Source organism: uncultured Shewanella sp. (assembly GCF_947497935.1).
GTDB lineage: Bacteria > Pseudomonadota > Gammaproteobacteria > Enterobacterales > Shewanellaceae > Shewanella.
Window position 1 is genome coordinate 1 of sequence record NZ_CANMIO010000019.1, and the last position, 57,671, is coordinate 57,671.

Genomic DNA, 57,671 nt, shown 5'->3' on the forward strand with positions numbered 1-57,671 from the left:
TGGTTGCGGGAGCTGGATTTGAACCAACGACCTTCGGGTTATGAGCCCGACGAGCTACCAAACTGCTCCATCCCGCGACTGTGTTCTTGCTGTCCGTTTGGCTGTTGCCTTGGAACGAGCGCTATAGTATGGCGATAGCGTCATCGTTGCAAGTAAAAAAACACAATTATGTGTTAAGCGGTGATTTGCTGGCCAAGTTGGGCGGTGTTTAATCGTTTTAGGCATTTTTTAAGTAAAACAATTACAAACGAGAATGTTTTATGCCAAGTTTTAACCCATTTTATTAAGCGAAGAATCCCTTGAAGCAACTTTTATCAATATCGCTTTTAGCTCAACTGTTATCCCAACTGCACTAAAAATCAAAAAAGCCACTTTATTAGTGGCTCTTTTACCTAGATAGTATATCCAGATCAGTTCAATACAAGCTTCGGCTTTATTACCATAGGCCTATCATCTATAGGTAGATGCAGTAAAGCCGCAATAAAGGCTAATACAACAGTACTCCACCAAATCGGATCGTAACTGCCATAATAGTCGTAGATACGACCACCAACCCAGGCTCCCAGAAAACTGCCTAGCTGATGAGTAAAGAACACTAAACCATATAGCGTTGATAAGTAGCGCGCCCCAAAAATTTGCCTTACTAAGCCAGAAGTCAGCGGCACTGTGCCTAGCCAACAAAATCCAATCGCCGCGCCAAATACTGCAGCGGTATTATTAGTTACAGGTAAGGTCACAAAGGCAGCAATAACGACTGTTCTCACTAAATAGAGTGCACTCATTACATATCGCTTATTAAACCTATCCCCCATGACGCCCCAAAAGTAAGAGCCAAATATGTTAAATATCCCCACATAAGCCAAGGCTAAGGCAGCTGTTGAGCTATCCAAATGCTTATCTGCTAGATAACTGGGTAAATGAGTGGCAATAAACATCACATGAAAACCACAAACAAAAAAGCCCATATGAATAAGCCAGTAATTACGATTAGTACAGGCCTGTTTAAGTGCCTCAGTTAAGGTTTGGTCATCTAATTGCTCAGGACTCGTTTCACTTGGCTTCGCTGTTTTCATAAACGAAGCGAAAGCGAACATGAAACAACAAAGCAGTGCGAATACCTGTAGTGCAGTCTGCCAGTCAAACTCTGTAAGTAAACTTTGCGCTCCAGGGATCACCGCAAACATACCAAATGAGCCTGCAGCCGTGGTTAACCCAAATGCCTTTGCTGTATGCTCGGCAGGTACAACTTTGGCGACAGCGCCAAGCACCACCACATAACTGGTGGCGCTAAGTCCCAATCCAATCAACATGCTTATAGACACGTAAAACATCTCTGTTGTCGTTGATATAGATGTAAGCAGTAGCCCTAAACCATAGACTAACGAGCCGAGCATAATGATTCTTTTAGATCCAAACCTGTCTGCTGCCATCCCTACAAACGGCTGAAATACCCCAAACAATAAATTCTGCAACGCAATTGCTAGACTAAAAAACTCTCGCCCTTGATCAAAAGTTGTTGAAATCGGCATCATAAAGATCCCAAAAGACTGGCGGACCCCAAGACTGATAATAAGAATGCCAATACCTAACCAGACTAAAACGGGGAAGCGAAAGATACTCATTGGTGTACCTCATTTGCTACATGTGTATTGTCATTTATTGGTTTAGGGAGTTGATGGCAACCTACATCCGTTGCATTAAGGCTAAAAGCATCGAGTAGTGGTTTGCAGTAATGAACCAATATAAGAGTAAAAATTAACAAGGAGGTCATGCGCAGAAGCTGCGCGAATAGAGTTTGAGAACGCATGGATATTGAGGTTGAGAAAAGAAGAGGCGCATCCTACAGCGGCGTAAAACATGAGGCAAATGAATAATCAGAAACAACACTATGCATAGAATGCATGTGAGCTAACTGTCACTAATAAAAAACGGGCATTCAATACTGAATGCCCGTTTCATTTTTACCCGATGCTCGCCTAGTTATTTAAGGCATAACAGAGAGATTACTTACCCCAAGGGTTAGTTGGATCTTGTGACGCTGCAGGTCGTTTCGAGCCACTTTTGCGATTTTGCGCGTAAGAATCTTGTGCTCTTGGCTTATCTTTACTGAAGCGAGGGCGTGAACCATTCTTCTTCATTTCCTTATAGTTTGCCATGGCCTTAGTGCGCATTTCTGCAACTAATTCCACAGTCAACTTTTCAGGTTTACGCGGCACAATGCCATCGGCATAACCACGTTCGCGTGGTTTAAGTGCCATTTGTTCTTCATTGCCTTTTGGCATACGCTTAAAACGGTATAGGTAAAATGCTTCTACACGTTCCCTCGCCCACTCAGTCTTTTTCAAAAACTTAACGCATGAATCCATATTCGGATTTAAATTAAAGCACGCCAATCTAAGGGCGGCGTAAAGCACTTTATAGTCATAAAACTTCACAAGCTCAGTCAGCATGGTTTCAAGTTTTAAGCCGTGAAGCGGGTTGTTCTGTTGATGTTCAATCATGGGGCGTCCAAATATCGCAGATAATATGTAATGCGCTAGCAGCTATTAAATGAAAAACATTTAATAGCCACTAAAGACCAATCATAACGCTGGTCAAAACTATTTCCTAATAATAACAAGAAAAATCCTTTATCACCCTATCAAATCGTTCTGCGCCATCATTTATTGATGAAAGCCAACTCCAACATCATAAATATCAAACGATTCATCGCATGATTGCTCGACATCTAAGCACCTACCTCTGTATAATCCGCGGCTGTTTTGCCTCTCGAGCAGGATTAGTCTCCCTAACCTGTTAGCGTCTATGGCTTTCACTTTATATTATTCACTCAGGATACTCTTTTGATTTCTACCGCAAATATTACGATGCAGTTTGGCCCAGAGCCATTATTCGAAAACATTTCCGCTAAGTTTGGTAACGGCAATCGCTACGGCTTAATCGGCGCAAATGGTTGTGGTAAATCCACCTTTATGAAGATCCTCAGTGGCGAGCTTGCACCGACTTCAGGTAATGTTTCAATTACTCCAGGTCAAAAAGTCGGTACCTTGAGCCAGAATCAGTTTGCATTTGAAGAATACAGCGTTATTGACGCGGTAATTCAAGGCGATACAAAACTGTGGGAAATCAAGCAAGAACGTGAGCGTATCTATTCACTGCCAGAAATGAGCGAAGAAGATGGTATGAAAGTGGGCGAACTTGAAAGTGAGTTTGCTGAAATGGACGGTTACAGCGCTGAAAGTCGTGCAGGTGAAATCTTACTTGAAGCCGGTATCGAAGAAGAGTTCCACTTCGGCTTAATGAGCCAGGTCGCACCCGGTTTTAAATTACGCGTACTATTAGCACAGGCATTGTTCTCAAATCCAGATATCTTGCTACTGGACGAACCAACCAACAACTTGGACATTCATACCATTAACTGGTTGGCTGAAGAGCTTAATAAACGCAAGTGCACCATGATCATCATTTCGCACGACAGACACTTCTTAAACACTGTTTGTACCCATATGGCAGATATCGATTACGGTGAGCTACGTATTTACCCAGGTAACTACGAGTACTTCATGGAAGCCTCTGCACTTATTCAAGAACAGCTACTTGCGGGTAACGCTAAGAAAAGCGCTGAAATGACAGAGCTACAAGACTTCGTTAACCGCTTTGGTGCTAACGCGTCTAAAGCGAAGCAAGCGAGTTCTCGTGCTAAGAAGCTTGAGAAAATCAGCTTAGATGAAGTCAAAGCGTCAAGCCGTATGACACCATCGCTTCGTTTCGAAGATGGTAAAAAAATGCACCGCCAAGCACTTATTCTTGAGAATGTCGGCCATGGTTTTGATGGCGAAACCCTATTTGAAGGCGGCGAATTAATCCTTGAAGCGGGTGCTAAGCTTGCCGTTATTGGTGAAAACGGTGTCGGCAAGTCAACTTTCCTACGCTGTTTAGTGAATGAATTACAAAACAACCATGGCGTCATTAAGTGGTCTGAAAATGCGTCTATCGGCTATTGTCCACAGGACAGCAGCAAAGACTTTGATAATGATCTAAGCCTATTTGATTGGATGTCACAGTGGCGCCTTCCAAAGCATAACGACCTAATGGTACGTGGCATGCTAGGCCGTTTATTGTTTACTGAAGACGACATCAATAAGAAGGCCCGTAACTGTTCTGGTGGTGAGAAAAACCGTCTGTTATTCGGTAAGTTAATGATGATGGACATCAACGTACTGGTAATGGATGAGCCAACTAACCACATGGATATGGAAGCGATCGAAGCATTAAACAATGCGCTTAAAGTGTATCAAGGTACGCTAATTTTCGTTAGCCATGACCGTGAGTTTGTTTCATCTTTGGCAACGCGTATTATCGATGTTAAAAACAAGAAGCTAATTAACTTCCAAGGTACCTTTAACGAGTACATGGCAAGTCAGGCTGAAAATGAAGCGAGTAATAAAGCCTAATTGAAGCTTGCTAACTTCGTAAGTAACGTAAGTATCTGGCCTCGCTAATCCCATACAAAAATGGCGCTAATCTTTTTGATTAGCGCCATTTTTGTATTGTTGCCCGCTTTACTTAATGAGCTTTAAATTTGAATACATTTACTCATGATCAAGATGGTATTGATATAAACCGCCAATGTCTGCACTGCACATTAACGGCATCGCGCCTTTAAGTTTCTCCAGCGGCCAATCCCACCACTTTATCTGTAACAGCTTAGCAATTAACTCTGGCTCGAATCTCAGCTTAACCAGCTTGTTACTGCCGACCACCACGCTATACGGCGCAACATCTTTTGAAATAACCGCTCTTGCGCCAATCACTGCACCGTCACCTATGGTCACCCCTGGCATGATCATCGCCTCAGAGCCAATCCACACATCGTTGCCGATAACTGTGTTGCCCGCACGCTCAAAACCACTGTTAACCCCATCACCAAAGGTCTCTTGGGAGAACGGATAGGTGGAGATCCAGTCCAGTCGATGACCCTGATTTCCCGCCAGCATAAAACACGCACCAGAAGCGATGGAGCAGAACTTGCCGATAATCAGCTTATCGACCTCACCAAAGACCCCCGCCTCCCACACATCTATGGTCGATCCATCACCAAGCAAGTAACGCACCGCTTGATCTTCGAACGATTTACCATGATAAAAGCCAGAGTAATATGAGTACTCTCCCACTTCGATATTCGGGTTAACGACTTGTTCTTTAAGTTTTTTAGAATCAAGCCAACTGGTGAACTGGTTCATTTAGACCTTGAAATGTTAATTTAGTAAATATCATGCAATAATCACTCAATCTTACAGCGCAATGCCAATGCCGACTGCGTTATCAAAATGATTATAATCAGAAATGGTCATTCCATAACCACTTTGAAGCTTTAGGTAACCTCTTAAACCTTTATATATTGGAAAGCGCCAGCTCAATTCTTCATAGCCTTTAGAAAAGCCACTTTCAACAAGGTTTCTTAAGGTTAGGCTCAGTTGATGCTCACCAAAATACCAATCCCCTTTAAGCGTTCCATAGCCCATATAGTCTTCAATATCAGGATTATAATCCGTGCCTGAAAAGTCCGCCCTCAGCCAAGGTTTTACACTGATTTCAATATCCTGGTACGCCAATGAAAACTCAAGATAAACACGGTTCCAACTTCGCTCATAAATGCCACCTTTGCCATTTGATTGGTGCTCGAAACCTAGGCTAGTGCTTTTCCAAGTATCGGCTGCGTCTCCGTGCTGCCAAAACCAGAACACTTGCGGTTGATACTGCGAATCTCGAAAATAGGCTGAGTCGTCATATGCCTGCCAATTAGATATTTGGCTGTAAGCGATGTAAAAGCCATCATTATCAGTGAATAGATTATTCGCGATGCCATATTTAAGGCTGAACTGAAACTGCACATTGGTTTCGCTGATCTCGTCATTATTTGGGTTTTGAGGAGCGTAGTAAGCTTGATTTGCTGATTGCGTTTGGTAAACCGGTAAAATGAAATTATTATCAAACACCGTAAGTGTATAAAGATCATCTGCAGGAGTTAAGCCTGCGACCCCAGTGATATCATTACTCACAGTGACCAGCTCTTTTGCCTGAAGTGAACCTGCAGCCAGTATGCTTGCCAGCAAAATAACATTGGTTTTAGTATTGGTTTTGGTTTTGATATTGCTTTTACGCTTCAAGTTATTTATCTCCCTCTTAAATAACGACGAACGACATCAACAATATACTTGTTTTTTCCAGATGTTCGCCTCAATATCTTAATATATTGGAATTATATTGATTTTACACCTTTCAGCGCTAACCTTCGCCATATAAACCAAAGGCTAAGATATTCCAAGGCGCCCTCCTTTTTAATGTTGAAAATGGTTAGCTACTTAAACCCTTTGATACATTGAGCGCCAGCTTGAAAAACAGCGGTTTTGAATAAAGTCTATTCGAATAGAGCCCATTTCAAATAGTGCAAATCTCGAAAAATGGCAATCTCGAAAAGTGGCAGTCTCAAAAGCCCATGAAAAAGGAGCCCATACAGGCCCCAGCAAAATATCTTAGCTAACCAGGATAAAACACGCTGACATTACATAAAGATAAACTGACGATAGAGTGCAATAAGCTGCTCTCGAACAAGCTTAGCTTCATCCACCCCGCCCTCATCGACAAACTGCAGTAACTCCTTCTCTTTGGCGGTGATCTGTTGACACAAGGCTGACAGGCTCGCACAAAACTGCGCCCTATCCATGTGGCTAACTGCTGCCTGAGTCTGACTATCGGTGTCGAGTTTACGCTTCGATGAAGTCGGCACAATCCCATTAGCCATGTTATAGATGATTTGATGGCCTCTGCGCTGGGATGACTCATCGATGGCACTTTGCATCGCAGTCGTCACCTTATCTGCGTATAAAATCGCTTTGCCGTTCTCGTTACGCGCTGCTCGTCCGATAATTTGAATAAGCGCCTGTTCTGAGCGTAAGAAACCGGCTTTATCGGCATCGAGTACCGCCACCAATGATGCCTCTGGAATATCTAAACCTTCACGTAATAGGTTAATGCCTATTAGTACATCGATCTCCCCTGCACGCAAAGAATTAATGATCTCTACTCTATCGTTGGTTTTAATATCAGAGTGTAAATAGCTGACTTTAATCCCTTTAGCAGACAAAAAGTCATTTAACGATTCAGCGCTTTTTTTAGTTAACGTGGTCACCAGTGTCCGCTCGTTGCGGCTAAGCCTAACGGATATCTCCTTGACGAGATCGTCAAGCTGCTCCTCAGAGGGGCGAATTTCAATTTCAGGATCGAGCAAACCTGTTGGACGGATAATCTGCTTAAATACCTGCTCTTTTGATTTTGATAGCTCGTAGTGGCTCGGAGTGGCAGATACAAAAATAGTTTGTGGTTTGATGCTCTCAAACTCAGTGAAGCTCAAAGGACGGTTGTTACGGGCAGAAGGGAGACGAAATCCAAAATCGATTAGAGTGTTCTTACGGCTCTGATCACTCTTATACATCGCCGATATCTGCGGGATCATCACATGTGACTCGTCAATAAACAGCAAGCCATCAATGGGCAGATAGTCGAATAGCGTCGTTGGCGGTAACTGTGGATCACGTTGATTGAGATAGGAGGCGTAGTTCTCTATACCTGGGCAGTAGCCCTGTAGTCGTAACAACTCGAGGTCTGATATGGTGCGCTCATATAACCTCGCCGCCTCAGTCAGCCTATTTTCAGCGTTAAGTATGGCAACTTGCTGCTCCATGTCTGCCATGATCTGCTCGCAAGCGATTTCTACCTGCTCTAGAGATACCGAGTACAAGGTTTTTGGTGAAACGCAATATTCAGTAATCGCCTCGAGCTGTTCGCCACTGATGGCATCAATCCAATAAAGCTGACTGACTCGTCCAGCTTCAATTTCAACTGTCAGCGCCTGATGCTCAGAATCGGCAGGAAAGATATCAATCACTCCCTCACGTACTAAAAATGTCGCGCGCTTGATGGTGCGATTACAACGTATGTACTGTAACCGCTCTAGACGTGCAATTAAGTCATGAAGTTCTATCTCTTGCCCTAACCAGAGCTTCACTTGCAAGGAACGGTATGCCTCAGGATCGCCCAAGCCATATATCGATGAAACAGACGCCACAACGATAACGTCTCTACGCTCAATCAAGGCCTTAGTCGTCGATAGGCGTAAACGCTCTAAATGCTCGTTAATGGCAGAGTCTTTACGAATGAAACGGTCGCTACCGGGAAGATAGACTTCAGGCTGATAATAATCGTAATAAGAAACAAAGAATTCGACGGCATTTTCAGGAAAGAAGTGCCTCATCTCACTATAAAGCTGCGCGGCTAAAGTCTTGTTATGGGCCAGAATAATCGTTGGACGATTCAGCCTATGGATGATGTTGGCTACGGTGAATGTTTTACCCGATCCCGTTACCCCTTTTAAGGTCTGATGGCTCTCCCCACTATCAATCCCATCGACTAAGCGGGCAATGGCTTCAGGTTGATCGCCTGAAGGCGGATAGTTGGAATGTAAGATAAAGGTATTTTTTGACATAAGCACTCGCCTTTAATCAAGTCTTGCTGCGTAGTCTGTACACATTGCAGCAGCTTATATTAACTATAGAGTATCAAGCTTAGTCGATGACTAGGCGGGCGGTTTTTCTATTCGAAACAACCTTGATGTCGCTATGGGTTTTAGTTTCATATTGCTTACTCTCGGCTCTCGCCCTTAACTCTGTCTCTCGGCTTCAATAGGACTGAAATAGGCCTTAATATCGCTCAATCAGACAACATTCATTACAGGCAATTATATACCGCCCAAGACCGATTTAAGCCGAATAACGTCGAATAAAATAAGCACGCCGACACTGCTTGCATCAAAAATAATCACCCCAACATCTTCAACCGAAGCGACCAACAACTCGTATCATCCCTACAATAAAACATTAGCACTTAGACAAGAAACAATAGACCGACTAATTTAGCCCTTAACTAAAGCCAAGTATCATCAAAATTATTGATGACACGTTTCACCTTTATTTTCACCATATCTTTAACTTACATTCACCGTCACTCTAACCTTAACGGCATAAGCATAACTAAGCCGCCGAGCTCTGTATTTTATCTGGTACATTGCAGGTGTACTGGCAACTTTCGGCCCCCGCTTTCTTATGCAAACTGCAGGCAAGAAAGGCCTTGCCTGTATGACTATTTGTGCGCTGAACTAATTTACCCGAAATGCATTTTGGGCAGACTGGACTCTTGTGGCCACATTTTGCTGAGCTGCAAAAGTGATGTGTTTCATTACGCAGCATAGGGGCACTTTGACAGACGCCGCATGCCTCAAGCTTAGTATCACAATAGTCTTGTCCTAAGGAGCAAGTGTAAAATAGACCATAACGCCCCTCTCTTGGGATGAGTTTCCCTTCGTTACACTCAGGGCAAGATAGCTGCTCGTGATACATGGGCGCCAGATCGCTGAGGTAAACACGAATATCGCCTTTAAAACCTCTGAGCTCTTTGACAAAGACAGACTCTTTACCTAATTCAGCCTGAACAAATACCGTCTGTTTTGCTCGTGACAGTGCAACGTAAAACAAGCGTCGCTCTTCGGTATCGGCGTAACTATCGAGCTTTGGCAACAAGGCCTCTAAGATAGGATCGCTATCTATCTTGCAAGGGAAACCATACTTGTCGTTATTCACGTCGAGCACGATAACATAGTCGGCTTGCTTACCTTTCGAGGCATGGGCTGAAAAACCAGAGATGGCAAACTGCGGATAACGCCTTTGCCAATGACTCAGCTCTTTAAGCGATGCGTTAAAGCGACCGATTAACATCACTGTCGCTCGCTTAGCTGCTTTTATATGCCTTGTGACCTCATCGATACTGTCAAATGCCTGAGTTATTGCCGTCTCTCTGTTGTTTATCATTAAGCAGACTTGTGGATTATCACTGCAGCTATGGGTCGTAAGGCGCTTCTTTAACTGGGCAGGGTTTGCCTGAACAAACTGTGAAGCCACCTTCTCAATTTTGTCGTTAAATCTGAAGGTCTTATCCAGCATAACGGTTTTAGTCGCGCCGAAGGTCTCACTAAACTGAGTCGTTAAACCCAGATTGCTACCGGTAAACCGATAAATCGCCTGCCAGTCATCGCCTACACAAAACAGAGCACAGCCTGGACTAGAGTCTCGCAGTTCAGTCACCAACTTGGCGCGCTCTGCGGAGATATCCTGAAACTCATCGACCATAATGTATTTATATCGAAAACGATCAGCCGTTTTCTGATGAAAATCTTTGGCTCGCGTTATCTTGAGCGCCTCGGCGATCATGTCAGAGAAATCTAAGGTATTAAGCGATTTAAGCTGCTTGTCATAACGGCTATAAACCCACCTGAATAAGTGTAAGAACGCCTTCCATCTGAGTTGGTTATAGGTGGAAGTCTTAGTGCCTTTCCCCTTTGCCATCTTAACGGCTTCAAGCCCTGCCAAGGTATATCCTGAAGACTTAAACAGCCCCAAAAAGCTGGACATCAAACGGCTCACATTACGATACACGCCTAAGTGTTTAACCTGAGCAAAGACTTCTTGTGGTGAAATAGGCTTAAAAAGCTGACTCTCTTCAAGGCCAAGTTGAGCACAGCGCTCACACAATAGCGCTTCAAGACTCTTCTCCAAACCGTCCTTTTCTGCCTGCCAGCTAAAGGTTTGCAACAGGCAAGTATTATGGCGCTTATGCAGCGCTATCTTCCACTCCCGACTCTGCTGGTACGCTTCTTTATCAATATCAGGACGAGTATTGCCCTGTTTATCCTGGCCAAAATGCTCAAGATAAGCATCAAGCAGCGGAATATAGAAATCAGGTTGATAGACGCTCTTTCCAGGTTCGGTGATCTCATTGCTGTTTTTAGAGTCATCTTTAGAATCAAGCTTTGAGCGATATCTAGGCTCATAGTCGAACTCGATACCGTGGGTATAAAGGTAGTTACAGATGGTGAGCTCTTGAAAACTCTTAACTCGGTCACCCGATAATGCACGGATCTCGTTGTTTTTAAGGTAGGAGCGATACTGACCCTGGGTGTTAAAGTCCAGCTCGTTGACCTGAGGATACAGATAGCGGCCAAAATAGTCAGCAACGGGATCCGCCATCTGTGGATCGGCAACAATAGCGTCGATCTGTTGATCAACAAATTGCGTAAGACGCTTATCATCACTGGCCAGCACAGACACTTGGGTCGAACGATTTAAGTAGTATTGTATAATCTCTTTGCCTAACGCATGAAAAGTACTGACCTTAACTCCAGCTAATGCCTCTGCTCCTTGGCTAGCATTTCCTGCAATGGAAGTTAACCGTTGTTCAAGTTCAACTCTGGCATCTCTACCGTAGGCCAGCATCAAGATCTCTTCAGGCTTCGCTAAACCTTGATTCACCAGATATGCCGCTTTTGCCGCCATGGTGCTGGTTTTACCTGTTCCCGCCCCCGCAATCACTAAGGTATTATTTTCATCGGTAACACAGGCTTGGCGCTGCAATAGCGTGAGTGGATTTGCTTCTAGCGAGTCAAACAGTGGCTGATGCGCATCTAGCTGCTTTTCCTGCCACCACTGGTTATATTTTTCAGTGAACGCCTCAGGCTGCTTAATAAACTTAGCGAGTCTGCAGTTAAAGGCACTGGTGTCAAAACCTAGTTGAGTAAAATGTTCTGCACAGCTAAATGCCGATAATGAATCTTGAAACTCATTCTGCAACAGGCTTTTATCTGAATCACGTAAATATCGCTTATGTAAACCAAAGCGGCTGTCAAAACGCGCAATATCAACAAGCAGCTCATCATAGCTCACTTGTAGCGCCGCTTTGCTTTGCAACAGATGGTTTTTCAGGGCGTATTTAAACAGAGGTTTACTGTCGATAAAGCGGAAAAAGCTAAAGCGCGTATCTCCCCAAACTAATGTTTGAGTAAACCAGCCTTCTCGCACCTCAACGGTTTGATTAAACTGCGGGTAGGCATAGAGCTTACCGTTTATGGTTAATCCCTGTTCGCAAAGTTTGGCACCATTACAGAATATGATCCCTTGCAGAAAACCGAACTCAACAGAATGTCGCCTAAGCTCCATTTACAACCTCTGATTGGTAAAATACCGCCGCATAGTATCAAGTTATCTCAGTCGCAAATAGCGGTAATCTTGCGTGTGCTTAAATATTTACCAAGACGCTATAACGGCAAATGGTGCTGTAAATTGTCTATAAAAACAGCAAGGTAAATCACGTGGGCTTTTTTAGCTTTTTTTACATATAAAACCTGCATGACAAGCGTGATTAACCACACAAAAACGAATTGAAAGCGACTAAATGAGGTTCAGTATCACATACCTATTAATTACTAAATGCTAGCCTTTATCTCAATTCATAGCACCTCAAAGCAATATAAATGCTATGTAATATCATCTAGATAACAGATCCATTGATGGAATGAAAAAGGGTTCACCATAATGAAAAAAGTACTAATTGCAGGTCTTGTAAGTTGTTTATTCGCAGGTACCGCTGTCGCTGAAAACCTAGACAAAGATACTGCGCTTGGCATGGCAAGCCTCATGATTTGTACAACGTTTTATGCAGAACAAGATATGCAAATCGAAGGCAGCATTGTTGGCCAATCTATGATGATGCATAAAGATGCAGGCATCGAAGAGATGATCATGTCAAAAGAAACCAGTGAAGCATTAGATGCTTACATGGACCAATTCAAAGCAGCGAATAAAGAGCAGCAAATCAAGATATGTGACCAAGCAATTAAGTTTGCTCGCGAAAGTGATTTTGTTACAGCTGAATAGCCGAGACATTTGGCTACACGCTTAAACAATTGATAGCCCCGTACGGGGTTATCTTGTTTAAACGCTTTCATAGACTAAACCCGTTCAAGCTTTATCGCGCTAAAGCAAGCTTCAGGGCGACTCCTAATTAATTCGAGTTGAGCCAACAGAAGCTCAAGTCTTAGCCTTATGTCATAAGCCTTATTTCTTATGTAATATGCTTTAAGCCATCAGTAAACTCGTTTTTGATTACGGGTATAAGTTGGGATCTCAAGCTCCGTTGTAAATTGGTCACAGCTCTTTTCCCTTACCGACTTCTCTTTTAAAAAGTCATGTAAATTTAACAGCTCAGATGATTCAAAACGGTGATTATGAGATTTGCCACCTGCTGGTCTTTGCTGTTCGACTAGGAGCTGATTTAGTAAAGACTGATCTACCAAGGCCTGCTCTACATAAGCGTTTAAGCTGTCAGCCTCATCTTGCATACCTGTTGCAATCACCATCAACTCAAGCTCACAATCCAGATCTGGGACTATGGTGAGGCCAATAATCACCAGCGCAGCGGGATCAAGCTGTTCCTGCAGCGTTTCACCTATACTATTGTACTGATTAAGCTCAATATTTTCTGTTGCCATCACACTTACAATCGCACCTTGCGCCTTAGATAGATCGCACTCTTCTAACAGGGGGTTCTTAAGGGCCTTATTGATGGTCTGTTGCAGATCTTCGCCTGCCATCTGTCTGGCCACTCCCATTGCCGCGCGCCCTTGGTGACTCACCACAGCGATAAAATCATTGAGATCAATATTAATCAAACCAGACTGGCTAATGGTCGTGGTTAACCCCTGTAATACATCTTGCAAGATGCGGTTACTCTCATAAAAGGCGTTAACTAAACTGACCTTCTTATCCAGTGTCTTAACCAGCTGATCGTTAGGCAGCACGATTACCGCGTTGGCATGCTGCATCAGCTCATCCACACCTTTTTTCGCCATTAACCCTCTTTGATGGCCTTCAAAATTAAATGGCGTGGTCACCACAGCCACTAAAGGTTTATTGAGCTCAGTCGCGACTGATGCCATAAAAGGAATGGCGCCAGTACCCGTACCGCCGCCCATTCCACCCGTTATAAAGATAATATCTGCCAACTCAATGTATTCTCTAAGCTCAGCCTCTGACTCTGCAGCGGCGTCATAGCCTTTTTGTGGTCTAGCACCGGCTCCTAAGCCTTTGGTTGCCTCAAGGCCAATCTGTAGTCGGGTACTGCACTGTGAGACATGTAAAGACTGTGCATCAGTGTTAACCGCAATAAGCTGTACATTGTCAGCTAACACGGACTGACTGAGTTGATTAATTGAATTACAACCACATCCGCCAACACCAAATACGGCTATTCGTGGTGCTTGGTTATTTTGAGTATGCAAATCGAACATTTGCCCTTCTCCTAGGTATTGTCATTTGACTTAGATAGTACCGAGGAGATTAACCTAGCTATGCGACAGACTCGGTCGTAGCATTTTGATATTGCGTATTTACTTTACCGATCAACCGGGTGAAATGATCACGAAGCTTTGGCGGAGAAACGACTTCTACGCTATCAGCCATGGCCCACAAAAACTCTCTTAATCTTGGTGTATCACACACGCTCGCATTGAGACGATAATAGCCGTTTGCCAGTCGTTCAATCTGCTGATCTTCACTCAGTCTGGCGTTGCGCTGAATAAAGTTGGCCGACGGCGAAAGCAGTAACTCTAGAGCTATCGGCGTTGTGGCGCTTACTTCGCCGGTCAGCGTGATATCAAAATCATCACGTGTGATCGCATCACTATCGAGTAAGCGAATATTGCGCATTAAGTTAATGGGTTTTGCATAGCGCTTTATATGTGTCTTTCCCACAGTAAATGCCAGCATGATGATCCCATCCGAGATTTTTATCCCTTCGGGGTTAATCGGTCGGTAGTCTATCCAATAACTTTTGCCTTTAATAAATCGTTGAATTTCGCAGGCTATTTGTCGCTTGTTTAACAGCGCATCTTGTACAATTTCTAATGCGTGAGGATCGTGATCGTCGTAGGTAATAGGCAAAGGTGCTGGCAGTTGGGCGACGCGAAGCGCCCAGTACAGCCAGGGATTATCCGGATCCGTACCTAAAACTTGATCGGCACGTTCAAAATAAGGGGTAAGCTGCTGTAAACTTTTAGGCGGCAACAGTTGCTTGGCGTTGTGCTTTAACGTATGAAACGCCAATGCCATATGATGATCCATCAAGGTTAAGTTAAGACCCCGCCAGCAAGCCGCAATAGACCAGCCAAATGGTTTGCACCTATCATCCATCACTAAGCCAAACAGCCCCATGTCGTACATGGCTTTTAGCTCTCGCTGCACGGTTCTTAGGCCTATGTCATAGTCACGATTTTTTAGCTTTTCAGTGATCTCCTTGGCGGTAAACTTTCTAGGGTAACGCGGTATTTGCTCAAGCATAGCGATTTGGCGCTCGATATTGGTTTGCATCAAAAATTCTCTGATCAAAAGCTCTCTAATTTGCTGAGCGATTAGCATAATACACAGCTGCGACATATCTTGACGCAGGGGTAATATTTTATATCCAAATCATTAAAAGTCATCCACACGCTATGAAAAGTTCGATGAACAGCTCAAGCCACAGTAACTAATGCCTCAGTGACTATTATAAATATTCTCGAGATCTATCACGTCATCAAAGATAGATAACGCCCGAAGCCACTGTTAGCGTTGACTAAATGCTGCTGTAGCCCATAATCACAAGTAAACGTACTGCTAATGCCTTAGCTTACTGATATTTTTGGGAGCCTTTTTAATGAGTGGCCTTAAACTCAAACCGCACCACTTAGTCTTATTATTCGCTTTAGCGATCGCCTTTTATGCCTGTTATTTACTCATATCCCCTTATTTAGGCTCGATAGTACTCGGATTTATCGTGTCGATATTATTTCTCCCAATCCATACTCGGATTCAACAGCGCATGCCTAACAGCCCGAATATGGCCTCCGTGTTTTCGTGTACATTGGTGACAGTGATGGTGCTGATCCCATTACTGTTTGTAGCAATGGCCATTATGAATGAAGGCATCAACTTCATGACTAATGCTTATGCTTGGTTAACTGACGGCGGAGCAAAAAGCTTTCTTGCTCATCCCTATATTCAACATGGCATTGCCTTATTGAATAAGTGGCTGCCGTTCGACACAATTAAGATAGATGAACTCGTGCAACAAGCTGCCGGAAAAGTAACGCAACTGAGCAGCAGCTTATTAACTGCTAGTACAGGCATTGCCGGCGATGTAGCGGACACGGTTTTAGATTTTGGATTGATGCTATTTGTATTGTTTTTCTTTTTACGAGATCAACAGAAAATCATCGATAACACCCGCCACATCATTCCATTATCTCGCTCACAGCAAGGGCTTATCTTTAATGAAGTCGGTGTGGTTGCTAAGTCTGCCGTATTAGGTGCATTTCTTACTGCATTAGCCCAAGGCGCGCTCGGCGGAATAGCCATGTCGTTAGCCGGATTTTCGGGGTTATTCTGGGGCAGTATGATGGCCTTTGCTTCCTTTATCCCGTTTGTTGGAACCGCAATGATTTGGTTACCTGCCTCAATTTATTTGTTTATAACCGGCGACTGGCAATGGGCACTCTTTTTGATTGTTTGGGGGGTTGTGGTTATTGGCTCGATTGATAACTTTCTCAGACCTTGGCTCATGCAAGGTAATACAGGTATGAGTACCTTACTGTTATTTTTCTCACTACTAGGCGGTTTGCAGCTGTTTGGACTAATCGGCTTAGTCTATGGCCCTATTATATTTGCCGTAACCTTGGTTCTGGCTCGGTTATATGAGATTGAGTTTAAAGACTTTATTGAACAGCAAGATAAAGAGTAAACAACATAATACCAATTAGTATAAAGATTTGGTCGCTCAGCGAGAGTTTAGCGGCACTGAGACAAGGTCATTAAATGCTCCTGCATTAATGACATTCACCACATCCATGTGGTTTGCAACGAGTGCAGAGCATAGTTATTCTACGTTTAAGCTCCCTCTTTGTTTATTAAGAGTCGCAGTATCAGAGCCACTAAAACTCGCCATTCTGGAGCGTTTTTGGCTGCCTACTTCTGCGTTGAATAACTTCACAAGGGAGCAACCATTCTTTCAATTATTCGCCTTGAATTAGTTTGCCAAAAACGCTCTGAGTAGATCAACTTCTTATACTGATTGGTATAATACCTGTCATTTGAAAATCTTATTTACAAATGACAGGTATAAAATATGGCCGCTACTTGCTCCCGTCCAAACTTGATAGCTCCTGCTCAAGTTGCTTCAGCTTAGTGTTTTCACTCAATAGCTTTTGTTGATATTTATAGGTTTTATCTAAGTTACTCTCTTCTTCGGCTTCCTTTAAGTCAGCCTCGTACTTATCAATTTGTTGTTTTACTTCAGCTATCTCAGTAGTTAAGTCTTGCTTAAGGCCATCGTTAGTACAATTGGACTCAACGCCTTTTAACGCGGTTTCTAACCCCGCTACCTTATTTGTGTTGCCATGAGCCTTTGCCATGGTAATTTGCTTTTTTATCTCACAACTCTTTTTGTCACAGCCAACCATAGTGCTGCAATCTTTATGATGATCAGCAAAAGCGAGTTTTGGCACAAGTGTAAGGCTCAATGTGCAAGCCGTCATAGCAACGACTAACGCAGCGCGAGAGGATTTGTTTTTCATCATAATATCTCCATTTATTAATCATTGCGGATCCCGTATACGTTATCCTGCTATACGTATATAGACACTCCATCAACATACGTCCACTTATGGCTATTTTAAATCCTCATCAAATGCATTGTTTTCCTCTTCATATTTATTTCGACTTTATTCGAAACAAGAATTGACAAGCATCAGATAGCCGCCTATATTTCGACTTTTACAGAAACTTCATAAGGATAGAGTAAAGTGCTAAGGAGCAGCATCAGATCGAAGTTAACTATGTCATTAACAACGTCATTAACAATGACGATAAAAAGCGATTTTTAGTTCTGTCTTATCAAGAACCCATTAAACAATTAGCGGCGGACACCATGATTAACGACACAAGCAAACAAGCTTCACAAGATGCCATTGAGTGGGCGTTAAGCCATGGTATGGCGCTAAAAACCACGCCATATTCTGCCGTACACACTGCTTTTAGTTTAACGCCAACACCTATTTCGACAGCGCGCTATCAAAAGCTAACCTCATCGGTAGGCCTATTGGGCAAGTTAGTTCATTTTGCATCCGAAGATGCTGAGTTTCTTAACCAAGCGATCGCGCCGATCACCAAAGGCGATCCTTTCTTTAATGCCTTATTAGAGATGCATCAGGCGATTCACCAACCTAATCAGCAACTTACTCATCAACCTAATCAGCAAGAGTCGCAAAGTGCTAAGCGCTTACCGCTATTAATTATGCGCAGCGACTTTATGGATGATGCCAGCTTAGGTCCAAAACTGATTGAGTTTAACGGTATCGCCGCAGGCATGGGCCCATTCGGTCAACGCGTGCATGAGCTACACAAGTTTTTGCAGTTACAAGCGCCAGAAGCCTTTAGTGAGTGGTCAACGCCAACAACAGGGAAGCTCGTTGCCAACCACGCGCTAGAGAACTTAGCCCAAGGCATAGCTAACGCCACACATAGAATTAATGCTGAGTTTGCTGCCATTGAGCAATCTTCAATTGATAACACCACGAACGCGCCAACCTTTTTAATGGTTGTGCAAGCTGGTGAAGACAATGTTTACGATCAACACCTACTAGAACACGCCCTGCAATCTAAAGGCATACGAACCATTAGACGCACGTTTAGAGAGTTGCACGGTAAACTTAAAACTGGCGATAACCATAGATTGTTACTCGACGGTGTCGGCGCAATCGATACCGTATATTTACGCGCAGGCTACCAATATTGTGACTACCACGCCAACGACATCATCAGCCGAGTGTGCTGTGATGCATTAATGCAAACCCGTATCTTTATTGAAAAACACCGCGTTGCCGTTAACGCCACGGTTAGTCAACAATTGGCCACCAGCAAACGGGTACAAATGTTATTGTCTTCAATGGAGCCATGTACCCTCACCCGTTTTGGCTTAAACATTGATGAGGCAATAGCCGTTAAGGAATTACTCGGTGAAATGATTGCCGTCACTAAAGACAGCGCCGCAATAGTAGCGAATGGCAGCAACAATGATTGGGTACTAAAAAACCAAGGTGAAGGTGGCGGCCACTGCATATTTGGAGACGACATTTTGCCAAAACTTGCTGCATTGCAACCCCACGAATACCAAGCCTGGTCACTAATGCGTAGACTGCACCCGAGTGCACGAGCAACGACCGCATTAACCGTGCGTAAAGGTGAGCTACAAAAAGTAGACGATCTCATCAGCGAAATTGGCATGTTTACCGTGCATATTGACGGCAAGCCTGCGATAGATGTGAAAAAGCTAGAAGTTGAGACATTAGCTGTTGAAAAGTTTGATGTTAAACCGTTAGAGGTTCACGGTGTAAACGAGCAAATTACAGATAAAATAGCTTACGCCGGATATTTGATAAGAAGTAAATCAGCCCGCAGCACCGAAGGTGGCGTACACAGCGGCATGGGCGTATTGGATTCGCTAGTGTTTATTGATTAGTGTTTAGTGATTAGCTACAGATATGAACACAACAATTAACGGGCGAGTGTAAGTTCTAGAGACTGCCGCTAAACGTTAAACACTAATACTTAGCATTACATATAAACAACCGAAGATTTTGAATATTGTCAATCCAGACAATGCAGAGGTTCAATCAGATGGTCCGCCTCCGTGTTTGAAAAGCCGTAAGGTTGAGGCGAACCATCATAATTAAGCCACTCAAACAAATTTGAGTGGCATTTTTCAAGTTAAAGCATTAATCAAGGTGTTCGCATCGGCCAAACTCAGCCCCAGCGTTAACCTTATTGATTAAGCCTTTAGGGAAACCTGTTTTCACCGATTGTCCATTTTCACAAACATATACCTGATCCATGTTCACATGGTAAGACATAGGCACACCTGCAATCCCTCCTACCATTTCAGAACCTGAACCACTGATCGATAGTGGGTTGTTCATATAAGCATTTTCAGCTTCCATGACTCCCTGCTTTGCGAAAAATTCAGGTAGAGGCATCCAACCAATGGTGTCGATGTAGATGGCACCAACAAACCCAGCCCAAAAGTCACCCGCTCGTGCAATGATAACGCTACCATCATCATTCATATCAAACGGTAGAGTCGGTACTGCGCCAAACGTACTTTGCACCCATTCTGGACTCTCGAGTTCACACAAGTCTTGGCCCCACCATAAAAATGGAATGTCTTCGCACCAAGTCAGGCCACCGATATCAGTAAATGCCGCATCACCTTTCTTAGTGTGGTCCCACAGTAAGGCGTTACCATTTATCGTTCCTAAGGCAACGGTTTTACCATCGTAAGAAGCAGCATGAGATTCCGTCGCTCCAGCCTCTTCATAAAGGTTGATCATTTTTCCTTCTTTGATCCAAGCTACAGCTTCCCAACCGTCAGCGGATCCAAGCACAACCTCACCATTACCTGAGATAGAGTGCGCTCTGACCCAGCTATAGTAATCCCAGTTAACGTCACGAGTATCTAGCTCATGCATACCGGCTTTGGGTGTCCAAATAAAGGGAACCATCTCACCTTTACCATATTCGGTGCAGTAGCCGTTGTTATTTACATCTTTGTAGGCTAGTCCGACTACTGTATTACCAGCATCATCGATATCCCAAGCAGATGCCGCTTGCGTGCCTTCCATACCAGAGCCACCACATGCGTTTCCGGTGAAATCACCTAAAGACATAGCACCGTTTGCGCTAGTCCAAATCGCTGGTGCGCTAACGCCATTACCATCTAAGTCAGAGTTAACCAATAACTTCTTACCGTTACGGTTCATCTTGCCACTACTTGCAGAGATGTACTCAGGCAGGATAGTAAAATCTTTATTCTCTTCCCATGTAAAACCGATCCCGTTAATCACACCCATAGAAGAACGACCATTTTTAGCCAGATCCGTTAGATGCGCATTCACAATCGGTCTAAATTCGATACCATCACTGTAGCCATTAAAGGTTAAGTCGGCTTGTTTCGTCTTACCGGCTTCAGCAACAATTGCAGTCACGTCACAGGCACTATCGGTTACGGGGTTACTCCCTTCTGCTTCATTCCAATATTCTGCAACTGAAACTAAAGGAGTTTGACGAGTTGGATAGCCCCCTTGATGGATCTCTTCTGTATATAAAACATAACTTTGCCCAGGAGTTAAACCATTGATTTTAAATGAACCATCAGGCCCAATCTTACCCTGAGTTAAATTACCAGATTGAGCAGATACAGCATCAAAAAGCGGATCATTGACATTACGGGCAATGATATTAATTCCACTATATTCTGTTTGACCGTCTTTTAATCTTAGTGTGCCTTCAATAGAGCCAAACTGGCTCATATATTCGGCAGTTGGATAAAGGTTCGAAATCGACACTCGGTCATCAAGTACATTCACCGTACTTTGACTCACACCGCCAGCACCATTGTGACGAATAAACGGGAACATGGTTTCGATAATATCGGGATCGGCTGGGTTGCCTCCCCAATCTGCTGGATATTCATAATCATGAATAGCCTCAACATCACAGCCCGCAACACCTGGATAAAGTGGCGCTCCAGGCCAACTTAAATAAGCCAATTGGCCGTTTGTCTGCGAGTGCGACAAGTTCAATGCATGGCCAAATTCATGGGTAAATACCCCAGCAACCTGATCGCCATCAGTATCTTGTACATAAACATTCCAGCCATTCAGCACGGCAGTTGCTTCTGTGATAGTACCGTCTTCGTCAGCCCATTCAGGAAAGGCGATGCCGAGTACGGCTGATTTAGGTATACCAAAAAAGTCTTCTAAAATACTGCCATCTGTATCATATAAGACATAAAAACCATATCCGTTTTCAACAGTATAAATTTGAGCAGCGTTGGCGCCAGTCACATCTGCAATACCAACTTGCTCCTCTATCGTGCCCGCAATGTTGGCCTCAAAAGTTGATGTTTCAACATTATTCCACTGATCGAAAGCAAATTGGGTGATTTCATTTGCACGGTCAATTGACAGGAAAACACTGCCATCATAATCAAAAGTAAACGCAGCGCCGCCATCGACATAAACCGGAATAGATCCTGCTGATGTATCCCATCTATAGGGCTGAGGATTTGCGCTATCAGTGGTATAGAGTGGGCCAGCAGCCATGACACTGCCAGACGTTAAAAACATGGCTATTGCCAGTGTAGATTTAGATAGTTTCATTATTTCATCTTCCCATTGTCAATCCACTGCTGCGAAACGGCGCGCCCAACAACACTCATAAAGAAAGTTGCACTGATAGCCGTAGGGTTCGTCATCATATTTTGTTCTTCATGAGTTAATAAGCCAGGAGCAAACTCCACATCGTTAAAGATCCCCTCGTTATTAAACTCGTTAACAACATTGCCATTCACTAAGTTGAACTTTCCATGAGCCATACCAGCAGTCGTACGCAAACCTGTTTGCTTTGCTGACTTGTACATAAAGGCGATAACTGTCTCCCCTTTATTCCAGCGCGGAAAGCCTTCAGGTGCCATTGCAAGCATCTGTCGACCGTTTGACATTACACGAGGCTTTAATAAACCAAATTGACGAAATGTATAAGTAGAGTTTTTAGCGTGCTGACCTTTTGCCGCACTACCGATCTTAATGCTGACTTCCGTGTAGGGGATCCCCTTGTCAGTTAAACCGTCGGTTACCTTCTCTACTTGCCCAGAGATAATACTTTCTGAGGAATCAATTAATTGTGTAAGATTTTGAGATTTTAATTTTGCCGCTTGCGCCATGGGTGCTAACAGGATTAAAGCTGTTAGCAGCGCTGTAACGCTGGCAATACTTTGCTTGAGTTTCATACACCGTCCTTATTTGTTATTTATGAGTAGATATTCGTTATATGTGAGTAGAATCGCTACTGATTAATAACCGTACCTGAAAATGATTGAGTGAAATATCGGGGAAACCCTGATTTTTCTGAAACAGATCCAAAGCCAACCGACAGCCAAGCGAAAGTTAATTAAAAGTTAAATTTGCTTATTATTTGCTACATCGATACCTTGTAACATCACTTAGATCGCGGTTGAATATCGGTGTAACGAAGAACGGGAGAGTTGATTTGTATAATATTTCGAACAAAGCATTATCGAAATTAGCCTACATCCTGACAGTCACGTCAATACTAGCTATCAGCCTAATTCCCTTACAGAGTAAGGCTTTTTCAAGTTTGGAGAGTAGCCGAATAGGCCTTAATAGCGGCTTGGAAGAAGACATTATTTTAGCCTTACTTTTAGATCATCAAGACTTTATGTGGGTAGGCACTAAGAATGGGCTGTTTGTCTACGACGGCTACCAAGTACAAAAACATATCCCCCATCCCAGCACAGCAAATAGCCTTAGCGCGCTAGACATTCGCAATATTTATCAAAGTAGTGATCACACCATCTGGGTATCGACAAATAGTGGCGGCCTGAATAAGTATGAAGCAGGCAGCAATAGGTTTACCCATTTCCGCCACCAATCAGATAAGCCAAATAGTATCAGTAATGACAGTGTCTATGACGTTGTAGAAGGGTCTGATGGACACCTGTGGATTGCGACTCAAATAGGCTTAAACAGGTTAAACATCAGCACTGGAGAGATAACCCGCTTCTATCATGAAGCTAGCGATCCCACGTCATTACCCAATGATTATGTTTATAAGCTCTTCTTAGACAGCAAGCAGCGGTTGTGGCTTGGCACCATAGGGGCGGGACTCGCTTATTGGGACAGTGTGCAGCAAGCGTTTATTCAAGTCGCTCTGCCAGATGGCGGTCATGACGACATATTTGCCATCACAGAAGATACCAAGCAAACCCTTTGGCTTGGGAGTCGTAATGGCTTGCTAAAAATGAATCCCCAACGCGATAACGTTGAGCAGGTCTATTTAACGCCTTCTTCTACACCGCAGCCACTTATCATCAATCTTCACGTGACCCAAAAACATACCCTCGCGATTGGCACAAGTGGATACGGCCTTATGGTGTTAGATCTACTCAATGATCAATTGCTTAGTGGTCATGAAAAGCCACAAGCCGCTAAAGGAACCGCCACCAGCATAGTTGAAAACCGACAAGGCACGCTTTTTGTTGGCACTTGGGGCGCTGGAATACAGCGGATAGATCCTAAAGTCCCCTATGTGTCATTAATCACTAAACCCGATAATAAATCGCTCCCCGCCATTAGAAATATCAGCGCCCTTTACACAGACAAGCGCAATAACAAAACTTGGGTCGGCACATCAGGCACAGGTTTACATTGGTTAGATCAGTATTCAGGACAAATTATAAAGGTGGGCTCCTCTCTTCCACCGCATTTAATCGAAGGTGTACACAGCATCGCGCAGCTAACAAGTGGTCAACTTTATGTGGGTACATCGCAAGGCTTGTGGCAGTTATCGGCACAAGGCGAAACGTTAGCCTTCTTTAAACACGAACCCAGTAATCCAAATTCAATCGGCAAAGGTTATGTCAGAGTCATTGAACCCGCATTAGATGGCAACCTGTGGATTGGTGTAGGTGGCACAGGGCTACACCACTTCAATCCAAATACCGGAAAATTCACCGCCTACCGCCATGAGAGTGCCGATAAAGAATCCATAAGTGGCAATTACATCACCTCTCTGCTCGTCGATGGTGATGAGATCTGGGTAGGAACCCGCTCAAACGGCCTAAACCTATGCCAGACAAACAACTGGAGTTGCCAAAGATTTAAACCAAACTCTCAACTCGAACAGCCACTGAGCCATTTTTATATCACAGATCTCGCCATAGACAGCCAGCAACAAATTTGGGTGGGAACCGACGGTGGTGGCTTAAGTAAAATCGTCTTTGATAGCGACAATAAGGTGGAAGGATTCCAAGCCGTGAACGAGCGTCTTGGATTTGTGGGGCAAAGCATTATCTCGATAACACCTGAGCTAGATGGCAATTTGTGGCTAACAACAAAAAAAGGCATCTCTTTTTTTAACCCATCGCAACAGACAGTATTTAATTTAGCTGATGATCAACTTTTTCATGTCGGTAGTTTCTCACAAAATGCCCGCTCACAGAGTAGCGACTACAGCTACTTTGGTGCCATCAATGGTGTGATTAGTATTGAGCGTAACCAAATAATCACTCCTAAGCTCCCTGCCCCGATTAAGTTTACCAAAATTGAACATGAGTCTTTGCCCTTACCGCTGCTAAATGTTGGGATCCCGAGCGAGCTTGAGCTATCACTGCCTTGGGGCGAAGTCCTCACCTTAGAGTTTTCATTGTTAGATTTTTCCGAAAAGAGTCATGACTATCAATATCGCTTAACGCCATCAAGTCCATGGCAGACATTAAGCAACCGCAATCAGATGACATTCTTTAATCTAGACCCAGGTTTTCACCCGATTGAAGTCAGAGGCAAAGGTAATAATGGCCAGTGGAGTGCTCCCGCAAGGCTCAATGTTCAGATAGTGCCGCCCTGGTGGATGAAGACCTCGAACCGAATCGCATTTGTCTGCGTCATCATACTGATGTTTATTGCATTTCATAAAATGCGCCTTGCCCGTTGGAAAAAACACACGGCGCGACTACAGGCGCTACAAGAGCAGAAGCAAATTGCACTCGATGAAGTTAACCATCGCGAACAACAACTTAGCACCGCTTATCAAGGGCTTAGAAGTCTAGCAACCCAAATACAAAACGCTAAAGAAGAGGAACGAAAATCCATTTCGAGAGAATTACATGATCAGTTTGGGCAAACATTAACGGCAACAAAAATCAATCTTCAGCTCTATAAAAAGTTTAACTATCAAGAGCAAGAACGCATCGATTCCGCTATTTCAATTACTCATACGATGATCCAACAGATGCGCGCCATCTCTTTTAATTTACGCCCCGCACTCTTAGATGATGAAGGTCTCGTTGCCGGGGTTAAGCTTCAACTTGAAAAGATGTCAGCGTTAATCGCTAACCCAATCAAATTTAACGTTAGCAATGATTTTCCTATGGTTAATCAAGGGATCACTATTAACGTATTCAGGATCATTCAAGAGTCGGTCAATAACGCTATTCGACATGCAGAGGCCAATCAGATTTTTGTCAGCCTCCGCTTTCATCGTGAGCAGTTATTCATAGAAATAAAAGATGACGGCAAAGGGTTTGACGTCGATAACGTGAAACAAAATACCTTTAGTGGTATTCATCTGGGGCTGCTGGGTATGGAAGAGCGAGTACATTCGTTATCAGGAAAGTTGATACTTAACTCAAGTATCGGTAATGGTTCAATAATTAAGGTGGTGATCCCTAATGTCTGAAAAAATAACAATTATACTCGTCGACGACCATATATTAGTCCGAGCAGGGATCCGCAGTTTACTCGAGTCGATAGCCAATGTTGAAGTCATTCAAGAGTCTGGTGACGGCATAGAAGCCTTGTCGTTATTGCGAACCCACGAACCGACACTGTTGATTTTAGACATCTCTCTGCCCGGACTGAACGGACTGGAGGTTGCACGTAGTGTCACAAAGATGAAGACCAAGACAAAAATCTTGATGCTGTCGATGCACAGCGACGTTGAATACGTTGCAAAAGCCCTCACCATAGGCAGCCACGGTTACCTAATGAAAGAATCCGCCGTCGACGAACTCGAAACCGCTATTTCTACGTTGATCAGCGACAAACAATACATAGGAAAAAATATTGATCTGGAGATGGTCAGCAAACTAAGGGGAGATAACAATCAAGACAGCGACTTAATAAAACTGCTTACAAGCCGTCAAAGGCAGATCTTACAACAAATTGCCGAAGGTTTTTCAACAAGAGAGATAAGCGAACGCATGAACGTGAGCATTAAAACCGTTGAGACCCATCGCGCCCATATTATGTCCCGCCTTAATATATTTGATATTGCCGGACTCGTGCGATTTGCTCTTCGCGCCAAGCTTATTTGCCTTAATGAGGCGCCCCATTAACTCTGTTAGCGCTAAATCATTCCACATATCAACAATATATTTAACGCTAGTGATCTTTTAATTCCGCTAGCGATTTGCATTAACCATTGCCCTGCTTCTCCCTCAAATATTTTTGAATTCTCCATCATCATTGTTTGTACGCTTTAGTGCTTAGGTAAATATCAGGGATTCCCCGATAGTTTAGCCCGCTAAAGTTAGCTAGTTTGATTAAATGGCAGTCGATTTATACCCAAACGACTTGAACATGCAAGTTTCAGAGGCTTTGCGCGAGTTCAACTCTAGCGCATTAGCGTAGGAATGGTGACGCCCTTTTAAGCTAGTGCGACATCGAAGCGGGCTTGGGTAAATTACCAATGGCCAACTTTTGAAGCTTATCGGAAATATTCAATTAGACATATTTAATAAGAATCATAAATAAATGGAGTGTATTAATGAGAAAAACAACTAAAAGCCTTATCGCCTTAAGCATAGGCTTATCATTTGCAACTCAGGCCGCAGATCAACGCTATATCATCCAAGTCGATGAGGGGCACAAGGGATTAGTCAAAGCCTTAGCGAAAAAAGTGGGTGGCGAGCTTAACCTAGATGGTAACGGCTTTATCGCAGCGACATTTTCAGGAAAAGATTTAAGCACAGTCAAAGGCTTACTTAATAATCCACATGTGAAGCTAGTAGAAGAAGATCAACGCCGTGTGCCACTGTCGCTATACAGCGATGACATTGGCGATCCATCCGTCACCCAGTTAACACCTTATGCCGTTTATCAATCACAAGCTGACCAGCTCACACTAAACCCCAGTGCAGGAACTAAAGTGTGTGTGATTGACTCAGGACTAGACCGCTCAAATCCCGATTTTGTCTGGTCATCAATTACAGGTGACAGTGACTCAGGCACCGGAAACTGGGATGAACATGGTGGCCCCCATGGTACCCACGTAGCCGGTACCATAGGTGCAGCAGACAATGGCTTTGGTGTGGTTGGTATGGCACCCGGTGTTGAAATGCATATCATTAAAGTCTTCAATGCCAGTGGCTGGGGTTACTCATCTGACTTGGCCCACGCCGCGAACCTTTGTAGCGCAGCGGGTGCAAACATTATCAGCATGAGTCTAGGTGGTGGCCGAGCCAATGCGACCGAAGAAAATGCCTTTAAAACCTTTACCTCAGACGGCGGTCTTGTGGTCGCCGCAGCAGGTAACGACGGTAATAATGTCCGTACATTCCCTGCTGGCTACACCTCGGTGATGATGGTAGGCGCAAACGATGCAGACAACAATATTGCCGCATTTTCTCAATTTCCGGCTTGTTCGACCTTTTCTACTGGGCGCGGCAAGAAGAATAAAACAGAGATTATCGACGGCAGTTGCGTAGAGATCACCGCAGGCGGCGTCAGCACCCTATCGACATATCCACAAAGCATGGCGGTCAATTCCAACCTTGAAGCAGACGGACAAGCCCTCGCCTCATCGGCTATGGAGAACGCTGGCGAAGTGACTGGCGAGCCCTATTTTATGGGAACTGCCGAAGCAATCGACGCAAATGCCAATGGCAAAGTTTGTCTTATCGACCGAGGCAATATCTCTTTTCACGACAAGGTTAAAAACTGTGAAGCCTCGGGCGGTTTAGGCGCAGTTATCGTAAACAATGTCGATGGCATGCTATATGGAACACTGGGTGATGCCAATATCACCGACATTCCAGCAGTCGGCACCGCACTTGCCGACCGCGGCGCTCTACATGCAGCATCACAGATGACGGTTAAAATTGCCGCCGCAGATTATGGTTTCATGAGCGGAACCTCGATGGCCACGCCAGCGATTTCAGGCATGGCAGCGCTTTTATGGTCTAACCATAGCGGCTGTACTGGTAATGATATTCGTGAGGCACTCAAAGCCACAGCATTTGATGCCGGTGAACCAGGCCGAGATGATTACTTTGGTTATGGTATCGCCAAGGTCGCCGACGCCAGCGCTTACTTAAACAACATGGGCTGTAACACCACTGCGCCGTTAGAAGATATCGAGCTCAGCGCTACAACATCATTTTCGAAAGGAAAAGATAGAGTTAGTTTGACATGGTCAGGCGCTAGCGCCACACGAGTCGATGTTTATCGCAACGGCCTTATCCAAACCACAACCAGCAATGACGGCAGCCACGTAGACACATTACGAAATGCCTACGGCATGTACACTTACAGTGTATGTGATGCCGGCACAAACCACTGCTCTAGCAATGTAAGCGTCACCTTTTAATTTATTTGATTGAACTTGCTAGCCGCTAACAATCAACATAAATAGCCTAAAAAGCCGCATTAGCGGCTTTTTTATTGCGCGTACCTTTATCATCACTCTCTTCAATAAAGCCCAGCACTTCGTAGTGAGAGTTGCAAATTTAGCAGAAGCCACATCTCACAATATTTTCTGCGCTCATGTGATAACTAAGAATATGATAACCAAAGGATATGCTTACCAATGGAGCTTACTCGTTTTTGGACAAAAGCTATTCACCACGGCGAATATGGTGAAGCCATGCGCTAATAAGCGAGAGCTAGGGATAGCGAACTGGCCGTTTAACACGGATGTTAATGGAACACTGAGGACACGAAGAGAGGCAATAATTCGCAGTAAGCTCAGATGTCGCAACTTCTGTAGAACGCTGTAAAGCCGTCCTTGGCCGCTCTGCGGTTTCATCCTTGAAATCGAAGCCCACAGTCGTACCGACATCTGAATCATCATCTTTCCGAATTAGTTCTCCCAGATGTTACAAACTCATTTGTGGACAGAAATGCGTAAGTACAAAGGGTCTAAAGCTGGGTCGTGGGATAAGAAAAAGTATGGCAATCAAATAAAGTTTACTCTGACCCCACATATCCTAAGTACTGTAATATGGGATATTTAACTGAATCGAAGCAAAAACACCAAGTATTCCCCCCCCCCACAAGCACTTAACTATACGCACAGACAATCCCCACGCCGCCTAAACTTGATTGCGCGTTTTTAAATTGCTATCATCCTCGAAAATCAAGCGGGGATCAAAAGTAATGAGCGAACATAGACTATCAATTAGCGGTAAAAACATAAGCATTGATGAATACGTAACACCTGACTTTGCTCGAAAAATCATTGCATTATTGTATTCTGACAGTTCAGTTATAGTTGATATCCCTCAAGGCGCCGCGCAAGATCACCCAAAGGACAAAATAGAAAAAACGCCAATAGCAAAGGTTCTTACAACGAGCGATAGCAAAAGCGACTTTACTACCTTCTGTGAAAAACATGATGTACGCAGATACTGCGAAGTTGCTCTCGCAGTAGGCGTATATTTAGCGTCGAAAGGACGAGAGTCATTTGATATCAAAGACTACCGAAAGTTATTTCTTGAACATAAAGGCTCAAACCCTACTAATGCACCTTCAAATATTGAGTGGGCTTTAAATAACAACTGGATAGCCCAAATTGACACACAAAACTATAAAGTAACCCCTTCAGGTCGACGAGTACTAAATGAAAATTTCCCTGACTCGGTTCGGGGTTCAACTCGCGGAAAACCTAAGAAAAAAGTATAGTAATTCGTTAGAGGGGGAGTCCCCCCCTTTCTTATAAGCAGCACCAGTGTATAACGCCTCAAACAAACAACAAACTCCTCTCTTCAGGCTTAATAAACCTGTACACCGATATGAGGTAAACTCTCCTTAATATAGAACGGTGTAAAAATAATGAAGACTCAACCAACTTACTCAACAGAATTTAAAATTGATGTAGCTAACCTTGTTATTAATCAAGGCTATACCATTCGTGAAGCCTGTCAGGCTACCGGTGTAGGCCCAACAGCAATGAGACGTTGGGTTATCCAACTAAAGCAAGAATTTGAAGGTATTACTCCACCTGCCAACGCTATGACTCCAGAGCAAAGGCGCATTCAAGAGCTTGAAGCTCAAATTAAGAAAATTGAATGGGAGAAAGACATCTTAAAAAAGCTACCGCTCTCTTAATGCAAGACAGCATCAAACGATAGCGTTGATTGAATCGTTATCGAGAGAGCAAAACAGTGGTAAACCACTTTGTGACTTATTTGAAATTCCGAGAAGCAGCTATCATTATCACCTAAAACACCGTGAATTAATAAAACCAGAACGTGAGTTATTACTCAAAAAAGCGATTGATATACATAGTGATAGTCGCGGCTCTGCGGGAGCAAGAACGATAGCAGGTCAACTTAATCAACTGGGTGAAAATGTTGGCCGTTATAAGGCCGCAAGTTTAATTAGAGATGCTGGGCTTATCAGTAGCCAGCAATAATTACATGACACCAACAGCCGCTGAAACGGCTGTATAAATACCTATCCCCTGTTAGTGTACAGTTTTAGTTGACTACATCACTTAGTAGAGGAGCCTATATTGAACAATTCTGGCTCTCTTCGTTATTAATAGATGGTATTTCAAGTCTATTTTCTATTCATTAACTGTGTTTTGTGGGAATATTCTTTTATTAAGTAATTCAGTCATCCTTAAATCACCATTAATTATCTTTTTCTTTTTTGGCCGAACTAATCCCTTAATATATTTTTCACCAATTCTTGCTATTTTTCCCGTTGCAATACCAGATACCGAGAAAACTAGTTTAACTGGTTGTCGAAATCTAGTGTGCTGTGCGCACATATCATCACAAGTGTAATGAGAAACCATCCTCCTCTGAAGATCGCTAGTCATTCCAGTGTAATATGATCCATCACTGCATTCTAGAATATAAATCGAAAACATCTTTCTACTTTCCATGAAATTACCTACAAATAAAACGTATAGCCCTAAATAAGATGCAACGTAGGACACCTGGATTTAGTTGTTAGAGCTGCTACTTTCTAGCATTGCCCCGAATTCATTCCAGTTAGTTAACACTACTTGCTGCTATAATTTTGATAGGAAGTCAATTGATTGCCCAACAAAGCCTGCCGCTGTATTGATTCCTTAAACGCTTGCATTAACTTCAATGTGCATAGAACCATGACCATAGTTATGGTGAGCCCGAGTTTTATAGTGCTCGTTAGCTTTTTACATTCTATCCAGAAGCGGAACAAATCCATTAAAATTGATACTGTCTTTTTTTTTACGACTCTAGGTGCAAAATCATTTTCACGTAATCGTAATTTAACGTGCCATCCACAATAAATCTGTCAGTCGTTCGTCTAAGTAACACCAGCGAGTTTTGCAAGATATATCTTAGCACGTGGTGTAAGGTTAATTTTACCCTTTGGGTTTTGTATCTTAGTTATCAGCTCTCTAGCTATCACTGTATCCATTTCGAATACAAACCTTGTTGCATCAACTTCTTTTTTCGGTGTCGATGACCAGCGCTTTTTATTCCAAAACTCTAGGTTTTGATCTTTTGGCACGATTAAGTGTAAATGCTTAATTGCTCTTGTTATCGCTACATAAAATAAACGTCTTTCTTCTTTTAAATCATCATGTTTTTTGGTTGCTAAATCTCCTAACTTCGTTTGGGTTGATGATTCATTGCTTAACCCCGGATAAACTTTATCATTTAAACCTATGAGAATAACGTTACTCCACTCTAGGCCTTTTGAACCATGCATAGTCGTTAAATGGAAGCGAACATCATCTTCTTGGTGTTCTTTAGGTACTATTAATGTAGATAATAAATCACCTACAGTAATTTCAAAGGTATCCAAAAGCTGCTCCATAACACTAATACCCCGTAATTGGTCGTTTGACTCTCTACGTAAAATGGTTGATTCGCTTACATTTGAAAATAAATCTTTATCGTTAAAATCTCTGTATAAATCTGATGATTTATCTTCAGATTTATATGACTTATTTATCGCTTGAATGGAGTTGAACAGTTTACAGTTAACACTCTGACTTAATATTCCTTTATCTTTTATTATCTCTAGAAACTGCTCACTATTTCTGGCTGTTTCCTCCGTTATTTCATTTAACATCCCTTTTGGTAATCTGAAGCCAAGTTGCTTCATAAAGTTCTTTATTAGAGGCTTAATATTCTTAATAGGAAATAGCTTTCTAAAATCGCCATCGATAGCTAAACACATTAGTAGAGTAAATAACGTAATCTCTGGTCTGGTCACTAACTTTTGTTGAGTAGTTTTCGTGTTGTAAGGCAATTTAAGTATCTTAAGGATAATTTCAGGTGCAATTAGATCAGCATTAGATCTTGCTATTATTGCAGTAGAATAATTTGTAGAACTTTTCTCACATAGTTGAAGGAGTTCTATCAAATCCCCCCCCTGATGAATTGACACTTCTGTATCAGAATTATTAGGATGACTAATACAAAAACTACTATTTGAATCTTTGTTCTTACTAATAACGGAGTTAGCTATATAAGCCAATTGGTGCCCATACCTAAATGTACATGAAAGGTTGAAAACAGTGCTCTTTTTAAAGTCTCTCTCAAATATCCCTTCAATGAAATCTGGACGACTTCCACGCCACTTATAAATGCATTGGTTAACGTCTCCGACAACCATCACACTGGTGTACTCTGTAGTTAGGCTCTTAATTAGTTCATTCTGAATGTAATTAACATCTTGATATTCATCGACTATAATATGTGTTAATTCTGGTATTGGAAATTGATTAGAACGAAGCAATTGAACAGCTTCAATCAGGGAGTCATCAAAGGTTCTTAGGTTATATTGCTCTAATAGTTCACAATACTTTCTGTAAGCACGCTTGTTGATGGCATCGACTTCTTTATAGTTTGGGTCATGCTCTAAGTCATCAGCTGTCAAGTTTTCTAAACGCCAATTTGAAATGTTTAACTCTAACTTTTCAACTTCATTATTATCAAGGTAGCGACTTTCAATTTGCTTTCCGTAGAAATAGCACTCTCTCAATAATTCTTGGTATTTATGGTCTTCTGGCCTGACAAGTGATTTTCGTTTTATTAATTTGGATTGTTGTGCTTCCTTAATCAACTTAAGGGCATAGCTGTTAAATGTTTTTACTTCAGGCGAATTTGGTACATTATATTTTATGATTGCTACTTTTAACTTCTCTTGAAAGCTTACTTGTGCTGCTTTGTTGTACATGAGGATGAGTATATTTTCAGGTGCAATGCCTCTACTTATTAAATACTTAACGCGCATAATCAATGTGGTGGTTTTCCCACTTCCTGGAACAGCTCTTACCAGAGCGTGACCATCGATATGCTTTACTATTTTTTGTTGTTCTAAAGTTAAGCTCTTACTCATACTTCGACTACTTCATAATTCTTACAAACTTTAGCTTCTGTATAAGGCACAGCAGTGTTTTTTTCTAAGCAACTAATTTTTCCATCATTCCATTCAGAAATATTGATACACTTTAAACAATTAGAAAAAATATTTTGTGGGTCCATATCTCTCACTAGCGTAACTATTTTTTTAGTCTTAATACGTTTATCTAAATTCGCTGACCAACAGCTACTCTGCGAAAGATCTTCTTCAGTCAAATGAGCAAATGACTTAACAACCTTATTTAGCCTTCCACTGGGACTCAAGGACCAAATTTCAAAGAGAAGTGTAGAATAGCGGCAGTTATTGTGGCACTTTTGGACAGATTTGTCTTTTACACTGAAGTTATATAAGGAAATGTTTAAATCACTGAATGAAAAGTCAGACTCTTGGATATACTTAATATCATTTTCATCCTTCACTGATATTTCAACGATTGGAACACCAGAAGCTATTTTTTCTTCCGTACATTTATGAGTAACAAAAATTTCTACATAACATAGACGATCATTGTCTAAATTAGACAGCATGACATCTGGCGTAAAGCCGGTTCTCTTGTCGTACTTTTCTAAAGAGGCTTGACTAAATAATTTTTTAAGGTTGTATTTGGCTTCAATAACATTTGTACAGCTAGTGCTTATATCCAGTAAGAATTTCTTCTTTCTACTTTCACAAGATATAGCTCTTTCCAAAACAAGCACTATAGGGTTGCAAGTCTCATTAAACCGACTATAGAAAGCGTTTTTTGCGGCATTGTGAAGGTAAGTTTCATAACTACATGTCGCTTGATTATGACGAAAATGATGAATGTTTACAGAACCTTTAACGGCAACCATCTCACCACAACAACCAGGGCAAGTATATGAATCATGTTTTACAACATTTAGTATGTGGGTCAGAACACCTGCATAGTCAATCGCATAAGCATGTTGGGCAGAAGAAACTTCCATTTATCACTCTTCCGAGAACTATCTATTTCTTTTGAAGCTAATCTTTTCATTAAACACGGTTTTTATCAACTGTGTCAGTTACTAAAAACAAATTAACCGAGGTAGCATTATTAACTAGCTCATTAAGCTATCAACCCTTAACCCACTTCCAATCAATACCTAAAACTCAATAAGTCAGATCAACCTCGCCACCACCATTTAAAAACTCAAACTCCCTTCCCGCTAGCCACAATGGCGAATCACCTTGGTGCGCTAGCTGATATGCCCATGCGGTAATGGCTTCTGAACGTGAACTATCACAAATAAAATATTGGCTGAGTTCTGATGTGATTTGTGCAGCGTTGTTTATGATGTTTTGTTCATACCAGCGTTCTTTATGGCGCTGGGCAGCGAGATGATCCCGTTTGGCGTTGTTGCAGCTGCGGTGTGCCAATACAAAGTTGTGGCCGAGATCGTTTGGATATCGCGCCCACGGGATAAAGTGATCAACCTCGGCTGCATTGCTGCCATCGTTTTTCAGCGGCTTATTACAGTAAAAGCATTTACCTTGTTGGATCTCGGTAAGTAACGGTCTAGCACTGATAATTGAGCTGCGATCACAACCGAATAAAAATTCGGATAAGTTGCCTTTGCCGCCAAGCGCGTTGAAGTTTGCAGGAAATGCGCTGACTTTCTGTGTCCAATGACTTCTTGATAGAGACACAACGAGATCGTAAAAACGCCTAAAGCAAAAAGCGATGCCAGGTTTAAGCACAATATGCTTTTGCGATTTGTCGTGGTTGTAGTAAAAGCACTCTTCTTTACCCGCAAGCAACTGTAATCGCCAGAGTGGGCCTTGTTTGAAGGTGCTGCGGGTCTTGCTAACTAACTTATTCCAGCCTGCATGCTGTTTTAACTGACCAAGGGTACGTATACCTTGCTGGCGAAATGCCGCTAAGTCTTGTACCAATGCCGATTGGCCGCCAGAGTTTTGCAAAAGAACAAATGCTTCAACACCCACGCCGTTATACGGTAAAGAGTGTTGCCAATACAGTTCGATAAACTTCACCACTAACTCGTTTATGGTTATCACACTGTCTAATGCATCGTGCAGGTTGGCGGTAACATCACTGTGCAGTGGTCGCTCGATACAGATATCAGCTAAGGCGTGCAGTAAGGCAAACTTATAGGTTGCGGTAAACTCGCCTTCGACTAACAAACGCTGCAAATAACTAATAAAGCTAACTTGAGTTTGTGCATCAACTTGTTGAGATAAAGACTCTCTCATGACTGTTCACCCGTCGATTGCATCTCAATAGCGTTACCCAGCTTGTTTACCTTTTGCAGTACCAGCGTTTCCCAGTAAACCTTGTTGTCTCGACCCAGCTTATCTTTTTCAGCTTTGACGCTATCGATAATCGTTAGTTTTAGGCCGTCATCACTCAGGTCTAGGCATAACGTTTCTAGCTCTTGAATACTCACCTGATGCATCTCTCGCTCATCACCACTTGGACCGTGACGTAAGGTGATAATCAACTTGCCTTGAGGTTCAAGTAATTGGGCTAAACGTGTGAGCGCTTGCAGCCTTTGTGATTCAGGAATGTGCATCCAAACAGCGCTAAGTAAAATAAGCTTAAAATGCAGATTGGCTTGGTTAAGATCAGATATTTCACTTAACGTATTAAGCGCCGGGAGTGAGTCCTGTATCCAAGTGACGTTAAGATCTTGAGTTAAGCTTTTGCCTATTGCAGCTAATTCGCTTGCGGGCTCTATGGCATAGACAGCAACACTTTGCTGGCTTGTTGCTTGCTCTGCTAGATATTTAACATCACGGCCGGAGCCTGCGCCAATATCCAGCACATTAATACTTGCGGAATACGCCTTAGGATCGGTTGAAGCTGATGGAGAGCTGGTGTGATAGCTGGTATTAGAAGAGCCGTGAGAACTGGCATGAGAACTACTGTGAGAAACGAAGACATCAGATAAATGCGCGATCCATGACTCGTGCACTAGCTCAAATGAAGTTGATTGATACTGGGCAGCAAGTTTAGTCGCATGGGTATTATAAAAGCTGGCAGTGTCTTGCTGTTTGGCTATAGAAACCACTAATACATTCCTTTGTATTGCGCCTTTTTCTTGGTTGTTCGATTGTTATTAGGCGCTTATTTAATCCAAATAAATTATCATACTCAGTGAGTTAAAAGAACATCTAGATCATATATTTAAAGCGAAATAGTATGATTGAGGTCACGATAAACAAATCCTTCGTTTAGCTAAACCTCAAACTATAGTTCTTTAAAAAAGCTCTTTAAAAGAGTTCTGTAAAAGAGCCATTTAAAAAAGTTCTTTTAAAGCAGCTCTTTGCGCTCGCTGATGCACTCGTAAGATCCCATCTCAAACAGGCGGCAGATCCATGGGCGGTTCTCATAAATGGTGCACATTAAGGTGTCTCTATCGACTGCGGAGCACCAGCCATCATCTAGGCGCAACATGGTTTCGGCGCCATATTCGTCAACGGTGATGTGTTCATCAGGTACCCCGGTATCTGTCACTATCATCACTTCTAAACGGCAACAACAGGCCTGGCAGTTTGAGCAGGTGATCTCAGAGTTGATTACGGGATCGGATATCTCTTTTACGTCAATGTTCATAAACAGCAGTATTAAATTTAATGGCCGCTAGGATACGCTAAAACTGTAGCTTTCACGACTATTTTGCTCTCTATCGCTTTTAACGCAAAGAACCCAGCTTTGGCTGAGTTCTTAGTTTTTGCTTTTTGATTATTGCTTTTGCTTTGGATCAGGTTTGAGCTTAACTTAGCCGCATTCGATTCAGCATTCGATTCAACATTCGATTCAATATTGGCCAAATTGAGTTGACCACTACAGAAGCCTTGATTAAAGGGTGCGGCCTTACAAGATTAAAACGTATCGCTAGGCACTCTCACCCAACCTTCCATTAGTACGCGGGCGCTGCGGCTCATAACGGCTTTATTGACTTGCCACTCAGCATTAACTTGGCTCGCCTCTGCGCCGACTTTAAGTGTGCCAGAGGGATGACCAAAGGTGACAAAACCAGGGTTAACCGCATTACTCTGCCCCTCACCTGCTGCCAAGCTGACTAACGTGCCAGGGATCGCTGCAGCGGTACCTATGGCTACCGCTGCAGTGCCCATCATGGCATGGTGTAGCTTGCCCATAGACAGGGCGCGTACATTTAAGTCGATAGTGTTTTTATCAATCGCTTTACCGCTAGATGAGATGTAATCAATGGCCGCAGCCACTATCGCCACTTTTGGCGTGTGTTGGCGGTTAGCTGCTTCGTCGATATGATTAATCAACCCCATCTGTACTGCACCATGAGCGCGGATGGTTTCAAACATGGCAAGCGCCTTTGCATCACCGTTAATGGCATCTTGTAGCTCTGCGCCGCTGTAACCGAGTTCTGAAGCATTAATAAACACGGTTGGAATACCCGCGTTGATCATGGTGGCTTGCAAGGTGCCGCTTGGCACAACCTCTGTTGGCACTTGTAAGTCATCAATCAGGTTCCCCGTCGGGAACATGGCACCGTTGCCATCTGCAGGATCTAAAAACTCAACTTGTACCTCTGCTGCAGCGAACGTGACGCCATCTAACTCGAAATCACCCGTTTCTTGCACTTCGCCATTTGTCATAGGCACATGAGCAATAATGGTTTTTTGTATGTTTTTTTGCCAAATACGTACCACAGCAATGCCATTTTCAGGCACGCGGCTGCTGTCGACTAAGCCGTTACTGATGGCAAACGAGCCGACCGCAGCGGTTAAGTTGCCGCAGTTACCGCTCCAATCAACAAAAGGCCTGTCGATGGCCACTTGGCCAAAAAGATAATCCACATCGTGGTCGCTCTTGTCACTCTTGGCGAGGATCACCGTTTTGCTGGTACTCGATGTTGCGCCGCCCATGCCGTCAGTTTGTTTACCGTAAGGATCTGGGCTGCCAATGACTCTAAGCAGCAGTGCATCACGTGCAGGTCCTGCTACCTGCGCATCAGCAGGTAAATCGGTTAAATTAAAAAATACCCCTTTACTGGTACCGCCACGCATATAGGTGGCCGGCACTTTGATTTGCGGGGCAAATGTTGCTTTTGAATCTGTTGATGTGGTCATGTGTTTTACCTTGTCAATCCGTAATGCCTAGTCATTTCAACGTTAAATGGGTCCGAGAACAATGATAATGCGCTCGGTAGCTCCTTTAATTAGCTCCCGCACTGACTCTCGTTGCCAAAATATAAAGTGTGAAATTGAGTTGACGGTATTGCTGACTATATGAGCTTTGGTGGCATGGATGCCACCGTAGAGCCTACAAGGATGTACTTGCGGCGTTTCATATAGATTGCAATACCGTCTTACAACGTTTGTAGCTCAATATTCCTTCAAATTTGGCGATAAGGACTCTCAATCCGCTTAAGGCTCATGTTGAAGACACTTTACTACGTTGAAGACTCTTTACTACGTTGAGGACTCTTCATTACGTTGAAGACTCTAAAAAGTCTTGGGCGAAGCGCTGGAGTATGCCGCCCGCTTCGTAGATAGAGACTTCTTCTGCGGTGTCGAGTCGACACTTAACTGGGATCTCAACGGTTTCGCCATTGCGCCTTGTCATGATCACCGTCAACAATGCGCCTGGCGTTCGCTCGCCAATCACATCGTAGGTTTCGGTTCCATCAATTTGATAGGTATGGCGGTTATCACCATTAGTGAATTCAAGCGGCAATACGCCCATACCTACAAGGTTGGTACGGTGAATACGCTCGAATCCTTCTGCCACTATCACCTCAACACCGGCAAGGCGAACCCCTTTTGCGGCCCAATCTCGACTAGAGCCTTGACCGTAATCGGCGCCAGCAATAATGATCAGCGGCTGTTTACGCTCCATGTAGGTTTCAATCGCTTCCCACATGCGTGATTCAACACCTTCTGGCTCGATGCGGGCAAAAGAGCCCTGCTTAACCTCGACTTCACCATTGCGACCGAGCTTAGTCACCATTTCATTAAATAGCTTAGGGTTAGCAAAGGTGGCTCGCTGCGCCGTTAAGTGATCGCCGCGGTGGGTAGCGTAGGAGTTAAAGTCCACTTCTGGTAAGCCCATTTTATCTAAATAAGCGCCAGCCGCACTATCGAGCATAATTGCGTTTGATGGCGATAGATGGTCGGTGGTGATGTTGTCACCCAGTACCGCTAATGGGCGCATGCCTTTCATGGTGCGCTCGCCCGCTAATGCGCCTTCCCAATAAGGTGGACGACGAATATAGGTGCTCTGTGGACGCCACGCATATTGTGGGTCATTGTTAGAACCGTATTCAACTTTAATGTCGAACATAGGCTCATACACTTTACGAAACTGTTCTGGCTTAACACTTTGCGCAATGACGGCATCGATCTCTTCATCAGATGGCCACAGATCTTTAAGCAAAATGTCGTTGCCGTTACTGTCTTGCCCAAGCGCATCCTTTTCAATATCGAAGCGGATGGTACCCGCTATCGCATAGGCAACTACTAATGGCGGCGATGCAAGGAAGGCTTGCTTAGCGTAGGGGTGAATGCGGCCATCGAAGTTGCGGTTTCCGCTGAGCACAGCCGTGGCATAAAGATCGCGGTCGACAACCTCTTGTTGAATAACAGGATCCAGTGCGCCGCTCATGCCGTTACAGGTCGTACAGGCAAAACCGACAATACCAAAGCCTAGCGCTTCAAGTTCGGGCAATAGGTTAGCATCTTCCAAATACAGCTGAACCGCTTTAGATCCCGGAGCTAATGAAGTTTTAACCCATGGCTTACGGGTTAGACCTTTTGCGTTAGCGTTGCGTGCAAGCAGGCCTGCGGCAATCACGTTACGCGGATTAGAGGTATTGGTGCAACTGGTGATAGCGGCGATGATACAAGCACCATCGGGCATTAAACCTGCTTCCTCTTCAGCTTTGTTAGCAAAGGGGGCACTAATACCTTTTGCGGCAAGATCTGAGGTGGCGACGCGGCGATGGGGATTTGATGGACCAGCAATGTTACGGCCAACACTTGATAAGTCAAAACGCAGCACGCGCTCATACTCAGCGTGTTCTAACGTGTCAGCCCATAGACCTGCTTGCTTGGCATAAGTTTCGACTAGCTTAACTTGCTTGTCGTCACGACCTGTTAGCTTTAAGTAATCGATAGTCTTGTCATCGATATAGAACATGGCCGCTGTAGCGCCAAATTCAGGCGTCATGTTTGAAATGGTCGCGCGATCGCCAAGGGTTAGGTTGGCAGCCCCCTCGCCGAAGAACTCTAGATAAGTCGAGACGACTTTTTCATTGCGCAGGAACTCGGTAATAGCCAGTACGATATCGGTTGCTGTAATGCCGCTTTGACGCTGACCCACCAGCTCAACACCCACAATATCAGGTAGGCGCATATAGGATGGGCGGCCTAGCATCACGCTTTCAGCCTCTAATCCACCAACACCGATGGCGATAACGCCTAGTGCGTCAACATGGGGGGTATGGCTGTCGGTGCCGACTAAGGTATCTGGAAAGGCTACGCCGTCTCGGGCTTGTACCACTGGCGACATTTTCTCAAGATTAATTTGATGCATGATGCCGTTACCCGGCTGGATCACATCGATATTTTCAAAGGCCGTTTTGGTCCAGTTGATAAAGTGAAATCTATCTTCGTTACGTCTGTCTTCTATGGCGCGGTTTTTCTCAAAGGCATCTTTTTCAAAGCCAGCGTGCTCAACAGCAAGTGAGTGATCCACAATCAACTGCGTGGGAACTACAGGGTTTACTTTTGATGGGTCGCCGCCCTTTTCAGCAATGGCGTCACGTAGGCCTGCTAAGTCAACCAGTGCGGTTTGGCCAAGAATGTCGTGACACACCACGCGCGCAGGATACCAAGGGAAATCTAAATCGCGTTTACGATAGATAATTTGGCTTAGGCAATCATTAAGTGACTCAGGGCTACAGCGGCGTACTAGGTTTTCGGCGTACACACGGGAGCTGTATGGCAACTTTGCATAGCTACCTGGGCTGATGGCATTAACGGCGGCTTCGGTGTCAAAAAAGTCTAATTCGGTACCGGCTAAAGCTTTACGGTATTGGGTATTCATAGGATTCATAACGCATTCCCGTTTAAATATGGTGTTTAACTCTAAGAGCAAGGTTCTAGATGCTAGGGCGTTCGCAAGCTCACTTCTAGGACGCTACGCGGCTAGAGCGGGCTAATACCTCTTAAAAGAAGCCCTTCTATACAATCAAAAGCACACTCAATAGCCTAAGCAGTGATGCTGTTATCCTTTGACTGTATAGGATCTAGCAGGAGCGCAGCGACGCTCTCGCCGCGACCTTATCTATGTTTTAGTCGCGTTCTAGCTTCTATCTCTCACTAATAGGTGTCACCTTGCGTGGCTCGCTACCCGTATAGTCTGCACTAGGGCGAATAATACGGTTATTTGAGCGCTGCTCCATCACGTGCGCTGCCCAGCCAGTCAGGCGTGAACAGACGAAGATAGGCGTGAACAACTTAGTTGGAATACCCATAAAATGGTAAGCCGACGCGTGGAAGAAGTCTGCATTACAGAACAGCTTCTTGCTGTCCCACATAAACTCTTCACAGGCTACCGAGATGTCATACAGTGAGCTGTCACCAAATTCAGCCCCAAGCTTTTTAGACCAGGCTTTAATGATAACGTTGCGTGGGTCTGACTCGCGGTAGATCGCATGACCAAAGCCCATAATTTTTTCTTTACGCTCAAGCATGCCTGCCATCTGCTCTTTGGCATCCTGTGGTGAAGTGAATTTTTGGATCATATCCATAGCCGCTTCGTTTGCGCCGCCATGCAGTGGGCCACGAAGTGTACCGATGGCACCTGTGATACAAGAGAACATGTCTGACAGGGTTGACGCACAGACGCGGGCAGTAAAGGTTGATGCGTTAAACTCATGCTCGGCATACAGAATTAACGACACATCCATCACACGGCGGTGTAGATCCGATGGCGCTTTGCCATTGAGTAGATGCAGGAAGTGACCACCGATAGAATCTTCATCTGTAATGCAGTCGATTTCTACTCCTTCGTGAGAGAATTTATACCAGTAACACATGATGGCAGGAAACGCGGCTAACAAGCGGTTAGCGGCTTTATTCTGCTCGCTAAAGTCGTTCTCAGGCTCTAGGTTACCTAGAAATGAGCAACCAGTGCGCATCACATCCATTGGGTGGGCATCGGCTGGAATACGCTGAAGAACCTCTTTCAGGGCTTGAGGAAGATCGCGCTGGGCAAACAGTTCCGTTTTGTAGTGATCCAGCTGTGTTTGATTTGGCAATTCGCCGTTAAATAGCAAGTATGCGACTTCTTCAAACGTGGCGTTATCTGCCAAGTCAGATACATCGTAACCACAGTAGGTCAGACCCGAACCTGATTTACCGACTGTACAAAGGGCGGTCTCACCGGCACTTTGACCACGAAGGCCTGCGCCACCTAACTTCTTATCAACTGCTTTTTTTGAAACCTCTGTCTTATCAACCATTACTGTCTTCCTTCTATTTGTTTCCCGTCAGCTTTAAGGCTTTGGATAATTTTTATATTTATATTGGCGCGCTATTCCTTAACGCTTCCGCTTGTAAACTCGTATGGTTTACTTTGTAAGGTACTGCTTGTTTTGCTGGGTCTAGCTTATTGATGGATGAGCTAAACCTTAATCGTTTAAAAAGCTGATTACAGATTCTTACCTTCTGAGAACAACTTATCTAGCTTCTGCTCGTAATCGTGGTATCCCAAGTAATCGTATAGGTCCATACGAGTTTGCATTGAATCCACCACAGCTTTTTGGTCGCCATTTTCTAAAATAGAGGTGTACACCATTTCGGCTGCTTTATTCATGGCTCTAAAGGCACTCAGTGGATAAAGCACCATAGAAGCGCCCCACTCGCCTAACAGCTCCTTGTTCCACAGTTCGGTTTGACCAAACTCGGTAATGTTGGCAAGAATTGGTACATCGAGAGCGTCGCTAAACGCGCGGTAATGCTCTTCGGTTTTCACTGCTTCGGCAAAAATACCGTCTGCGCCTGCTGCCACATAAGCCTTAGCACGGGCAATCGCCGCCTCTAAACCTTCTTGGGCGAAAGAGTCGGTACGGGCCATGATGAAAAAGTCTGGATCAGTACGAGCATCAACCGCAGCTTTAATGCGATCTACCATCTCTTCGGTGGTGACAATCTCTTTGTTAGGACGATGGCCACAACGCTTTTGCGCAACTTGATCTTCCATGTGTACCGCTGCTGCGCCGGCTTTTTCCATATCACGAATGGTTTTAGCAATGTTAAACGCGCCGCCCCAACCAGTGTCGATATCCACCATTAGCGGTAAGTCACAGGCTGAGGTGATGCGCTGCACATCGACTATCACATCATTTAGTGATGTCATGCCAAGATCTGGTAATCCATAAGAGGCGTTTGCCACCCCGCCACCTGATAGATATATGGCTTGATGACCAATTTTCTTTGCCATCATGGCTGAGTAGGCATTAATGGTGCCGACAATCTGTAGGGGCTTGTTAGCGGCTAACGCTTCGCGAAACTTCTTACCTGCGCTCATGTGTTGTTCCTTATGTTTATCGACCATTTATTTTGCTGCTATTGCTTTACATTTCAGCTACTGCAACAAACAAAGCAATGGTGATGTTTCTACTGTCAATTGTTTATGTTTTTAACTATTCGTCTGCTTAGTTTTTTCAACTACTTGTTGCCAAAAGCTTGTTTTCGATACTGTTCTTTGAGTACAAGATATGGCGCCGCATCAACATTTCGGCGAGTTCAGCATCGCGATTACAGATGGCTTGTACTATGTGTTTATGTTCATCAAATGCGGTAGTGACACGGGGCCCTGTCATCCCAAGCTGTACACGATACATGCGCACCAAGTGATAAATGCCATCGAGCAACATAGAGATAAGATGTTTATTTTTACAGCCCAAGATAATGCGGTAGTGGAAGTCGACGTCTCCCGCCTCTTGATAATATGACTGACCGGATTTAACTTCGTTAAAGTGGCTATTGAGCAAAGCTTGCAGATCCAAGATTTCTTGATCGGACATATTTAACGCCGCGAGTCTGGCCGCCATCCCCTCGAGTGACTCCCGCACCTGATAAAGCTCAAGTAACCCTTCGGCACTGAGACTGACGACTCTTGCGCCGACATTGGCTTTACGTTCAACCAAGTGGCTGGCTTCAAGGCGATTAATGGCTTCACGGACAACCGCTCGGCTAACGGCATATTTTGTCGACAACTCTGTTTCACTTAGCTTTGAGCCCTGCAACACCTCGCCTTCTACGATCGCTTTTCGCAGTTGGAAAAAGGTTTTATCGGCTGTTGTTACTGGCTGTTCGCTAAAAAATGTCATTATCAAACACAATATTAGTTTTTAATTGATTGTCGACAATCTAGCCAGTTAAACATCAATAGTCAACATATAGCCAACAAATTGTCGACAAAGTAGAAGTAAAGTCTAAGAGACAGTTAATCAGCATCTGTAGAATTTAGTCGCTAAATATTTACAGAATTTTGCTTAAGCGCTGCTGTTTTTACCAAGATAAACCATGGTATTTGAGTTAGATATTAAGTAGGCGTCAGTGCAGTGTGCACGCCCGAATTTTATACCATGAGTTTACGGGCTCGTTTAAAGAATGGTTTAAAAACTATGCTAGTCTGGGAGCACAAGCAGCAGGTTAAGCAATTAAAACAGGGGCAAACGATGGCAATGTTAATTCTTAATGGCAAAAAAGCAGGTTTAGCGCAGATCAGAGAGTCTGTTATGGCACTGCGTGCTCAAGGCCATACTCTTGAAGTGCGCTGCACTTGGGAAAGTGGTGATGTAAAACGCTTTGTCAACGAGGCTATCGAACTTAACATCACACGCGTAATCGCAGGTGGCGGCGATGGCACGGTTAACGAAGTCGCAGTGGCTATTATGCAGTTAGCAATGAAAACACCATCGGCTATAGAACTTGCCATATTACCCTTGGGCACTGCCAATGACTTTGCTACAGCCTGCCAAATTCCCACTGAAATAGAGGCCGCTTTAGCCTTGGCAGTCACTGGTAACGCCAAGAGTATCGACATGGCGCAAGCTAACGATAATTACTTTATCAATGTGGCATCTGCAGGTTTTGGCGCGCAAGTTACGGTTGATACCCCTGTCGAATTAAAAGATCTGCTAGGCGGCCAAGCCTATTTTATCTCTGGCTTAGTGCAAGCTCTTAACTTTAGCCCTTATCAAGGGCAGATCTCTGCAACTTTAGCTAACGGTGACAAAATAGATTTACAGGGTGAAGGTTTGCTTGGTGCTATTTGCAATGGCCGATTAGCGGGTGGCGGACAAAATTTGGCACCTAATGCCTTACTTAATGATGGGTTACTGGATGTATTTTTGGTTAAGCATTTTCCAACATCGGCATTAAAACATGTTGTTGACGAACTTAAACAACCTATAGTCAATGGCGAGTTCGTTAATCGCTTTCAGGTCACCGAAATTATCTTAGATTCAGAGCAAGCTTTACCGGTTAATTTAGACGGCGAGCCGACCGCCGCTTTACAGCACAAAATAACAGTCTTGCCTAATGCAATAAAGCTTGTTTGTCCAGATAATTGTCCAGTGATTCAGTAAGCATTAATGTAATGGCTTTATATAAAAATGCAGTGCTCAAGCACTGCATTTTCATCCCTTATTAGTATTGCTAACTCTGGCGCTAAACCAGCGAAAATGACTTATACACCGCTGTTTACCAGCCAATTTCCCCCAAGCGCTTTATGTAAGCCTATTGTCATATGCGCGGTCTGCAGTTTTGCTGCAATAATACGGTCTTTAAGCATATTTTGCTGACGCTGCGCATCTAAAATCGGCAGGTAATCACTCAGACCTGCTTTGTATAAGGATTTAGCTTTATTCACCGCTATCGTGGTTTCGGCTTCAGCTTCAATAACCCGTTGTACATATTGCTGGCTGTGCCCATACCCCTGCAACAGGGTTTCGACTTCACCAAATGCGGCAATCACTGAGTGTTGATACCTAAGCACACTTACATCGAAACGTGCTTGTTGTAACTCAACCATGGCGTCACCGCGGCCGCCATCAAACACATTCCAACTGATACCGACACTGCCTAACCAAGCCACTGAGTCACTGCTAAATAGATCATCAAAGTCTTTGGCCAACACGCCCGGTGAGCCGGTTAGAAAGACTTTAGGGTATTGCGCTGCTATTGCCGCTCCTTGCTCTTGATTTAAGGCTGCCATTTCTCGCTCTGCCATTTTGATATCAGGGCGACGATTAAGTAGATCTGACGGTAACCCTGTTGGGATCACACCTTGAAAGTCTGGCAATGGCATCTGCTGGCTAAAGCGCAATTGAGCCTGTTTTGGTGTTTCACCAAGCAAAATTGCTAGGCGCTGGCGGTGGGCATTTTCAGCTATCTCTAACTGAGGAATAACCGACTGAGTCACGGCTAGCATTGCTTTAGCTTGGGCTTGTTCGAGTTTAGAACCATAACCACTTTTAACCATAAGTTTGACTAACTCAAGGGTGCGCTTTTGGTCGCTAACTGTACTTAAAGCAATGCGTTTACGCTCTTGGGCGCCACGCATTTGCAGGTAATTATGGATAACATCAGAGGTAATTAATGTTGTTAATCCCTCTCGCATTATGACGGCTTGCTCTTTGCGTATTGCTGCAGCTTGCGATTGCCTGTCTATTTGGCCAAATAGATCAGCTTGCCAGGCAATGGTCGCGCCGGCGAAAAAAGCGCTGTTATTGTCATCAACTAAACCTAACTCTTCACCTGTCATTGGGTTAGTTGCCGTTATCGCCCCACCTAGCAGCGGATCGTTTTCACTTATCTGGGCGTTACCAAAACCTGCGCCTACATTCACCGTTGGCACTTTAAAAGATTCAATCGCTGTTTGATAAGACTGCGCCATCTTTATGCGTTCGGCGGCAACTTTCAATGGAATCGCTTGGTTTTGGGCATCAATGACTAACTGATTCAGCACAGGATCATTAAATTGATGCCACCAAGCATGGTCTTGCTCTGCTTGATATGCGCCGGATTTTGTTCCGTCCACACCTTGGTTTAAATACTCTGATTGAAGTTGAGTGGTCGGTACTTGGTAATCTGGACCAACTGCACAACCCGAAACAATGAGTACCACTGCAAGTGGGGCAAGTTTTAAAATTTTCATATTATTTTTGCTCCAATAAAGTTTGTGCAATAAGTGGCTCGACTTGTTGTGGCTTGTCGCTACTGCGATAAAATAAGCAGTAAAATGCTGGCATAATAAATAGTGATAAGGCAGTTGCTGCGGCAAGTCCGCCGATAATGGTAGCGGCCATCTGGTCAAATAAACGGTCACTTAGCAGCGGGATCATCCCCAGCGCTGTCGTTAACGCCCCCATCGAGATAGCCATGGTGCGGTTAAGCGTCGCCACTATCACCGCTTCTCGCATAGGCATATTTTTAGCGCGCTCTAGCTCAATCTGATCCATTAACACTATGCCGTTTTTAATGATCATCCCCATCAAGGTGATGGCGCCAATGAGTGCCATAAATCCAAAGGGCTTACCGAGCAGTAGTAGCGTCCAGATCACCCCTATAGTGGCCAATGGTAACGTAATAAGAATGATAGCGGGTTGCTTAAAACCGTTAAACATAGCGACCATTATTACCACCATCATCAATAAGGCCTTGGGTAGCTGGTTTAAGGTATCGTTTATGGCACGGTTTTCATCGTAGTACTCTCCGCCCCACTCAAACGAGTAACCCGCAGGTAAGCTTATCGCTTCGATTTGATCTTTTATTTGGTTGCGAACCTGAGCCGGTGTTGCATCGAATACATCCGCTTGAGCCGTAATGGTTGGCACCCTATCACGACGCCATATCATGCTCTGCTCAGATTGGAGTTCAAAACCATCGACAACCTGACCGAGTGGCACACTGTGTAAGCCGAGTAACGACCGTACAGTTAAGGTTTCTAATTGGCCAAGATCGCTATTATGGCTTCTCACTCTAATTGGGATGAGTTGATCGCCTTGATTCAGTGTTCCTAAAGGCACCCCTTCGGCGGCCCGCTTGATTGCCAAAGAAATATCGGTACGGTTGACTCCCGCAAGACGCGCTTTCTCTTGATTTATCAGCGGTGTAATAACTTTGCTCCGTTGACGCCAATCATCTCTAACATACCTAGCATTAGGATGCTGCTTCATGATAGCTTGCGCCTGCTCTGACAGAGCTTGTAGCACCTTAGGATCGCTACCGGTAAAGCGTGCTTCAACGCTAAACTTGTCTTTAGTCGCCAGTTTTAGGGAGCGAAAACGCGGCTCAGCATTAGGGAACTCCCGTGCCAACCATAGATCTCCCCGCTGACTCAACGCTTTAATGCCGTCGTAATTTTTTACGTTTATGACAATCTGGCCATAGCTTGAATCATAGGGCTCAGGTTCCACTGTGACCGAAAAACGGGGGGCACTGGCACCGACATAACTCGAAACAGAAGAGACTTCCGCTTGCTGTAAAAGCCAGCCTTCTATTTTTTTCATGTCAGTTGAGGTTTGCTCGATTTTAGCCCCGCTTGGTAACCAGTAATCTAGGAATACCATTGCCCTATCTGAGCTTGGAATAAAATTGATGGCAACATATGGCACAGCCATAGCCGTGATCAGTAATAAGGGAATGACTGAGCCGATAGCCTTACGTGGATTCATCACAGTCCATTTAATCGCTGCCTGATAGCGACTGACTTTTTGTTCGGCTTGTTGTTTGTTTTTAGACGGTTTGCACCATAACCAGCACAACAGAGGCGTTAAGGTCACCGCCACCAGCCAGGAGAACAGCAGTGAAGAACAGATAATCAGGAACACTGAGCTTGAGAACTCACCCGCATCGGTTTTTGAAAACAGTACAGGTGTGGAGCCCATAATAGCAATCACAGTTGCTGCAAGCAGTGGTTTTGAGGTTTCTTTAACCGCATCGATAGCCGCTTTAGTGCGCTCTATGCCCTTATTAAGCTTAACGATGATGAGATCTGTAATCACGATAGCATTATCAACCAACATGCCCAACGCTAGCACAAAGGTACCCAGAGATACCCGCTGCAGATCGACCCCAGCAATGTACATGTAGATCAATGTCAGTAAAATGGTAAATAGCAGACTACTACCGACAATTGTTGCACTCTTAAAGCCCATAAAGATAAGCAGTACGACAAAGACAATCAGCACACTTTCTAGCAGGTTAGTGACAAAATCTGCTATCGATTTATTCACTTCATCCGGTTGAAAGGCTATGGTGCCAATTTCAATACCCACGGGAAGAGTCTGTTGGTAATCTTGGATAATTTGTGTCAGCTCTTCTCCTAGGCTAACGACATTGATACCGTTTACAGGACTCACTGCTAAGGTAACACCGGGCATACCATTGAAACGACTCATGCTGCTAGCGGGTGTTTGATAGCCCAAATTTATCTCAGCGATATCACCGAGACGAATTAAGCCTGTACTGTAGTCTCCTGCCCCGCCTTTAATGGTCAGATCGTTAATATCTTGTACGCTCTTAAACGCACTACTTTGATTAATCCGGATCCGCTCGGCGCCCACAGGGAAACTACCACTGTCGTAGGTGAGATTTTGAGTGGCCAACTGATTGATAACTTGCGCCGAAGAGATCCCATATTGGGCTAATCGCTCATCAGGCAGGTCGATATAGATAGCTTGTTGCTGCACACCATGCAGTTCAATTTTTTTGATGCCATCGATAGTCTTAAGGCGCCTTTGTAACTCTTTCGCGTATTGGCGTAATGCCTCAGGGTCAGCATCTTTACCATATACGCTAAAGAGCATGCCATAGACCTCAGAAAACTCATCTTGAACGATACTAAGCTGAGCCGTTGCCGGTAGAGACAACTTTACATCGTTCATTTTTCGCCTTAGTAGGTCCCACTCCTGAGGAAGATCTTCAGAGTTAGTCGACTCCTTAAGATCAATAAAAATCATGGAGCTACCTGGACGCGAAAGCGAACGCAACTTCCACATGGAGCCCATCTCTTGCAACTTAGTCTCTATCTTATCTGTCACCTGTTGCTCCACTTCATGGGCGGAGGCACCGGGATAGAGAGTAACAACGACAGCGCTCTTAACCGTAAAGCTGGGGTCTTCAAGCTTACCGAGTTCAAAATAGGAAATGAGCCCAACGATGACGCATAACACGCTAAAGAACAGCACAAATACTCGCTGTTTAATGGCAAATTCAGCTAAATTCATCATGACTCCTAGTAATCCATCGTTTTAACAAGAGACGTATCAAGAGTTTGTGCAATCACTTGATCTGGCTTTAAGTAGTCGACACCTGTGATGACTAACTTATCCCCTTCATCAAGATCGCCCTCGACGCAAACCTTTGATTTTTGCATCGCTTTTACTTTCACTTTTTTTGCTACGATACGTTGCTGCTCTAGGGTATAAACTTGAGCATTATTGGCTGTAGCAAACTCATCATCTTGAGCATTGACTAAAGCGCTGTAAGGGATACAGTACTGCTCTGTCGTCCTTTTCATATCGACAGAAACTGTAACCGACTTACCCGGCATAACTGCTTGATTAATTTGGTCTATGGTGTATTGAACTGTGTAGGTCTGCTTGATGGGATCGGCAAGGGTATTCATTTCACTGAACGATGCAGTCAGTGGTTTATCGTTACCGAACCAGCTCACAGATGCTGACTGCTGACCATTGATGGAAGCCATCAAGTTTTCAGGCACTTCTATCACGGCCTTTAACTGTGCAGGCTGATGAATGGAAAACAGTGAGATCCCAGGGGATGTTTGCTCGAAAGTTTCTTGAGATTGTGACGCGATCACGCCTTCAAAAGGTGCTTTAAGCTCGGTATAGGACAACGCATCTTGCGCTTTTGTCAGGTGCTGAGTCACCACTTCAACCATGGCGAGGCTACGCTTATAACCGCTTGTAGCTCTGTCTAAATTAACTTGAGATATCGCATCGTCGGCTATCGCTTGTTTTACTCGGGCTAATTCTACGCTGGCTAGCTGATGTGAGGCCTTTGCTTCGGCGAGTCGGGCTTCAAGTTCAACGACTGTGACGCGGTAATCGTGGGGATCGAGTCTTGCTAATACTTGTCCCTTGGCAACCTTGTCTCCAGTCTTAACCAAGATACTATCAATGGTACCAGACACTCTAAACGCTAGACGTGCACTCTGGCTTGATTCTAATACGCCAGAAAATTGTTTAAAATTGACTTCGGAATTTGCGCCCAAAAGCATGATCTGAACAGGACGCTTTGCGATAGAAGACTGTAATTGCTCCTGTATGTTCCCCTGTGTTTCAGTCTGTGCAGGCACTTCACTGCAACCAGTGAGTATAAGAAAAGATAAAGAAGTGACGCCAACATTGGCAATTGTTTTACTAGAAAACGACATTACACGCTCCCAAATGAGTTAATACGGGAGAGTGTAAGTGTTTAGCCTAGTTAGATAATCTGCGCTAACTGCATATAACTGTCACGAAAATCATTACAATGAGACAAATTCAGGTATTTCTTGTATTAAAAAATCAATCAAAAGCCGTGTCGGTAAACTCATGCCCTTTCTATCGGGATAAATAAGCCACACATCTTCTTTCTTTGATTCATATTCAGGTAAAACACGTACGAGTTCCCCTGACTCAAGGGCTGAAATAACATACATTTGTGGTAAACAGCCTATCCCTTGCCCACCAACTATGGCACGGCGAACAAACCCCATGTGGTTACAATTAAGGCGCCCATTGACCTTGACACTATCTGAAATGAAGTCCCAATGATCATCTAAGGTACCGTTAGACCATCGATAACAAATGGTTTCATGCTCAGTTAGGTCCTTTAGAGTGAGAGGCTCACCGTATTTTGCTATGTAGTGAGGACTGGCATACATTCCACGGCCAAGACTTAACAGCCGCCTAGCGATAAACCCTGAATCTTGAATTTGGCCAGCGTGTACAACAAAGTCTAAGCCCTGGCTGTAAATATCATTGACATAGTTATTGGTAAAACGCAGATCAAGATCAATATTAGGATAGAGCTGTTGGAATTTTGCGAGCGTGGGTTGCAGTACCTCCTCACTTTCCGGTAGAAAACCAAGCTTTACTTTACCTATGGCTTTTTCACTAACATCGAGTAATTTATTCTTTGCTTGCTCAAAGCCTTCCAGTAGTTCGACGAGATCATGATAGTAAGCCTCACCATGCTGGGTTAAACGTAGTTGACGTGTTGTTCTAAAAAACAGCTGAGCATTGAGCGACTTCTCAAGCTCGCCTATTCGCCTGCTAACGTTAGCACGAGGCAGATCTAAAGCCGTAGCCGCTGCGGTAAAACTGCCGAGATTGACCACAATTGTAAAAAGTTTCAGATCTTCTATACGCATTGAACGGCCTCTAACACCATTATAGGGGGCTAAAAAGTATCACTCTGGGTGCCCCCTGAATGACCCAAGTACTAAAGGCAAAAACTGTAGCGCTTTTTATCTTACGATCATAGCGGTAGTGCAATGATTGATGCACTGTGCACAAATTTAAAACATATGCCGTTAAAAATTAGAAAATCGCGTACCAGAAAGAAGTCATAAGCAAACTTAGAGCCAGTGTGAGATAAACGTTTACGGATTAACGATAGTCTAAATACCAACATACTTTTTAATGCATAGCCATGACTAGCGGCCACGCCACTCCCCAAGCGTCCAACATCAGCCTTGGGGATTTCGACCATTCTACTATGGTAAAACCCTTACGCTCATGTACACTCATAACATACTGACTTGTAGGATAAGTTCATGAGCCAACGCACCCTTCATACCCTCTTCAAACCTAAATCAGTTGCCATTATTGGCGCCTCAAATCAACCCAAGCGAGCGGGTAATGTGTTGATGAAAAACCTGCTTTCCGGTGGGTTTTCAGGGCCTATCATGCCGGTGACGCCAAAATATGAAGCCGTGATGGGGGTTTTAGCTTATCCCAACATTCAAGCCCTGCCACTTATCCCTGATCTAGCCATTATCTGCACCACCGCCAGTAGCGTCCCCGCTATCATCGAAACCTTAGCGCAATTTGGCTGTAAGGTTGCAATCGTTATGGCTTCCGGTATGGCCGATGAGCTTGACGAGGAAGGTGTCAGCCTGTTAAGTCAGATGCAGCAATTTGCTGATAGATATGGCATGCGGATCTTAGGCCCCAATAGTTTGGGGATGATTTTGCCCAACATTGGTTTGAACGCTAGCCTTGCTCACACCAGTGCCCTGCCAGGTAAAATCGCATTCGTGTCGCAGTCAGCAGCTATCTGCACCACAGTATTGGACTGGGCAAATAACAAAGGCATTGGCTTCTCCTCCTTTATCTCCCTTGGTGATGCTAACGATATTAACTTTGATGAGCTTTTGGATTATTTAGGTCGAGACTCCAAAACTGATGCCATTTTGCTCTACATCGACTCGATTAATGAAAAGCGTCACTTCCTGTCTGCGGCGCGTGCGGCGTCACGTAATAAGCCTATCTTGGTGATTAAATCTGGCCGAAGTATTGAGGGTGGTAATGCCGCTCAGCTACACACTGGCGGTGTGTCTGGTAACGATGCAGTTTATGAAGCCGCCTTCAGGCGTGCGGGTATGTTGAGGGTTAACGATCTTATCGAGCTCTTTGCCGCAGTGGAAACCTTAGCGCATTCAAGGCCTTTGCAAGGCGAGCGGCTTGGGATTATCAGTAATGGTGGTGGCCCTGCAGTTTTGGCATTGGATGAGCTTATTTTGGGCGGAGGCAAGTTACCGCCGCTGTCCCCCGAAATCTATCAGCGCCTTAATGCATTATTACCTAGAAGTTGGTCTAGGCAGAACCCCGTTGATATCGGCGGTGACTCAGACGCAAACCGTTATGCAAAGTCCCTTGAGATCTTAATGGACAGTGACGATCTCGATGCGATTTTAATCTTGCACTCGCCTTCGGCGTTGGGTGAAAGCGTAGGGGTCGCCGAAGCCATTGCTGAAACTATTGCCAAGCACCCAAATCGGCACAAAATCAATATCCTTACTAACTGGAGCGGCGAAGACTCAGCCTATGAGGCCCGAAAACATTTCTCAAAGTCTCGCATTCCGACCTATCGCACACCAGAAGGGGCAGTTGGTGCATTTATGCACATGGTTGAGTACCGCCGTAATCAAAAACTACTGCAAGAAGTCCCCCAGTCTATTCCTGATAACATTCCTGCCGATTCCGCGTTAGCGCGTGAAAAGTTACAGCAGGCGTTAGCGCAAGGTAAAACGGTTTTAGAAACCCATGAATCACGTGCGATTTTAAGTGCCTATGGACTTAATACTATTGATACCTGGTTTGCGACAACGGCAGAGCAAGCCGTAGAGTTTGCCAAGCTTGCTGGTTACCCTATCGCGTTAAAGCTGCAGTCTCCTGATATTCACTACAAGTCTGATATACAAGGTGTAATGCTTAATTTAACGTCTGACTTAGAAGTTGAACATGCCGCGAATGCCATGATAGAAAGAGTGATGTCTGTTAATCCTGATGCTCGGATTGAGGGGTTAATCGTTCAGAAAATGGCGCTCACCGCGGGTGCGCAGGAGATCAGAGTCGCGGTTGCCAATGATCCTGTGTTTGGCCCGGCAATTTTGCTAGGTGAAGGTGGATCCGAATGGGAACCCACAAAAGATGCTGTCGTTGCCCTGCCCCCACTTAATATGACGCTAGCGCGTTATATGGTGATCCAAGCACTAAAAACTCAAAAACTCAGAGATAGGCATTTGCCACTTGGATTAAATATGCATGCCCTATGTGTCATGCTGACCCAGATCTCACACTTAATTATTGACTGCCCAGAAATCGCCACTCTCGACCTTAACCCGGTGCTGTGCGCAGGCGAGCAGATCACCTTACTCGATGTCAATATTGGTCTGCACCAAGAGCCCGTTGATAACGCCTCAAGGTTAGCAATCTCACCTTACCCGAAAGAACTCGAGGAGATGGTGACCCTTAAGAATGGTAACAAGGTCATGCTAAGGCCGATTTTGCCTGAAGATGAGCCTAAGCATCTGGCCTTTGACAACTCCCTTTCAGATGAAGATAGATACAAGCGCTATTTTGGGGTTCGCTCTAAGATGACCCATGAAGAAATGGCGGTGTTAACTCAAATTGATTACGCCCGGGAGATGGCCTTTATCGCAACCGCATTGGGAGAAGATGGTGAGGAAACCACTTTAGGTGCTATTCGAGCCTCAATTGATCCCGATAATACTGAGGCTGAATTTGCGATGGCTGTTCGCAGTAATTACCAGGGCCAAGGTTTAGGCAAGCTGTTACTGGAGAAATTAGTTCGTTATTACAAGGAAAACGACACCTTAGTGCTCACCGGCTTTACCATGTTTGAAAATCGCAACATGGCAAGCTTAGCAAAGCGTTTAGGCTTTAGTGTCACCTTCGACATGGAAGAGCGCTTAATTAACATGCATATGGACTTAAAGGGTGACTAAGCTCTTTTAAGCGGAATGAAAGCCATTAAGATCTATACTTAATGGCTTTTATTTTGAAATGAGTGTTGAAATGAGTACTCAACACAGTGAACCAACTTCCCCTTAACTATAACGGTGTTTCGGTAACCCTTTCACCAATAACACAGTTACGCCCTGAAGACTTGGCCCGATATAAGGCCTCATCGGCGCGAATAAAGTAGCTGTCTTTATCATCGCTCGCCTTAAGTGAGGCCACGCCCACCGAGACAGTCACATTCCCAAGGGGTAACTTCTTCTCTTTACCTATGGTTAAATTACGACCGGCAATCTTACTACGGATATTCTCGGCAACTTTATGAGCATCTTGATGTGAAGTATTTGGAAGCAAGATAACAAATTCCTCGCCGCCGTAACGAGCCACGAAATCATCCCCCTTCACGGCATTTTTAAGTGCCTGAGCCACATAAGAGAGCACCTTGTCACCAATTAAATGCCCATGAATATCATTGAATTTCTTAAAGTAATCTATATCGACGACCAACAAGCTACTTTCAAAATTAGAATGGTTAAAGTTATCGATGTGGCTTATCAATTCTTGATCAAATGCTCGGCGATTATTGAGTGATGTCAGTTGATCTGTCATCACCACAGAACGAAGCTCTACCATCTCAGTTTTTAGCGCGTCGACCTCTTCACTCATGCTAGTGAGGCTCTTGTCCATCTCACTATTCGCATTAATGATCTCATCGAGCTCAGAGGTGATGCCGTCGACTAAATCCTGTAATACAGCAGGTTCTGGATCGCCCTTAAGAGCCGAATCAAATTCCGTTAGCGACTCAGAAAAGCGTGATGTCCCCTTGCTCATACTCGCTATCTTAGCCAACAAGCTATTGATAAGCTGATGAGTTTCTATTTGGACATTTTCGATGACTTCCGGTGAGTGTACCTGGATATAGGTCTTATACAGATCTTCACTCATGGTTGGAG

The 57,671-nt window shown here is 44.1% G+C and carries 39 protein-coding genes and 1 tRNA gene (1 of these 40 running past the window's edge); 12 read left to right on the forward strand and 28 right to left on the reverse strand.

The genetic code is table 11. The annotated features are described in order from the left end of the window. From Q1A86_RS17305 to Q1A86_RS17315, 3 genes are all read right to left on the reverse strand, one after another. Positions 1-77 (reverse strand) — tRNA-Met (locus tag Q1A86_RS17305). Positions 78-410: 333 nt separating this feature from the next. After that, positions 411-1,622: an MFS transporter gene (locus tag Q1A86_RS17310; protein WP_299809333.1), complete on the reverse strand. Its 1,212-nt coding sequence runs from the start codon at positions 1,620-1,622 to the stop codon at positions 411-413. A 381-nt stretch (positions 1,623-2,003) separates the two neighbouring features. Further along, positions 2,004-2,501 (reverse strand): VF530 family DNA-binding protein, encoded by a 498-nt coding sequence (locus tag Q1A86_RS17315; protein ID WP_299809336.1) that lies wholly within the window; start codon positions 2,499-2,501, stop codon positions 2,004-2,006. Positions 2,502-2,843: 342 nt separating this feature from the next. Here Q1A86_RS17315 and Q1A86_RS17320 point away from each other — a divergent pair, with 342 nt between their 5' ends. Next, positions 2,844-4,454: an ABC-F family ATPase gene (locus Q1A86_RS17320; protein ID WP_299809339.1), complete on the forward strand. Its 1,611-nt coding sequence runs from the start codon at positions 2,844-2,846 to the stop codon at positions 4,452-4,454. Positions 4,455-4,592: 138 nt separating this feature from the next. On the opposite strand, the gene Q1A86_RS17325 is transcribed toward Q1A86_RS17320, so the two are convergent. The 4 genes from Q1A86_RS17325 to Q1A86_RS17340 form a co-directional block, all read right to left on the reverse strand. Beyond that, positions 4,593-5,243, reverse strand: a complete 651-nt coding sequence (locus Q1A86_RS17325) for a CatB-related O-acetyltransferase (RefSeq protein WP_299809341.1) — start codon at positions 5,241-5,243, stop codon at positions 4,593-4,595. 51 nt (positions 5,244-5,294) lie between these two features. Further along, positions 5,295-6,170, reverse strand: coding sequence for a phospholipase A (locus Q1A86_RS17330; RefSeq protein ID WP_299809344.1), 876 nt, complete (start codon positions 6,168-6,170; stop codon positions 5,295-5,297). Positions 6,171-6,565: 395 nt separating this feature from the next. After that, the gene (gene uvrB / locus Q1A86_RS17335; protein ID WP_299809347.1) at positions 6,566-8,545 is read right to left on the reverse strand and encodes an excinuclease ABC subunit UvrB; all 1,980 of its coding nucleotides are present in this window, start codon (positions 8,543-8,545) and stop codon (positions 6,566-6,568) included. A 544-nt stretch (positions 8,546-9,089) separates the two neighbouring features. Continuing rightward, positions 9,090-12,104: a UvrD-helicase domain-containing protein gene (locus tag Q1A86_RS17340; protein ID WP_299809350.1), complete on the reverse strand. Its 3,015-nt coding sequence runs from the start codon at positions 12,102-12,104 to the stop codon at positions 9,090-9,092. 375 nt (positions 12,105-12,479) lie between these two features. Between Q1A86_RS17340 and Q1A86_RS17345 the strand changes: the two genes are divergently transcribed. Then, positions 12,480-12,821: a hypothetical protein gene (locus Q1A86_RS17345; RefSeq protein ID WP_299809354.1), complete on the forward strand. Its 342-nt coding sequence runs from the start codon at positions 12,480-12,482 to the stop codon at positions 12,819-12,821. 209 nt (positions 12,822-13,030) lie between these two features. Here Q1A86_RS17345 and ftsZ read toward each other — a convergent pair whose 3' ends face one another. Then, positions 13,031-14,233 (reverse strand): cell division protein FtsZ, encoded by a 1,203-nt coding sequence (ftsZ, locus tag Q1A86_RS17350; protein WP_299809357.1) that lies wholly within the window; start codon positions 14,231-14,233, stop codon positions 13,031-13,033. A 58-nt stretch (positions 14,234-14,291) separates the two neighbouring features. Continuing rightward, positions 14,292-15,311, reverse strand: a complete 1,020-nt coding sequence (locus tag Q1A86_RS17355; RefSeq protein WP_299809360.1) for a YafY family protein — start codon at positions 15,309-15,311, stop codon at positions 14,292-14,294. Between the two features lie 325 nt (positions 15,312-15,636). On the opposite strand from Q1A86_RS17355, the gene Q1A86_RS17360 reads away from it, so the two are divergent. After that, positions 15,637-16,719 (forward strand): AI-2E family transporter, encoded by a 1,083-nt coding sequence (locus Q1A86_RS17360; RefSeq protein WP_299809363.1) that lies wholly within the window; start codon positions 15,637-15,639, stop codon positions 16,717-16,719. A 391-nt stretch (positions 16,720-17,110) separates the two neighbouring features. Here the strand turns inward: Q1A86_RS17360 and Q1A86_RS17365 are convergent, their stop codons facing one another. Further along, positions 17,111-17,554, reverse strand: a complete 444-nt coding sequence (locus Q1A86_RS17365) for a DUF1090 domain-containing protein (RefSeq protein WP_299809367.1) — start codon at positions 17,552-17,554, stop codon at positions 17,111-17,113. Between the two features lie 350 nt (positions 17,555-17,904). Here Q1A86_RS17365 and Q1A86_RS17370 point away from each other — a divergent pair, with 350 nt between their 5' ends. Continuing rightward, on the forward strand, positions 17,905-19,494 hold the full coding sequence (locus Q1A86_RS17370) for a glutathione synthase (protein ID WP_299809370.1): 1,590 nt from the start codon (positions 17,905-17,907) through the stop codon (positions 19,492-19,494). 256 nt (positions 19,495-19,750) lie between these two features. Here the strand turns inward: Q1A86_RS17370 and Q1A86_RS17375 are convergent, their stop codons facing one another. Continuing rightward, complete coding sequence (locus Q1A86_RS17375; protein WP_299809373.1) at positions 19,751-22,192, reverse strand: hypothetical protein; 2,442 nt, start codon at positions 22,190-22,192, stop codon at positions 19,751-19,753. Then, positions 22,192-22,821 (reverse strand): hypothetical protein, encoded by a 630-nt coding sequence (locus tag Q1A86_RS17380; protein ID WP_299809375.1) that lies wholly within the window; start codon positions 22,819-22,821, stop codon positions 22,192-22,194. The genes Q1A86_RS17375 and Q1A86_RS17380 overlap by 1 nt, the downstream gene beginning before the upstream one ends. A gap of 368 nt (positions 22,822-23,189) precedes the next feature. Here Q1A86_RS17380 and Q1A86_RS17385 point away from each other — a divergent pair, with 368 nt between their 5' ends. The 6 genes from Q1A86_RS17385 (at position 23,190) to Q1A86_RS17410 (ending at position 31,244) form a co-directional block, all read left to right on the forward strand. Then, positions 23,190-26,288 (forward strand): two-component regulator propeller domain-containing protein, encoded by a 3,099-nt coding sequence (locus Q1A86_RS17385; RefSeq protein WP_299809378.1) that lies wholly within the window; start codon positions 23,190-23,192, stop codon positions 26,286-26,288. Beyond that, on the forward strand, positions 26,281-26,946 hold the full coding sequence (locus tag Q1A86_RS17390) for a response regulator transcription factor (RefSeq protein WP_299809381.1): 666 nt from the start codon (positions 26,281-26,283) through the stop codon (positions 26,944-26,946). The genes Q1A86_RS17385 and Q1A86_RS17390 overlap by 8 nt, the downstream gene beginning before the upstream one ends. Before the next feature lie 431 nt (positions 26,947-27,377). Beyond that, on the forward strand, positions 27,378-29,198 hold the full coding sequence (locus Q1A86_RS17395; RefSeq protein WP_299809384.1) for a S8 family serine peptidase: 1,821 nt from the start codon (positions 27,378-27,380) through the stop codon (positions 29,196-29,198). A gap of 788 nt (positions 29,199-29,986) precedes the next feature. Next, the gene (locus Q1A86_RS17400) at positions 29,987-30,511 is read left to right on the forward strand and encodes a hypothetical protein (protein ID WP_299809387.1); all 525 of its coding nucleotides are present in this window, start codon (positions 29,987-29,989) and stop codon (positions 30,509-30,511) included. 150 nt (positions 30,512-30,661) lie between these two features. After that, entirely contained in the window at positions 30,662-30,937 is a 276-nt protein-coding gene (locus tag Q1A86_RS17405; RefSeq protein WP_299809389.1) for a transposase, read from the forward strand. Between the two features lie 25 nt (positions 30,938-30,962). Then, positions 30,963-31,244, forward strand: a complete 282-nt coding sequence (locus Q1A86_RS17410) for an IS3 family transposase (protein WP_299809391.1) — start codon at positions 30,963-30,965, stop codon at positions 31,242-31,244. A 153-nt stretch (positions 31,245-31,397) separates the two neighbouring features. On the opposite strand, the gene Q1A86_RS17415 is transcribed toward Q1A86_RS17410, so the two are convergent. The 11 genes from Q1A86_RS17415 to Q1A86_RS17465 form a co-directional block, all read right to left on the reverse strand. Beyond that, on the reverse strand, positions 31,398-31,721 hold the full coding sequence (locus tag Q1A86_RS17415; RefSeq protein ID WP_299809394.1) for a GIY-YIG nuclease family protein: 324 nt from the start codon (positions 31,719-31,721) through the stop codon (positions 31,398-31,400). Between the two features lie 407 nt (positions 31,722-32,128). Beyond that, a complete protein-coding gene (locus Q1A86_RS17420; RefSeq protein ID WP_299809397.1) occupies positions 32,129-34,174 on the reverse strand; it encodes an ATP-dependent helicase in 2,046 nt (681 codons plus the stop codon). Continuing rightward, complete coding sequence (locus Q1A86_RS17425; protein WP_299809400.1) at positions 34,171-35,145, reverse strand: hypothetical protein; 975 nt, start codon at positions 35,143-35,145, stop codon at positions 34,171-34,173. The genes Q1A86_RS17420 and Q1A86_RS17425 overlap by 4 nt, the downstream gene beginning before the upstream one ends. Positions 35,146-35,311: 166 nt before the next feature. Beyond that, positions 35,312-36,412 (reverse strand): HNH endonuclease, encoded by a 1,101-nt coding sequence (locus tag Q1A86_RS17430; protein ID WP_299809403.1) that lies wholly within the window; start codon positions 36,410-36,412, stop codon positions 35,312-35,314. Next, on the reverse strand, positions 36,409-37,230 hold the full coding sequence (locus Q1A86_RS17435; RefSeq protein ID WP_299809406.1) for a bifunctional 2-polyprenyl-6-hydroxyphenol methylase/3-demethylubiquinol 3-O-methyltransferase UbiG: 822 nt from the start codon (positions 37,228-37,230) through the stop codon (positions 36,409-36,411). Before Q1A86_RS17435 ends, Q1A86_RS17430 begins: the two co-directional genes overlap by 4 nt. Positions 37,231-37,472: 242 nt before the next feature. Continuing rightward, a complete protein-coding gene (locus Q1A86_RS17440; protein WP_299809409.1) occupies positions 37,473-37,775 on the reverse strand; it encodes a YkgJ family cysteine cluster protein in 303 nt (100 codons plus the stop codon). A gap of 269 nt (positions 37,776-38,044) precedes the next feature. Beyond that, a complete protein-coding gene (prpF, locus tag Q1A86_RS17445) occupies positions 38,045-39,274 on the reverse strand; it encodes a 2-methylaconitate cis-trans isomerase PrpF (protein ID WP_299809411.1) in 1,230 nt (409 codons plus the stop codon). A gap of 361 nt (positions 39,275-39,635) precedes the next feature. Further along, positions 39,636-42,251, reverse strand: a complete 2,616-nt coding sequence (gene acnD, locus Q1A86_RS17450) for a Fe/S-dependent 2-methylisocitrate dehydratase AcnD (protein WP_299809510.1) — start codon at positions 42,249-42,251, stop codon at positions 39,636-39,638. 265 nt (positions 42,252-42,516) lie between these two features. Continuing rightward, positions 42,517-43,671 (reverse strand): 2-methylcitrate synthase, encoded by a 1,155-nt coding sequence (gene prpC, locus Q1A86_RS17455; protein ID WP_299809413.1) that lies wholly within the window; start codon positions 43,669-43,671, stop codon positions 42,517-42,519. 188 nt (positions 43,672-43,859) lie between these two features. Continuing rightward, the gene (gene prpB, locus Q1A86_RS17460) at positions 43,860-44,738 is read right to left on the reverse strand and encodes a methylisocitrate lyase (protein ID WP_299809415.1); all 879 of its coding nucleotides are present in this window, start codon (positions 44,736-44,738) and stop codon (positions 43,860-43,862) included. A gap of 136 nt (positions 44,739-44,874) precedes the next feature. Next, positions 44,875-45,543 (reverse strand): GntR family transcriptional regulator, encoded by a 669-nt coding sequence (locus Q1A86_RS17465; RefSeq protein ID WP_299809417.1) that lies wholly within the window; start codon positions 45,541-45,543, stop codon positions 44,875-44,877. Positions 45,544-45,894: 351 nt separating this feature from the next. On the opposite strand from Q1A86_RS17465, the gene yegS reads away from it, so the two are divergent. Next, positions 45,895-46,806 (forward strand): lipid kinase YegS, encoded by a 912-nt coding sequence (gene yegS, locus Q1A86_RS17470; RefSeq protein ID WP_299809419.1) that lies wholly within the window; start codon positions 45,895-45,897, stop codon positions 46,804-46,806. A 101-nt stretch (positions 46,807-46,907) separates the two neighbouring features. Here yegS and Q1A86_RS17475 read toward each other — a convergent pair whose 3' ends face one another. The 4 genes from Q1A86_RS17475 to Q1A86_RS17490 form a co-directional block, all read right to left on the reverse strand. Further along, positions 46,908-48,377: an efflux transporter outer membrane subunit gene (locus Q1A86_RS17475; protein ID WP_299809422.1), complete on the reverse strand. Its 1,470-nt coding sequence runs from the start codon at positions 48,375-48,377 to the stop codon at positions 46,908-46,910. 1 nt (position 48,378) lies between these two features. Continuing rightward, positions 48,379-51,453, reverse strand: coding sequence for an efflux RND transporter permease subunit (locus Q1A86_RS17480; protein WP_299809425.1), 3,075 nt, complete (start codon positions 51,451-51,453; stop codon positions 48,379-48,381). Between the two features lie 5 nt (positions 51,454-51,458). Next, positions 51,459-52,622: an efflux RND transporter periplasmic adaptor subunit gene (locus tag Q1A86_RS17485; protein ID WP_299809428.1), complete on the reverse strand. Its 1,164-nt coding sequence runs from the start codon at positions 52,620-52,622 to the stop codon at positions 51,459-51,461. Positions 52,623-52,715: 93 nt separating this feature from the next. Next, positions 52,716-53,603 (reverse strand): LysR family transcriptional regulator, encoded by an 888-nt coding sequence (locus Q1A86_RS17490; RefSeq protein ID WP_299809431.1) that lies wholly within the window; start codon positions 53,601-53,603, stop codon positions 52,716-52,718. 405 nt (positions 53,604-54,008) lie between these two features. Between Q1A86_RS17490 and Q1A86_RS17495 the strand changes: the two genes are divergently transcribed. Next, positions 54,009-56,705, forward strand: coding sequence for an acetate--CoA ligase family protein (locus Q1A86_RS17495; protein ID WP_299809434.1), 2,697 nt, complete (start codon positions 54,009-54,011; stop codon positions 56,703-56,705). 106 nt (positions 56,706-56,811) lie between these two features. Here Q1A86_RS17495 and Q1A86_RS17500 read toward each other — a convergent pair whose 3' ends face one another. Continuing rightward, a protein-coding gene (locus tag Q1A86_RS17500; RefSeq protein WP_299809437.1) for a GGDEF domain-containing protein crosses the window boundary here: on the reverse strand, positions 56,812-57,671 show its 3' portion. 193 nt of this gene lie beyond the right edge of the window; only the last 860 of its 1,053 coding nucleotides appear in the window; its start codon lies off the right edge, out of view; it ends in the stop codon at positions 56,812-56,814.

Bases quoted from the DNA above. Each gene is read 5' to 3' on its own strand.
- Q1A86_RS17375 (WP_299809373.1), bottom strand. From the start codon at position 22,192: ATGAAACTATCTAAATCTACACTGGCAATAGCCATGTTTTTAACGTCT.
- Q1A86_RS17315 (WP_299809336.1), bottom strand. From the start codon at position 2,501: ATGATTGAACATCAACAGAACAACCCGCTTCACGGCTTAAAACTTGAA.
- Q1A86_RS17360 (WP_299809363.1), top strand. From the start codon at position 15,637: ATGAGTGGCCTTAAACTCAAACCGCACCACTTAGTCTTATTATTCGCT.
- Q1A86_RS17475 (WP_299809422.1), bottom strand. From the start codon at position 48,377: ATGAAAATTTTAAAACTTGCCCCACTTGCAGTGGTACTCATTGTTTCG.
- Q1A86_RS17405 (WP_299809389.1), top strand. From the start codon at position 30,662: ATGAAGACTCAACCAACTTACTCAACAGAATTTAAAATTGATGTAGCT.
- Q1A86_RS17425 (WP_299809400.1), bottom strand. From the start codon at position 35,145: ATGGAAGTTTCTTCTGCCCAACATGCTTATGCGATTGACTATGCAGGT.
- Q1A86_RS17430 (WP_299809403.1), bottom strand. From the start codon at position 36,412: ATGAGAGAGTCTTTATCTCAACAAGTTGATGCACAAACTCAAGTTAGC.
- Q1A86_RS17400 (WP_299809387.1), top strand. From the start codon at position 29,987: ATGAGCGAACATAGACTATCAATTAGCGGTAAAAACATAAGCATTGAT.
- Q1A86_RS17490 (WP_299809431.1), bottom strand. From the start codon at position 53,603: ATGCGTATAGAAGATCTGAAACTTTTTACAATTGTGGTCAATCTCGGC.
- Q1A86_RS17340 (WP_299809350.1), bottom strand. From the start codon at position 12,104: ATGGAGCTTAGGCGACATTCTGTTGAGTTCGGTTTTCTGCAAGGGATC.
- Q1A86_RS17365 (WP_299809367.1), bottom strand. From the start codon at position 17,554: ATGATGAAAAACAAATCCTCTCGCGCTGCGTTAGTCGTTGCTATGACG.
- Q1A86_RS17485 (WP_299809428.1), bottom strand. From the start codon at position 52,622: ATGTCGTTTTCTAGTAAAACAATTGCCAATGTTGGCGTCACTTCTTTA.
- prpF (WP_299809411.1), bottom strand. From the start codon at position 39,274: ATGACCACATCAACAGATTCAAAAGCAACATTTGCCCCGCAAATCAAA.
- uvrB (WP_299809347.1), bottom strand. From the start codon at position 8,545: ATGTCAAAAAATACCTTTATCTTACATTCCAACTATCCGCCTTCAGGC.
- Q1A86_RS17495 (WP_299809434.1), top strand. From the start codon at position 54,009: ATGAGCCAACGCACCCTTCATACCCTCTTCAAACCTAAATCAGTTGCC.
- Q1A86_RS17380 (WP_299809375.1), bottom strand. From the start codon at position 22,821: ATGAAACTCAAGCAAAGTATTGCCAGCGTTACAGCGCTGCTAACAGCT.
- Q1A86_RS17345 (WP_299809354.1), top strand. From the start codon at position 12,480: ATGAAAAAAGTACTAATTGCAGGTCTTGTAAGTTGTTTATTCGCAGGT.
- ftsZ (WP_299809357.1), bottom strand. From the start codon at position 14,233: ATGTTCGATTTGCATACTCAAAATAACCAAGCACCACGAATAGCCGTA.
- Q1A86_RS17420 (WP_299809397.1), bottom strand. From the start codon at position 34,174: ATGAGTAAGAGCTTAACTTTAGAACAACAAAAAATAGTAAAGCATATC.
- prpC (WP_299809413.1), bottom strand. From the start codon at position 43,671: ATGGTTGATAAGACAGAGGTTTCAAAAAAAGCAGTTGATAAGAAGTTA.
- Q1A86_RS17395 (WP_299809384.1), top strand. From the start codon at position 27,378: ATGAGAAAAACAACTAAAAGCCTTATCGCCTTAAGCATAGGCTTATCA.
- Q1A86_RS17390 (WP_299809381.1), top strand. From the start codon at position 26,281: ATGTCTGAAAAAATAACAATTATACTCGTCGACGACCATATATTAGTC.
- acnD (WP_299809510.1), bottom strand. From the start codon at position 42,251: ATGAATACCCAATACCGTAAAGCTTTAGCCGGTACCGAATTAGACTTT.
- Q1A86_RS17325 (WP_299809341.1), bottom strand. From the start codon at position 5,243: ATGAACCAGTTCACCAGTTGGCTTGATTCTAAAAAACTTAAAGAACAA.
- Q1A86_RS17440 (WP_299809409.1), bottom strand. From the start codon at position 37,775: ATGAACATTGACGTAAAAGAGATATCCGATCCCGTAATCAACTCTGAG.
- Q1A86_RS17465 (WP_299809417.1), bottom strand. From the start codon at position 45,543: ATGACATTTTTTAGCGAACAGCCAGTAACAACAGCCGATAAAACCTTT.
- Q1A86_RS17480 (WP_299809425.1), bottom strand. From the start codon at position 51,453: ATGATGAATTTAGCTGAATTTGCCATTAAACAGCGAGTATTTGTGCTG.
- Q1A86_RS17415 (WP_299809394.1), bottom strand. From the start codon at position 31,721: ATGGAAAGTAGAAAGATGTTTTCGATTTATATTCTAGAATGCAGTGAT.
- Q1A86_RS17310 (WP_299809333.1), bottom strand. From the start codon at position 1,622: ATGAGTATCTTTCGCTTCCCCGTTTTAGTCTGGTTAGGTATTGGCATT.
- Q1A86_RS17355 (WP_299809360.1), bottom strand. From the start codon at position 15,311: ATGCAAACCAATATCGAGCGCCAAATCGCTATGCTTGAGCAAATACCG.
- Q1A86_RS17370 (WP_299809370.1), top strand. From the start codon at position 17,905: ATGATTAACGACACAAGCAAACAAGCTTCACAAGATGCCATTGAGTGG.
- prpB (WP_299809415.1), bottom strand. From the start codon at position 44,738: ATGAGCGCAGGTAAGAAGTTTCGCGAAGCGTTAGCCGCTAACAAGCCC.
- yegS (WP_299809419.1), top strand. From the start codon at position 45,895: ATGGCAATGTTAATTCTTAATGGCAAAAAAGCAGGTTTAGCGCAGATC.